The organism is Arthrobacter sp. 10N418 (genome assembly GCF_056394725.1).
The window spans coordinates 1-55,739 of sequence record NZ_JBFTIK010000010.1 but is presented as its reverse complement, the minus strand read 5'-3'; the positions used below and the strand labels follow the sequence as shown (position 1 = coordinate 55,739).

Annotated in this window: 53 protein-coding genes, 4 tRNA genes, 1 other RNA gene and 1 pseudogene (1 of these 59 running past the window's edge); 22 read left to right on the top strand and 37 right to left on the bottom strand. The window is 66.2% G+C overall.

What is annotated here, in order from left to right; genetic code table 11:
- Positions 1-764, top strand: the 3' portion of a protein-coding gene (valS, locus tag AC1DCZ_RS10000; RefSeq protein ID WP_476974443.1) for a valine--tRNA ligase. The gene continues 1,873 nt to the left of window position 1, outside the view; the window shows 764 of its 2,637 coding nt (coding positions 1,874-2,637); the start codon falls outside the window, past its left edge; the stop codon is at positions 762-764.
- A 132-nt stretch (positions 765-896) separates the two neighbouring features.
- On the opposite strand, the gene AC1DCZ_RS09995 is transcribed toward valS, so the two are convergent.
- The 8 genes from AC1DCZ_RS09995 to AC1DCZ_RS09960 form a co-directional block, all read right to left on the bottom strand.
- On the bottom strand, positions 897-1,190 hold the full coding sequence (locus AC1DCZ_RS09995) for a putative quinol monooxygenase (RefSeq protein ID WP_476974442.1): 294 nt from the start codon (positions 1,188-1,190) through the stop codon (positions 897-899).
- An 83-nt stretch (positions 1,191-1,273) separates the two neighbouring features.
- Positions 1,274-3,103, bottom strand: a complete 1,830-nt coding sequence (locus AC1DCZ_RS09990; protein ID WP_476974441.1) for a glycoside hydrolase family 15 protein — start codon at positions 3,101-3,103, stop codon at positions 1,274-1,276.
- Positions 3,104-3,444: 341 nt separating this feature from the next.
- Positions 3,445-4,077 (bottom strand): mycothiol-dependent nitroreductase Rv2466c family protein, encoded by a 633-nt coding sequence (locus AC1DCZ_RS09985; protein WP_476974440.1) that lies wholly within the window; start codon positions 4,075-4,077, stop codon positions 3,445-3,447.
- 101 nt (positions 4,078-4,178) lie between these two features.
- Positions 4,179-5,459, bottom strand: a complete 1,281-nt coding sequence (gene clpX / locus AC1DCZ_RS09980) for an ATP-dependent Clp protease ATP-binding subunit ClpX (RefSeq protein ID WP_476974439.1) — start codon at positions 5,457-5,459, stop codon at positions 4,179-4,181.
- A gap of 200 nt (positions 5,460-5,659) precedes the next feature.
- Positions 5,660-6,319 carry an ATP-dependent Clp protease proteolytic subunit gene (locus AC1DCZ_RS09975; protein WP_476895707.1) on the bottom strand — a complete coding sequence of 220 codons (660 nt, stop codon included), beginning with the start codon at positions 6,317-6,319 and terminating at the stop codon, positions 5,660-5,662.
- 38 nt (positions 6,320-6,357) lie between these two features.
- Positions 6,358-6,996 carry an ATP-dependent Clp protease proteolytic subunit gene (locus AC1DCZ_RS09970; protein WP_476974497.1) on the bottom strand — a complete coding sequence of 213 codons (639 nt, stop codon included), beginning with the start codon at positions 6,994-6,996 and terminating at the stop codon, positions 6,358-6,360.
- Positions 6,997-7,261: 265 nt separating this feature from the next.
- Positions 7,262-8,650 carry a trigger factor gene (tig, locus tag AC1DCZ_RS09965; RefSeq protein ID WP_476974438.1) on the bottom strand — a complete coding sequence of 463 codons (1,389 nt, stop codon included), beginning with the start codon at positions 8,648-8,650 and terminating at the stop codon, positions 7,262-7,264.
- Positions 8,651-8,717: 67 nt separating this feature from the next.
- Positions 8,718-8,792 (bottom strand) — tRNA-Pro (locus AC1DCZ_RS09960).
- A 131-nt stretch (positions 8,793-8,923) separates the two neighbouring features.
- Here AC1DCZ_RS09960 and AC1DCZ_RS09955 point away from each other — a divergent pair.
- A tRNA-Gly gene (locus AC1DCZ_RS09955) sits at positions 8,924-8,997 on the top strand.
- Positions 8,998-9,165: 168 nt separating this feature from the next.
- Here the strand turns inward: AC1DCZ_RS09955 and AC1DCZ_RS09950 are convergent.
- The 3 genes from AC1DCZ_RS09950 to AC1DCZ_RS09940 form a co-directional block, all read right to left on the bottom strand.
- On the bottom strand, positions 9,166-10,113 hold the full coding sequence (locus AC1DCZ_RS09950; protein ID WP_476974437.1) for an Fpg/Nei family DNA glycosylase: 948 nt from the start codon (positions 10,111-10,113) through the stop codon (positions 9,166-9,168).
- Complete coding sequence (locus tag AC1DCZ_RS09945) at positions 10,113-10,604, bottom strand: ribose-5-phosphate isomerase (protein WP_476895704.1); 492 nt, start codon at positions 10,602-10,604, stop codon at positions 10,113-10,115. The genes AC1DCZ_RS09950 and AC1DCZ_RS09945 overlap by 1 nt, the downstream gene beginning before the upstream one ends.
- A 126-nt stretch (positions 10,605-10,730) precedes the next feature.
- A complete protein-coding gene (locus AC1DCZ_RS09940; RefSeq protein ID WP_476974436.1) occupies positions 10,731-11,732 on the bottom strand; it encodes a hypothetical protein in 1,002 nt (333 codons plus the stop codon).
- A gap of 161 nt (positions 11,733-11,893) precedes the next feature.
- Here AC1DCZ_RS09940 and pepN point away from each other — a divergent pair, with 161 nt between their 5' ends.
- The 4 genes from pepN to AC1DCZ_RS09920 all read left to right on the top strand — a co-directional run bounded on the left by pepN (position 11,894) and on the right by AC1DCZ_RS09920 (position 16,321).
- The gene (gene pepN / locus AC1DCZ_RS09935) at positions 11,894-14,449 is read left to right on the top strand and encodes an aminopeptidase N (RefSeq protein WP_476974435.1); all 2,556 of its coding nucleotides are present in this window, start codon (positions 11,894-11,896) and stop codon (positions 14,447-14,449) included.
- A gap of 111 nt (positions 14,450-14,560) precedes the next feature.
- On the top strand, positions 14,561-15,046 hold the full coding sequence (locus AC1DCZ_RS09930; RefSeq protein ID WP_476974434.1) for an OsmC family protein: 486 nt from the start codon (positions 14,561-14,563) through the stop codon (positions 15,044-15,046).
- A gap of 148 nt (positions 15,047-15,194) precedes the next feature.
- The gene (locus AC1DCZ_RS09925; RefSeq protein WP_476974433.1) at positions 15,195-15,860 is read left to right on the top strand and encodes a mechanosensitive ion channel family protein; all 666 of its coding nucleotides are present in this window, start codon (positions 15,195-15,197) and stop codon (positions 15,858-15,860) included.
- A 2-nt stretch (positions 15,861-15,862) separates the two neighbouring features.
- A complete protein-coding gene (locus AC1DCZ_RS09920) occupies positions 15,863-16,321 on the top strand; it encodes a globin (protein WP_476895699.1) in 459 nt (152 codons plus the stop codon).
- 618 nt (positions 16,322-16,939) lie between these two features.
- On the opposite strand, the gene AC1DCZ_RS09915 is transcribed toward AC1DCZ_RS09920, so the two are convergent.
- A complete protein-coding gene (locus AC1DCZ_RS09915) occupies positions 16,940-17,599 on the bottom strand; it encodes a DUF8185 domain-containing protein (RefSeq protein WP_476974432.1) in 660 nt (219 codons plus the stop codon).
- A gap of 63 nt (positions 17,600-17,662) precedes the next feature.
- Here AC1DCZ_RS09915 and AC1DCZ_RS09910 point away from each other — a divergent pair, with 63 nt between their 5' ends.
- A complete protein-coding gene (locus tag AC1DCZ_RS09910) occupies positions 17,663-18,643 on the top strand; it encodes an acyl-CoA thioesterase (protein ID WP_476974431.1) in 981 nt (326 codons plus the stop codon).
- Positions 18,644-18,719: 76 nt separating this feature from the next.
- Here AC1DCZ_RS09910 and ettA read toward each other — a convergent pair whose 3' ends face one another.
- Both ettA and AC1DCZ_RS09900 read right to left on the bottom strand, forming a co-directional pair.
- On the bottom strand, positions 18,720-20,402 hold the full coding sequence (gene ettA, locus AC1DCZ_RS09905) for an energy-dependent translational throttle protein EttA (protein ID WP_476895694.1): 1,683 nt from the start codon (positions 20,400-20,402) through the stop codon (positions 18,720-18,722).
- 470 nt (positions 20,403-20,872) lie between these two features.
- Entirely contained in the window at positions 20,873-21,460 is a 588-nt protein-coding gene (locus tag AC1DCZ_RS09900) for a single-stranded DNA-binding protein (RefSeq protein ID WP_476974430.1), read from the bottom strand.
- 236 nt (positions 21,461-21,696) lie between these two features.
- Here AC1DCZ_RS09900 and AC1DCZ_RS09895 point away from each other — a divergent pair.
- Positions 21,697-21,769: transfer RNA gene (locus AC1DCZ_RS09895), tRNA-Arg, on the top strand.
- Positions 21,770-21,884: 115 nt separating this feature from the next.
- Here the strand turns inward: AC1DCZ_RS09895 and AC1DCZ_RS09890 are convergent.
- Both AC1DCZ_RS09890 and map read right to left on the bottom strand, forming a co-directional pair.
- Positions 21,885-22,901, bottom strand: coding sequence for a magnesium and cobalt transport protein CorA (locus AC1DCZ_RS09890; RefSeq protein ID WP_476974429.1), 1,017 nt, complete (start codon positions 22,899-22,901; stop codon positions 21,885-21,887).
- A 300-nt stretch (positions 22,902-23,201) separates the two neighbouring features.
- A complete protein-coding gene (gene map, locus AC1DCZ_RS09885; RefSeq protein WP_476974428.1) occupies positions 23,202-23,969 on the bottom strand; it encodes a type I methionyl aminopeptidase in 768 nt (255 codons plus the stop codon).
- A 161-nt stretch (positions 23,970-24,130) separates the two neighbouring features.
- Between map and AC1DCZ_RS09880 the strand changes: the two genes are divergently transcribed.
- The gene (locus tag AC1DCZ_RS09880; protein ID WP_476974427.1) at positions 24,131-24,814 is read left to right on the top strand and encodes a DNA alkylation repair protein; all 684 of its coding nucleotides are present in this window, start codon (positions 24,131-24,133) and stop codon (positions 24,812-24,814) included.
- Positions 24,815-24,858: 44 nt separating this feature from the next.
- Here AC1DCZ_RS09880 and mptB read toward each other — a convergent pair whose 3' ends face one another.
- A complete protein-coding gene (mptB, locus tag AC1DCZ_RS09875) occupies positions 24,859-26,424 on the bottom strand; it encodes a polyprenol phosphomannose-dependent alpha 1,6 mannosyltransferase MptB (protein WP_476974426.1) in 1,566 nt (521 codons plus the stop codon).
- 158 nt (positions 26,425-26,582) lie between these two features.
- Between mptB and orn the strand changes: the two genes are divergently transcribed.
- From orn to def, 4 genes are all read left to right on the top strand, one after another.
- On the top strand, positions 26,583-27,242 hold the full coding sequence (gene orn / locus AC1DCZ_RS09870) for an oligoribonuclease (RefSeq protein ID WP_476974425.1): 660 nt from the start codon (positions 26,583-26,585) through the stop codon (positions 27,240-27,242).
- A gap of 165 nt (positions 27,243-27,407) precedes the next feature.
- Positions 27,408-27,480: transfer RNA gene (locus AC1DCZ_RS09865), tRNA-His, on the top strand.
- A 120-nt stretch (positions 27,481-27,600) separates the two neighbouring features.
- Positions 27,601-28,755, top strand: coding sequence for an acyl-CoA dehydrogenase family protein (locus AC1DCZ_RS09860; RefSeq protein WP_476974424.1), 1,155 nt, complete (start codon positions 27,601-27,603; stop codon positions 28,753-28,755).
- A gap of 34 nt (positions 28,756-28,789) precedes the next feature.
- Positions 28,790-29,362 carry a peptide deformylase gene (gene def, locus AC1DCZ_RS09855; protein ID WP_476974423.1) on the top strand — a complete coding sequence of 191 codons (573 nt, stop codon included), beginning with the start codon at positions 28,790-28,792 and terminating at the stop codon, positions 29,360-29,362.
- Between the two features lie 10 nt (positions 29,363-29,372).
- Here the strand turns inward: def and AC1DCZ_RS09850 are convergent, their stop codons facing one another.
- Positions 29,373-30,077 (bottom strand): alpha/beta fold hydrolase, encoded by a 705-nt coding sequence (locus AC1DCZ_RS09850; RefSeq protein ID WP_476974422.1) that lies wholly within the window; start codon positions 30,075-30,077, stop codon positions 29,373-29,375.
- A 78-nt stretch (positions 30,078-30,155) separates the two neighbouring features.
- The gene (gene ppk2 / locus AC1DCZ_RS09845) at positions 30,156-31,037 is read right to left on the bottom strand and encodes a polyphosphate kinase 2 (protein WP_476974421.1); all 882 of its coding nucleotides are present in this window, start codon (positions 31,035-31,037) and stop codon (positions 30,156-30,158) included.
- A 139-nt stretch (positions 31,038-31,176) separates the two neighbouring features.
- Between ppk2 and AC1DCZ_RS09840 the strand changes: the two genes are divergently transcribed.
- Entirely contained in the window at positions 31,177-32,151 is a 975-nt protein-coding gene (locus AC1DCZ_RS09840) for a 1-phosphofructokinase family hexose kinase (RefSeq protein WP_476974420.1), read from the top strand.
- Positions 32,152-32,190: 39 nt separating this feature from the next.
- Here the strand turns inward: AC1DCZ_RS09840 and AC1DCZ_RS09835 are convergent, their stop codons facing one another.
- The 5 genes from AC1DCZ_RS09835 to rnpB all read right to left on the bottom strand — a co-directional run bounded on the left by AC1DCZ_RS09835 (position 32,191) and on the right by rnpB (position 35,972).
- Positions 32,191-32,487 carry a hypothetical protein gene (locus tag AC1DCZ_RS09835; RefSeq protein ID WP_476974419.1) on the bottom strand — a complete coding sequence of 99 codons (297 nt, stop codon included), beginning with the start codon at positions 32,485-32,487 and terminating at the stop codon, positions 32,191-32,193.
- A 64-nt stretch (positions 32,488-32,551) separates the two neighbouring features.
- Positions 32,552-33,379 carry an HNH endonuclease family protein gene (locus tag AC1DCZ_RS09830; protein ID WP_476974418.1) on the bottom strand — a complete coding sequence of 276 codons (828 nt, stop codon included), beginning with the start codon at positions 33,377-33,379 and terminating at the stop codon, positions 32,552-32,554.
- Positions 33,380-33,538: 159 nt separating this feature from the next.
- The gene (locus tag AC1DCZ_RS09825; protein WP_476895678.1) at positions 33,539-33,748 is read right to left on the bottom strand and encodes a hypothetical protein; all 210 of its coding nucleotides are present in this window, start codon (positions 33,746-33,748) and stop codon (positions 33,539-33,541) included.
- A gap of 75 nt (positions 33,749-33,823) precedes the next feature.
- On the bottom strand, positions 33,824-35,314 hold the full coding sequence (locus AC1DCZ_RS09820; RefSeq protein ID WP_476974417.1) for a glyceraldehyde-3-phosphate dehydrogenase: 1,491 nt from the start codon (positions 35,312-35,314) through the stop codon (positions 33,824-33,826).
- A 264-nt stretch (positions 35,315-35,578) separates the two neighbouring features.
- An RNA gene (rnpB, locus tag AC1DCZ_RS09815) (RNase P RNA component class A) lies at positions 35,579-35,972 on the bottom strand.
- A gap of 132 nt (positions 35,973-36,104) precedes the next feature.
- Between rnpB and AC1DCZ_RS09810 the strand changes: the two genes are divergently transcribed.
- Positions 36,105-36,950 carry a slipin family protein gene (locus AC1DCZ_RS09810; RefSeq protein WP_476974416.1) on the top strand — a complete coding sequence of 282 codons (846 nt, stop codon included), beginning with the start codon at positions 36,105-36,107 and terminating at the stop codon, positions 36,948-36,950.
- Between the two features lie 191 nt (positions 36,951-37,141).
- On the top strand, positions 37,142-37,906 hold the full coding sequence (locus AC1DCZ_RS09805; protein WP_476974415.1) for a YaaA family protein: 765 nt from the start codon (positions 37,142-37,144) through the stop codon (positions 37,904-37,906).
- Positions 37,907-37,965: 59 nt separating this feature from the next.
- On the opposite strand, the gene AC1DCZ_RS09800 is transcribed toward AC1DCZ_RS09805, so the two are convergent.
- Positions 37,966-38,703: a zinc ribbon domain-containing protein gene (locus AC1DCZ_RS09800; protein ID WP_476974414.1), complete on the bottom strand. Its 738-nt coding sequence runs from the start codon at positions 38,701-38,703 to the stop codon at positions 37,966-37,968.
- Positions 38,704-38,824: 121 nt separating this feature from the next.
- Complete coding sequence (locus tag AC1DCZ_RS09795; RefSeq protein ID WP_476974413.1) at positions 38,825-39,799, bottom strand: Nif3-like dinuclear metal center hexameric protein; 975 nt, start codon at positions 39,797-39,799, stop codon at positions 38,825-38,827.
- Positions 39,800-39,898: 99 nt separating this feature from the next.
- Between AC1DCZ_RS09795 and msrA the strand changes: the two genes are divergently transcribed.
- From msrA to epsC, 3 genes are all read left to right on the top strand, one after another.
- On the top strand, positions 39,899-40,423 hold the full coding sequence (gene msrA / locus AC1DCZ_RS09790; protein ID WP_476895672.1) for a peptide-methionine (S)-S-oxide reductase MsrA: 525 nt from the start codon (positions 39,899-39,901) through the stop codon (positions 40,421-40,423).
- A 66-nt stretch (positions 40,424-40,489) separates the two neighbouring features.
- Positions 40,490-41,425 (top strand): cysteine synthase A, encoded by a 936-nt coding sequence (cysK, locus tag AC1DCZ_RS09785; RefSeq protein ID WP_476974412.1) that lies wholly within the window; start codon positions 40,490-40,492, stop codon positions 41,423-41,425.
- Positions 41,426-41,466: 41 nt separating this feature from the next.
- Positions 41,467-42,051, top strand: a complete 585-nt coding sequence (gene epsC, locus AC1DCZ_RS09780; protein ID WP_476895670.1) for a serine O-acetyltransferase EpsC — start codon at positions 41,467-41,469, stop codon at positions 42,049-42,051.
- On the opposite strand, the gene AC1DCZ_RS09775 is transcribed toward epsC, so the two are convergent.
- Entirely contained in the window at positions 42,048-42,884 is an 837-nt protein-coding gene (locus AC1DCZ_RS09775) for an oxidoreductase (protein WP_476974411.1), read from the bottom strand. The two genes, epsC and AC1DCZ_RS09775, sit on opposite strands and share 4 nt — an antisense overlap.
- A 153-nt stretch (positions 42,885-43,037) precedes the next feature.
- The gene (gene gndA, locus AC1DCZ_RS09770) at positions 43,038-44,474 is read right to left on the bottom strand and encodes an NADP-dependent phosphogluconate dehydrogenase (protein WP_476974410.1); all 1,437 of its coding nucleotides are present in this window, start codon (positions 44,472-44,474) and stop codon (positions 43,038-43,040) included.
- A 225-nt stretch (positions 44,475-44,699) separates the two neighbouring features.
- Here gndA and AC1DCZ_RS09765 point away from each other — a divergent pair, with 225 nt between their 5' ends.
- Positions 44,700-45,431, top strand: a complete 732-nt coding sequence (locus AC1DCZ_RS09765) for a FadR/GntR family transcriptional regulator (RefSeq protein ID WP_476974409.1) — start codon at positions 44,700-44,702, stop codon at positions 45,429-45,431.
- Here AC1DCZ_RS09765 and AC1DCZ_RS09760 read toward each other — a convergent pair.
- From AC1DCZ_RS09760 to AC1DCZ_RS09750, 3 genes are read right to left on the bottom strand one after another with little or no spacing between them, the layout of a single operon-like run.
- The gene (locus tag AC1DCZ_RS09760) at positions 45,409-46,476 is read right to left on the bottom strand and encodes an L-idonate 5-dehydrogenase (protein WP_476974408.1); all 1,068 of its coding nucleotides are present in this window, start codon (positions 46,474-46,476) and stop codon (positions 45,409-45,411) included. The two genes, AC1DCZ_RS09765 and AC1DCZ_RS09760, sit on opposite strands and share 23 nt — an antisense overlap.
- Positions 46,476-47,246, bottom strand: a complete 771-nt coding sequence (locus tag AC1DCZ_RS09755; RefSeq protein ID WP_476974407.1) for an SDR family oxidoreductase — start codon at positions 47,244-47,246, stop codon at positions 46,476-46,478. The genes AC1DCZ_RS09760 and AC1DCZ_RS09755 overlap by 1 nt, the downstream gene beginning before the upstream one ends.
- 13 nt (positions 47,247-47,259) lie before the next feature.
- Positions 47,260-48,213, bottom strand: coding sequence for an NAD(P)-dependent oxidoreductase (locus AC1DCZ_RS09750; protein ID WP_476974406.1), 954 nt, complete (start codon positions 48,211-48,213; stop codon positions 47,260-47,262).
- 63 nt (positions 48,214-48,276) lie between these two features.
- Here AC1DCZ_RS09750 and AC1DCZ_RS09745 point away from each other — a divergent pair, with 63 nt between their 5' ends.
- Positions 48,277-49,341, top strand: coding sequence for a D-2-hydroxyacid dehydrogenase (locus AC1DCZ_RS09745; RefSeq protein WP_476974405.1), 1,065 nt, complete (start codon positions 48,277-48,279; stop codon positions 49,339-49,341).
- A 388-nt stretch (positions 49,342-49,729) separates the two neighbouring features.
- Here the strand turns inward: AC1DCZ_RS09745 and AC1DCZ_RS09740 are convergent, their stop codons facing one another.
- The 4 genes from AC1DCZ_RS09740 to AC1DCZ_RS09725 all read right to left on the bottom strand — a co-directional run bounded on the left by AC1DCZ_RS09740 (position 49,730) and on the right by AC1DCZ_RS09725 (position 53,912).
- A complete protein-coding gene (locus AC1DCZ_RS09740) occupies positions 49,730-51,079 on the bottom strand; it encodes an MFS transporter (RefSeq protein ID WP_476974404.1) in 1,350 nt (449 codons plus the stop codon).
- Positions 51,080-51,246: 167 nt separating this feature from the next.
- Positions 51,247-52,044 (bottom strand): IclR family transcriptional regulator, encoded by a 798-nt coding sequence (locus AC1DCZ_RS09735; protein ID WP_476974403.1) that lies wholly within the window; start codon positions 52,042-52,044, stop codon positions 51,247-51,249.
- 151 nt (positions 52,045-52,195) lie between these two features.
- The gene (locus AC1DCZ_RS09730; protein WP_476974402.1) at positions 52,196-53,026 is read right to left on the bottom strand and encodes a fumarylacetoacetate hydrolase family protein; all 831 of its coding nucleotides are present in this window, start codon (positions 53,024-53,026) and stop codon (positions 52,196-52,198) included.
- 595 nt (positions 53,027-53,621) lie between these two features.
- Complete coding sequence (locus AC1DCZ_RS09725) at positions 53,622-53,912, bottom strand: hypothetical protein (RefSeq protein WP_476974401.1); 291 nt, start codon at positions 53,910-53,912, stop codon at positions 53,622-53,624.
- An 832-nt stretch (positions 53,913-54,744) separates the two neighbouring features.
- Between AC1DCZ_RS09725 and AC1DCZ_RS09720 the strand changes: the two genes are divergently transcribed.
- Positions 54,745-54,939, top strand: a complete 195-nt coding sequence (locus AC1DCZ_RS09720; RefSeq protein ID WP_476974400.1) for a hypothetical protein — start codon at positions 54,745-54,747, stop codon at positions 54,937-54,939.
- Positions 54,940-55,042: 103 nt separating this feature from the next.
- On the opposite strand, the gene AC1DCZ_RS09715 is transcribed toward AC1DCZ_RS09720, so the two are convergent.
- Together AC1DCZ_RS09715 and AC1DCZ_RS09710 are read right to left on the bottom strand one after the other, a co-directional pair.
- Positions 55,043-55,477: a hypothetical protein gene (locus tag AC1DCZ_RS09715; RefSeq protein WP_476974399.1), complete on the bottom strand. Its 435-nt coding sequence runs from the start codon at positions 55,475-55,477 to the stop codon at positions 55,043-55,045.
- Positions 55,478-55,518: 41 nt separating this feature from the next.
- Positions 55,519-55,739, bottom strand: a pseudogene (locus tag AC1DCZ_RS09710) (IS3-like element ISAar46 family transposase); the annotation flags it as partial.

Sequence of the window (55,739 nt, the reverse complement as noted above, 5' to 3'; positions counted from 1 at the left end):
AGCTCGGCGCGGACACCGCCTATGAGATCGCGCAGATGAAGATCGGCCGCCGCCTGGCCATCAAGCTGCTCAACGCCTCGAAGTTCGTCCTGAACCTCGGCGCCACCGAGGACTCCGTGGTCTCCTCCGACCTCTCGGTGCTGGCCAACCCCCTGGACCGCGCAGTGCTGGCCCAGCTCTCCGATGTCGTCCTGCAGGCCACCAAGGCGTTCGGGAACTACGACTACGCCCGGGCCCTGCAGATCACCGAGAGCTTCTTCTGGCACTTCACGGACGACTACGTGGAGCTCATCAAGGACCGCGCGTACGGTGCCGCCGGGGAAGCGCAGCAGGCGTCCGTACTGGCCGCGCTGGCAACGAGCCTGGACACGCTGCTCCGGCTCTTCGCCCCGTTCCTGCCTTTCGCGACGGAGGAAGTCTGGAGCTGGTGGCGCACAGGCTCCGTGCACCGCGCCGACTGGCCGTCGGCCGTGGACATCGACGGCGATACGACCCTCCTGGCCACCGTCGGGACCGCGCTCAGCGGCATCCGCAAGGCCAAGTCCGAGGCCAAAGTCAAGCAGCGCACTGAGGTCCTGTCCGCGACTATCACGGCCTCGGAATCCCTCACGACCCAGCTGAAGGCCGGACTCGCCGACCTCAAGGCCGCGGCCAACGCCCGGGAACTGGCGCTCGTGGCCGGCGACGGCGAACTTGCCGTGAGCGACGTCGTCCTGGCCGAGCCCGAGGCGCCCGCGGCGCCCGCGGCGCCCGTGCCCGCCTAGCGGCGCAGCCGCGACAGCGGTCAGGAACACTGCGGTCAGCGACACGGCGGTCACGAACAAACAGAAGGGGCACTCCCCGGCTTCAGCCGAGTGGAGTGCCCCTTCCCGTTCCGGACGCCAGTTACGGATTTTTCAGAGCTGGGCGGCCGTCTCGAAATGCGTGAGCACCGGCGGCGCGGCGAGGAGGTCGCCTAGCCCGCTGCCGCCGTCACCGGCACGCCAGGCGCGGTACGCGGCGTCGTGCTCCAGCGAAGCCCACCGTTCGACGACGAGAACGTGCGCCGGATCCTTGCTGTCGACGAGCACGTCCACGCCGAGACAACCGTCAAATGAACGGGTATCGGAAAGGATCTCCTGGAGCGCGGCGGGCGCCCCGGCCACGGACTGCTCTTTGAGTTTTAGGTCAAGGTGGGCGGTGATAGGCATGACGCTCCAATGCTGGGGGGGACTCACGATGCGGTACATGGCCGGGCGGGCGCCCGGCTCGGCCCATTATCGCAGGGCAGGCATCACCGCTGCTCTGCGATACTGATGGCCCACGCCGCGTTGACGAGGCCGATGTGGCTGAACGCCTGCGGAAAGTTCCCCAGCAGTTCGCCCGATTCCGGGGCCACTTCCTCCGACATCAGGCCCAGATCGGTGGCAAACGCCGCGGCGCGCTCGAAGACCTCCCGTGCCCGCGCCGTCCGCCCCGCCAAGGCCAGGGCATGGGCGAGCCAGAACGTGCACAGCAGGAATGATCCTTCCTCCCCTGGGAACCCGTCAGCCGTCCGGTACCGGTAGACCAGGCCCCGGGCGTCCGTGAGCCGCGCCTCGACCGCGTCCAGAGTGGAGAGCATGCGGGCGTCATCGGCCGGGAGGAACCCCACGATGGCCAGCAGCAGCGCCGAGGCATCGAGGTCGGCCGAGCCGTAGGCCTGCGTGTAGGAGCCAGCCTCCGCGCTCCAGCCGTTTTGCCGGATCGAGGCCGCGATCCGGTCGCGTGCTTCCATCCACCGGGGAACCCTCTCCTCCGCGTCCAGCAGCGCGGCGAGTCCGATGGCCCGGTCCACCGCGACCCAGCACATCAATTTTGAGTGCAGGTAATGGCGCGGCTCCCCGCGGCTCTCCCAGATGCCTTGGTCCGGGGAGTGCCATTGGGCAGCAGCGGTATCCGCAGCCTCCGCCAGGAACTCCCGCGTGCGGGGTGCCATGTCCACGAGAAATTCCGGCAGGGTTGCAGCCGCGTCCAGCAGCTCCCCGTACACGTCGAGCTGGCGCTGGTTCCAGGCGCCGTTGCCGACCCGGACGGGCGAGCTCCCCCGCCATCCCGGCAGGTGGGGCAGTACGCGTTCGCTCAGGTCCAGTTCCCCGCCGACACCGTACATGATCTGCAGGTCCGCACCGTTGCCCGGTCTGGCCGCCGCGTCGGCAGCCGCCGCGGCCAGGAAGCCGAAAAACTTGCCGGCCTCGTCAGGGCAGGCCGCGACCCAGAGAGCCTGCAGGGTCATGCTGGCATCCCGCACCCACGTGTACCTGTAGTCCCAGTTCCGCGTTCCGCCCGCCACCTCCGGAAGGGACGTCGTCGGCGCGGCCACGATCGCGCCCGTGGGGTAGAACGTCAGCGCCTGCAGGATCCGGCCGCTGACGGCGACCAGTTCCTGCCAGGGGCCCTTGTAGCTCTGGTGGATCTCAGACCAGCTGATCCAGCCCTGCAGGGTGTCCTCCAGGCGGTGCGCGATCGCGGCCTGTGTCCAGAACCGCGGGGTGGCCTCTCCGCCGTCCCTGTGTTGAAGCGCGAAGCCAAGGACGTCTCCGGCCTTCAGCGCGAACGTGCCGCGGGCCGCCGGCCCGTCGACGTCGTGGGCGCCGGGGCCGGAGAGGGCCAGGACTTCAGCACCTTCCGCGCCGGCCAGCACCAGAAGGCCGCCATCATCCACCGCCAGCCTCGGCGGGAATTCCCCGTAGCCGGGCCTGGGCGCAAAGACCGACTCCACCCCGACTTCCCCCGCCAGGCACCGCACCTGCCGCAGGAGCGTCCCGGGAGCATCGGCGCCCAGGTCGTGACCCCGCTTTCCGTCGCCGAGGACCAGCGCGTCCGTCACGGTGAGGACCCCGCCCGGCAGCGTGTACCGCGTCTGGAGCACCATGCTTGCTTCCACATAGCGCCGGGAGACGGCAGCCGGACCGGGGGGCTTGATTGCCCAGAACCCCGCCTCCGCGCCAAGGATCCGGGCGAACGCAGAGGGGCTGTCAAAGCGGGGAAAGCAGAGCCAGTCCACGGAACCGGAGGAACTGACCAGCGCGGCCGACCGGCAGTCCGAGAGGAGGGCGTAGTTCGCAATCGGCTCGCTCGTCATCGCTGCACCCTGGGGTCTCGGCACGCCTGTTTTCGGGCAAAGGGGAAGCCCCATCAGCGTTAGCCGTCGGTGGGGCTTCGACTTTTCGATTGTCACGTGACGTCTTAGACAATCTGGCAAGATCCTCTGACTTCCAGGTCTTCCTACCTCGTCACTGGTAGCCATCATCTGACTTTGCCGAAGGCTGCGTCGGATGAGTGTCACTGAATCTTTGGTTCCTGCGTCCCACAACTTTCGAAGTGGGTAAAGTCAATTGTTCTCCCCGGCACCCGGATGCACAAGAGCCCCGGCAGAACTACACGGGAGTAGTTCGGCCGGGGCTCGTGCGCCGAAGCTCACGCTCAGTCGAAGACGGGGCTTTCGGTCCGGCTGCGCTTGATTTCGAAGAAGTAGGGGAAGGACGCGAGCGTCACAGAGGCGTCCCAGAGCCGTCCGGCCTCCTCGCCCCGCGGGATGCGGGTCAGCACGGGGCCGAAGAAGGCGGTTCCGTTGAACGCCACAACCGGCGTACCGACGTCCTGGCCGACGAGGGAGATACCGGCGTCGTGGCTCGCACGCAGCCGGGCGTCGAACTCATCCGTCCGGCCGGCTGCGGCGAGCTCGGCCGGGAGGCCGACCTCGGCCAGCGACTTGGCAATGACCTCGTCGACGTCGGCGTTGCCCTCGTTGTGGATCTTGGTGCCCATGGCGTCATAAAGCGCTTTGATGTACTCGGTGCCGTGCTTTTCGGATGCGGCGGTGATCACCCGGACCGGCGCCCACGCCTTCGCCATGAATTCCTTGTACTGCGCGGGGAGATCCTCGCGGCCGTCATTGAGCACGGCGAGGCTCATGACGTGCCATTCGGTGGTGACGTCGCGGACGTCTTCGACTTCGCCGATCCAGCGGGACGTGACCCAGGCGAACGGGCACATCGGGTCAAACCAGAAGTCAGCTTTGTTGGTCTCTGCTTGAGTGGTCAGGGTTTCAGGCACAGGTGATCTCCTAGGGAAGTCTGGGGAAAGTCGCATTGCGCCGGCGTGGCGGCCGCGCGCGCTAAAGGTGACAGCGGCGCAGGCCGCGGATTTATTCCGGATCAGGCGGACTTACGGCGCTTGACGTCGTGCGCGATCATGGTCGGCGCGGCCTTCTTGGAGACTACGTCTTCGGTGATCACGACAGTTGCGATGTCGTCACGGCTGGGGAGGTCGAACATGACGGGAAGCAGGACTTCCTCCATGATCGCGCGCAGGCCACGGGCGCCGGTGCCGCGTTCGAGCGCCTGGTGGGCAATGGTATTGAGCGCCTCGTCCTCGAAGACCAGTTCGACGCCGTCCAGCTGGAACATCTTCTGGTACTGCTTCACGAGGGCGTTCTTGGGGGTGGAGAGGATCTGGATCAGGGCCGCACGGTCGAGGTTGGACACCGTGGTAATGACGGGCAGACGGCCGATGAATTCAGGGATGAGGCCGAACTTCAGCAGGTCCTCGGGCATGACGTCGCCGTAGGAGTCCGTCGTGTTCTTGACCTCGTTGAGCGGGGCGCCGAAGCCGATCCCCTTGCGCCCGGATCGTGAACCGATGATCTCCTCGAGGCCTGCAAAGGCCCCGGCGACGATGAACAGCACGTTGGTGGTGTCGATCTGGATGAATTCCTGGTGCGGGTGCTTCCGTCCGCCCTGCGGCGGGACGGAGGCGACCGTGCCTTCGAGGATCTTCAGCAGCGCCTGCTGCACGCCTTCGCCCGATACATCCCGGGTAATGGAAGGGTTCTCGCTCTTGCGCGAGATCTTGTCGATCTCGTCGATGTAGATGATGCCCTGCTCGGCCTTCTTGACGTCATAGTCGGCGGCCTGGATGAGCTTGAGGAGGATGTTTTCGACGTCCTCGCCCACGTAGCCGGCTTCGGTCAGCGCGGTGGCGTCGGCGACGGCGAAGGGGACGTTGAGCCGTCTGGCCAGGGTCTGGGCCAGGTACGTCTTGCCGCAGCCGGTGGGCCCGATCAGGAGGATGTTGGACTTGGCGATCTCGACGTCGTCGTGGTGGATGCCTTCGGCGAGGCTGCCGCTCTTGGGGGCGTGGCCGGCCTGGATGCGCTTGTAGTGGTTGTAGACGGCGACGGCGAGGGAACGCTTTGCGGGCTCCTGGCCGATCACGTATTCCTGCAGGAAGTCAAAGATCTCGCGGGGCTTGGGCAGTTCAAAACTGCCCAGGTCAGCTACTTCCGCGAGTTCTTCTTCAATGATCTCGTTGCAGAGTTCAATGCACTCATCGCAGATGTAGACGCCGGGCCCGGCAATGAGCTTGCGTACCTGCTTCTGGCTCTTTCCGCAGAAAGAACACTTCAGCAGATCCGTGCTCTCGCCAATCCGAGCCATGTGTGAACCCCTCTAGTATCTTGCCGCTGGCTGTCTGTAGCTCCTGCGCAGCGCTGCACTCATTACTGGAATCACGGACGTCCCTTGGGAGATGCCAGCCGTGACATGTTCCACTCTAGGTCACTTTGGGTCCGTTGGGTGGAAAGCTGACGCCGGTGCGGCCATTTGGAATGAGCCGCACCGGCGCCGTGGATTGCTTCTTACTTGGCGATTGCCTGGGACTTGATCTTGCGGGAATCGAGGACCTGGTCGATCAGGCCGTACTGCATGGCCTCGGCGGCCGTGAGGATCTTGTCCCGCTCGATGTCGTTGTTGACCTGCTCCGGTGTCCGGCCGGAGTGCTTGGCCAGGGTGTCCTCCAGCCAGGACCGCATGCGCATGACCTCGGCAGCTTGGATTTCGAGGTCGGAGGCCTGTCCGCCCTGGCCGCCCGAGAGTGAGGGCTGGTGGATCAGCACACGCGCGTTCGGCAGAGCAAGGCGCTTGCCGGGCGTGCCGGCCGCGAGCAGCACGGCGGCGGCACTGGCCGCCTGTCCGAGGCAGACGGTCTGGATCTCCGGCCGGATGTACGTCATCGTGTCGTAGATCGCGGTCATCGCGGTGAAAGAACCGCCCGGGGAGTTGATGTAGAGGGTGATGTCGCGGTCCGGGTCGGTGGATTCCAGTACCAGCAGCTGGGCCATGACGTCGTCCGCCGAGGCGTCGTCGACCTGGACGCCCAGGAAGATGATCCGGTCCTCGAACAGCTTGGTGTACGGGTCCTGGCGCTTGAAGCCGTAGGGGGTACGCTCTTCAAACTGCGGCAGCACGTAGCGGCTGCTCGGCAGGTTGCCGGCAGTCGATCCGAAATTGTAGTTCATGTTCATCGCTCCTGAATTCATTACTGTCTACGTGCCGGTCAGTTCTCGGTGGCTGCGCCTGCGGCTGAGCCACCGCTGGAGCCGTTGGCGTTGGTCCCGCCGCCGCCTGCCACGGATCCCGCGTGCGCCGCGATTTTGTCGAAGAAGCCGTATTCCAGGGCTTCCGGGGCCGTGAACCACTTGTCGCGGTCGTTGTCCTTGAGGATGGTCTCCACGCTCTGCCCGGTCTGGTCAGCAGTCAGGTCCGCCATGACTTTTTTCATGTGCAGGATCAGTTCAGCCTGGATCTTGATGTCCGAGGCCGTGCCGCCGATGCCGCCGGAGGGCTGGTGCATCAGGATGCGGGCGTTGGGGGTCGCGTAGCGCTTGCCCTTGGTGCCGGAGGAGAGCAGGAACTGGCCCATGGAAGCGGCGAGGCCTGTTGCCACGGTGACCACATCGTTCGGGATGAACTGCATGGTGTCGTAGATGGCCATGCCTGCCGTGACGGAGCCGCCGGGTGAGTTGATGTAGAGGTAGATGTCCTTTTCAGGGTTCTCGGCCGAAAGCAGCAGCAGCTGCGAGCAGATCGCGTTGGCGTTCTCGTCGCGGACCTCGGACCCGAGCCAGATGATGCGCTCTTTCAGCAGGCGGTTGTAAATGTAGTTATCCTGGGCTGCCGGATCGACCGTAGCCATCCGGGGTGCCCCTGCTTGCTGTGACATATGTACTTACCTCTCGCTGGCAACGGTGACGCCACTTGACGACATCACTGAACTTTCCTATATGGACACTAACGGTTTTCGAAGGCCGTTTGTGCTCAGCTGACGGGCTGTTCGCTGACGGCGCACGATTGCCGGCGCCCTGCGCGCCCGGCACTGGCGGGAGGCCCGGCAGGCTTAAATGCGGCAGCCCCCGGATCGGTGATCCGGGGGCTGCCGCGGTGATTCTAAGGCGCAGTTGCTAGAACTTCACTGCTGCCGGGTCATCGCTTGTCGCGGACTCGGTGGCAGCTGCTTCCTCGGCAGCTTCTTCCTCAACCTCGGCAGGAGCCTCTTCGCCGCCGGAGCGGACGAAGTCGCTGAGGTCAACCTTGTTGCCCTCGGAGTCGGTGACCTCGGCCTGGCCCAGGACTACGGCCAGCGCCTTGCGGCGGCGGACCTCGGAGACCATCATGGGCACCTGGCCGCTCTGGTCGATGATCTGGGCGAACTGGTTAGGGTCCATGCCGTACTGGCTGGCGGTGGTGACGATGTAGTCGATCAGCTCGTTCTGGCTGACGTTGACTTCTTCCTTTTCGGCGATGGCGTCAAGGATGATCTCGTTCTGGAAGGCACGCTCGGTGTTGGCCTTGACCTCGGCGCGGTGCTCCTCGGTGTCGTGCTCCCCTTCACCGTGGGTGTTCTCGGCCTTGAAGTGCGCCTCGAGCTGCTCTTCGACGACGGATTCCGGAACGGGAACCTCGACGAGCTCGACGAGCTTGTCCAGGACCTTGTCGCGGGCCTCGACGCCCTGCTCGACGACCTTGGACTCGGCGGCCTGCTTGGCGAGGTCCTCGCGGAGTTCGGCCAGGGTGTCGAATTCGCTGGCCAGCTGGGCGAAGTCGTCGTCGGCGACGGGGAGCTCGCGCTCCTTGACGGACTTGACGGTGACCTTGACCTGCGCGGACTCGCCGGCGTGCTCGCCGCCCACGAGGGTGGTGTCGAAGATGGCGTCCTCGTCGGCGCTGAGGCCGGCGACGGCCTCGTCGAGTCCCTCGAGCATGGTGCCGGCGCCGACCTGGTAGGACAAGCCTGCGGCGGAGTCGACCTCGGCCCCCTCGATGGTGGCGGCGATGTCGATCGTCAGGAAGTCGCCGTCGGCGGCCGGACGGTCGACGGACTTCAGCGTGCCGAAGCGGCCGCGGAGTTCGTCCAGGGCCTTGTCGACGTCTGCGTCAGTGGACTCGGCGGCGGCAACCTCAACCTTGATGCCGGAGTAGTCAGGCAGTTCGATCTCGGGGCGGACGTCAACTTCGGCGTGGAACTTGAGTTCACCGTCGGTGGCGGACGGGTCCGGCACCTCAGTGATTTCGACCTCGGGACGGCTCAGCGGGCGGATGCCGGTTTCCTGCACAGCGGCCTGGTACCAGCCGTTGAGGCCTTCGTTAATGGCCGTCTCCAGGACGTAGCCGCGGCCAACGCGCTGGTCAATGAGCTTGGAGGGGACCTTGCCCTTGCGGAAACCGGGAACCTGGATCTGCGAAGCAACAGTCTTGTATGCCTCTGCGATGCTGGGCTTCAATTCCTCAAAGGGGACCTCAACATTGAGCTTGACCCGCGTGGGGGTGAGGTTCTCGACAGCGCTCTTCACAGTCTAAGTACTCCTGGTTTTAGGGGGTGGGGTTCTGCGCCGCCAAGGTCTGGCGGTACCTACAGAGTCGGGGTGACAGGATTTGAACCTGCGACTTCCTGCTCCCAAAGCAGGTGCTCTAGCCAAGCTGAGCTACACCCCGTAAGTGCACAGAACAGTCTACGGTCATCCCGGGGGGATTTGCACATTTGACACTGGGGCACTGAATTAGGTTTAGTTGTATCCGGCTTCAACAGCCGACCGGAAGTTTGCCGGAAGTTCAGGCAGGCTCCCGGGGACGTAGCTTAGTGGTAAAGCCTCAGTCTTCCAAACTGATGATGCGGGTTCGATTCCCGTCGTCCCCTCCAGGTCCGCCATACGCTGGTGCGAAGAAAGCCCCTCTCCGGAGGGGCTTTTTCCATGCCCGGGGCGCGTCTCCTTCACACCCCCCATCGACTGCTCCATAACTGCCCTTCCGGCGGTTCAAAAGGGCAGGTATGGAGCAATGGACGGGGAGTCGGCGTCAGATATGTCGCCTAGGCCTGCTGGCACTGCCGGCACCAGTACAGCTTCCGCGCCCCAAGCTCCGTGAGCGCCACGGCCGTTCCGCAGACCCGGCAGCCCAGGCCGTGCCTGCGGTAGACGAAGTGCGCGTCCTCCGGTCCCGGCAGGCCGCCAGCCGAGCCGTCGGAAGCAGGGCCGCCGGAAGCAGCAGGATCGGATTCTGTCCCCTGCGGCGTCCAGTACCGCGCCGGGGTGGTGATGATCCGGCCGTCGCGCACGCCGTCGGACATCATGGCCACTGTGTCATCCCAGAGCAGCCGGGCTGCACGCTCCGGCAGGGAGTTTCCGGGCAGCCACGGGTTCAGGCGCTGCCGGAACAGGAGCTCGGCACGGTAGACATTCCCGACACCGGCAATGAGCTTCTGGTCCATCAGCAGCGCCGCCACGGGAGTCCGTTTGGCACGCACCCCGGAAACGAAACGCTCCCGGCTCCCCGGCAGCCCGCGCAATGGATCCGGCCCCAGCCGGCCCATAACCGCCGCCGTTTCAGCCTCGGTGATGGCCTCGCATGTCGTGGCGCCGCGGAGATCGGCCCAGCCGTGGCCGCTAGCGAGACGCACGCGCACGGCACCCACGGGGTCGGGCGGCCCGGCGTAGGCAGGCAGGGCCGCACCGTCGTCGTAGACCTCCCGCTCCCCCACCTTGCGGGGCGCGCCGATGCTCGAGGCACCGCGGAACGTGCTGTCTCCGCCGAAATCCCAGGCGCCGTAGAGGCCGAGGTGGACGTGCAGCACCAGCCCGTGGTCAAACTCCAGGAAGAGATGTTTCCCGTGCGCGGTTGCGCCCGCCAGGACGTGCCCGTCCAGCAGGGCAGCACCCGCTGCGAACCTCCCCTGCGGGCTCGAGACCGCGAGGCGCTGCCCCGCGAAGACGTCGCCGAACTGGCGTGCCAGCCGGTGGACCGAATGCCCCTCCGGCACTACTCGATGACCTCGCCTGTGCGCTCGTAGGCGGCAATCTTGCCGATCCGGCGCACGTGGCGCTCGTCGTGGCTGAACGGCTCCGCCAGGAACGCCTCGATGATGGCGGTGGCCTCCTCCACGCTGTGCTGGCGGCCGCCGACGGCGACTACGTTGGCATCGTTGTGCTCGCGGGCCAGCTTCGCCGTGGACAGGTTCCAGGCCAGCGCGGCCCGCACGCCCTTGACCTTGTTCGCGGCGATCTGTTCGCCGTTGCCGGAGCCGCCCAGGACGATCCCCAGCGCGTCCGTGCCGGCCTCCTGGTCTGCCACGACGGCAAGCGCGGCATTGATGCAGAAGGACGGGTAGTCATCCAGTGCATCGTAGACCCTGGGCCCGTGGTCCACGACGTCGTAGCCCTTGGCGCTGAGGTGGCTGACGAGGTGGGCGCTGAGCTCCATGCCGGCATGGTCGGTGGCGATGTGCACGCGCGGGAAGTCAGGTGTGGTCACGGCGTATCCGTTCAGTTGGGGCACCGGTGGGCTGCCGGGCTGCGGGGTGGGGACTGCTCCAAGCCTACTAGGGCACCTGCATCCAGCCGGTTCCGGCCCGCACCGGCCCGTTCTTCTGGCCCTTCCTTACCCGCGCGGCGCGTTGCCGTCCCGGCGCGCCCGGGCAGCCACCCGGGAAAGTACATGGGCCACGTTGTCCGCCGACGCGATGCTCCCGCCGCTCACGGCCAGCCGCCGCCCGTCGGAACGGTCGACGACGACGGCGGGGCCGCTGCCGACCAGCAGGGCCGTGGTGCCTCCGTGGCTCCGGTAGCCCCAGCCGCCGTAGTCCGCCGCTTTGACCTCCAGCGGCGTCGCGGCGTCAATGGCTGCGGCCGGCACGTCCATGACCCGCAGGACTCCCGCGGCAAAAACCCGCAGGCCCTTCCGGTCAACCCGGATGCGCGCGAACAGGAACGCCGCGGCGAGCAGGGCCACAGCCACCAGCAGCGCAGCGAGCCACGGCACGGCGATGGCCAGGAGGGCCGCGGGCAGGAGCGTCGCAATCCCGATCATGACGAACACCGAGCTGCGGGCATGCACCCACAGGCTGACGACGTCCCTGGCCAGCTCAGGATCCCGTTCATGTTCCAGAGCCTCCCGGATGGCCCTGTCGTCGTCGACGGACCAGCGTTCGTCGGCCTTGAAGACAAAGCCCATGACGACGCCGAGCGAGAGGGCCGCGCCGCTGCCCAGCGCGAGCACGGACGCGTCCACATGGGAATTCCGCGCATCGGGCAAACCCAGCTGACCCACCAGGACGGCGGCCAGGACAGTGGTGACAAAGAGGCTCAGGGACAGCCCCGCCCCCATCATGATGCGGCGCATCACGGCGGGCCGGGACAGCGGCACGGCCTGGAGCAGCACGGCCCAGCCGGCCAGGACGATCATTCCCGCACCGGCTCCCACGACGGCGGGAAACGGCGCGAAGTCAGCGGCCCCGGCCTCGGTCCAGCGGACGGCCAGCGGCTCGGGCAGCTCGGGCCGGACGAGAAAGGCACACACCACGAACCCGGCGGCCAAAATCAGGGGGAACCCGATCGCAAAACGCAGGGCCCTGGCATCGACGGCATCCCGAAACTTTCCCATAGTCCCAACGCTACCCCGGCCGGCCTGCCGCGATCAGGGTGCGTGTGATGCGCGCAACTTGCCAAGAGCCAGCGACGTGAAAGAATAATTTCACAGTATCGACCGGAGGCCGCGGCCGCCCGGCACCATCGAACAATTCTGGAGGCCCAACTTTGCCCGGTATGAACCTGACGCGCGCCGAAGCCCGCGAGCGCGCCGCACTGATCGCCGTCGACTCCTATGCGGTCAGCCTGGACCTGACGCGCGGCGAGCACGTTTTCGGCTCCACGACGGCAGTGAAGTTCACCGCGGTGCCGGGGTCCTCGACCTTCATCGACGCCGTGACCCACTCGGTGCACAGTGTCACGCTGAACGGGCGCGCGCTCGATCCGGCCGAGGTTTCCGACGGAATTCGGATCGCGCTTCCGGATCTGGCGGCTGACAACGAGCTTGTGGTCGTGGCCGACGCTCCGTACATGAACACGGGCGAGGGACTCCACCGCTTCGTGGATCCGGTCGACAGCGAGGTCTACCTGTACACCCAGTTCGAGGTCCCCGATTCACGGCGCATGTTCGCCGTCTTCGAACAGCCCGACCTCAAGGCCAGCTTCACGTTCACCGTCACGGCCCCCTCGCACTGGGACGTCGTCTCCAACTCCCCCACCCCCGTGCCGGTGGAGGCCACCCCAGGGGAGGACGGCGGCGCCCGCTCCGTCTGGGAGTTCACGCCCACGCCGAGGCTCTCCTCGTATGTCACTGCGCTGATCGCAGGGCCCTACCAGTCTGTCCGCAGCGAGGTGACGTCGGCGGCGGGCCGGGTCACTCCCCTGGGCATCTTCGCCCGCAAGTCCCTCATGCAATACCTCGATGCGGACAACATCTTCGAACTCACCCGCCAGGGCTTCGAGTTCTTCGAGGCCCAGTTCGGCTGCCCGTACCCGTTCGAGAAGTACGACCAGCTCTTCGTGCCGGAGTTCAACGCCGGCGCCATGGAGAATGCCGGGGCCGTCACCATCCTGGAAGGCTACGTCTTCCGCAGCAAGGTCACCGACGCCCAGGTGGAGCGCCGCGCCATCACTGTGCTGCACGAGCTCGCGCACATGTGGTTCGGGGACCTCGTGACGATGCGCTGGTGGAACGACCTCTGGCTGAACGAGTCCTTCGCCGAGTACATGTCCCATCTGGCCGCCGTGGAAAACACCAAGTTCGACCACGCCTGGACCACCTTCGCCTCGGTGGAGAAGTCCTGGGCCTACCGCCAGGACCAGCTGCCCACCACGCACCCGATCTTCGCCGAGATCAACGACCTCCAGGACGTCGAGGTGAACTTCGACGGCATCACCTACGCGAAGGGCGCGTCGGTGCTGCGCCAGCTCGTGGCCTGGGTGGGTCCGGAAGAATTCATGTCCGGCGTCCGCGAGTATTTCAGCAAGCACGCCTGGCAGAACACCGAGCTCAGCGACCTCATGGCCGAGCTCGAGAAGGCCAGCGGCCGCGACCTCGAAAAGTGGGGGCAGCTCTGGCTTGAGACCGCCGGCGTCAACACCCTCACGCCGGACGTCTCCGTCGGCGCGGACGGCCTGATCTCCTCCTTCGCGATCCTGCAGACGGCGATCGAGAGCGAGCCCACCCTGCGGCCGCACCGGCTCGCCGTCGGCTTCTATAACGTCAACGCTGCCGGCAAGCTGGAGCGCGTGCACCGCGAGGAGCTCGACGTCGACGGCGGGCGCACCGAGGTTCCCGCCCTCGCCGGCCTTGCCCGGCCGGACCTGATCCTGCTCAACGACGACGATCTCGCCTACGCCAAGGTCCGCCTGGACCCGAAGTCCCTCGCCACGGCTGCAGCCCACCTGAAGGACTTCAGCCAGAGCCTCCCCCGGACACTGGTGTGGGGCTCCGCCTGGGATGCGGCCCGCGACGGGGAATCACCGGCCCGCGGCTATGTGGAACTGATCCTCGCCAACATCGCCGAGGAATCCGATTCCTCCGTGATCCTGGTCCAGCTCCGCCAGCTGGCGACCACGCTGACCTTCTACGTGGCCGAAGAGCACCGGGAAGCCACCTCGGTTGCTGCGGCCGACCAGCTCTGGGAGCTCGCCTCCGCCGTTGCGGCAGGTTCGGACGCGCAGCTGCAGTTCGTGAAGTCGTACGCCCTGCTGGCCCGCAGCACCGGGCAGCTGGACACCGTGGCCGGCCTGTTGGACGGCTCCTTGACGCTGGACGGGCTGGCCGTGGACCAGGACCTTCGCTGGGAACTGCTGGCGTCCCTTGTCACCGGCGGCCGTGCCGGACAGGAACAAATCGATGCCGAGCTCGGGCACGACAACACCGCCAACGGCCAGAATGCCGCCGCCCTCGCCAAGGCAGCCATCCCCACTCCGGAGGCCAAGGCCGAGGCGTGGGAGTCGATTGTGGTCAAGGGCGATCTCTCCAACGCACTCCAGGGTTCGGCCGTCACGGGCTTCACCCGGGTGCTGGACCCGGCCCTGCTGGAGCCGTACTCGGAGAAATACTTCGAGGCCGTTCCGGGCATCGTTGCCACCCGGACCCATGCGCTCGCCCAGCAGATCGTCGTCGGGCTCTACCCGGCGCAGCTGACCACGCAGGCGACCGTGGACCGTACGGATGACTTCCTCGCCTCGCTGCCGGAAGACAGCGCGGCGCTGCGGCGGATGATGCTGGAGAACCGCGACGGCGTGGCCCGCGCCCTGCGGGCCCGCCAGGCCGACGTCGGCTAGGAGCCCGTACCGGAGCCCCGCCCAACTAGCTCGCAGCAGGGGCCGTTTTGGACCCCCATAACGGCCTTAGCTGCCAGCTAGTTGGGCAGCGACGTGCCTTAGTGTGGACTCATGAGCCTCGACGAGCACCGCTACGCGCTGACAGTCCGCTGGACCGGGAACCGGGGCGAGGGAACGGCGTCGTACCGCGGCTACTCACGGGACCACGACGTCGAGATCCCCGGACTTCCCGTCCTCAAGGGCTCCGCCGATCCGACGTTCCACGGGAACCGGGCGCGCTACAACCCGGAGCAGCTGCTGCTGGCGGCTCTCTCGCAGTGCCACATGCTCTCCTTCCTGCATGTGGCTGTGAAGCACGCAGTGGTGGTGACAGCCTATGAGGACCAGGCTGCGGGCCTGATGCGGACCAACCGGGACGGCAGCGGCCAGTTCGAGTCCGTGACGCTCCGGCCCCGGGTGACCGTTGCCGACGCGGCGTCGCTGGGGCTGCTGGAGGAACTGCACATCGAGGCCAACAAGGTGTGCTTCATTGCCCGGAGCGTCAACTTCCCGGTGCTGCACGAACCCGTGGCCGTCGTGGCTGCCCAGGCGGACTGAACGCGGGGCAACGCTGCGGCACTAACCTTGAAGGTGAACAACGTGTTTGCGCCGGGCCGATGCCGGGCGCCCGGAGCGATGCAGATCCGGAGTGCCGGCCGGAAAATCCTGGCCGGCAAGCGCAACAGCCAAAGGAGCACCCCCGCCGATGTACCGCACGTCCCCTACTGAGACGATCACCCCGCCGGACATTTCGGCCATCAACGTGCCCGGACTGCTCATCAGCATCGGGGTCGGCGTCGCCGTGTGGCTCGTGGCGTCGTTCGTCATCGCAGGGATCACCAAACGCGTCGCGGCCGGGACCACGTTCTTCAAGAAGCCGCACTTCCGCTGGGTGGCCCCCGCACTGCGCGCACTGGACCATGAACGGCGTGTCCAGCGGGCCAACACCATCGGCTCGCTGCTCAACAGCGTCGTCGGCGTGCTGATCGCCGTCATCAGCATCATCTACGTGTTCAAGAACCTCAACGTGGACATTGCCCCGCTGCTGACCAGCGTCGGAATCCTCGGCGTGGCGATCGGCTTCGGCGCCCAGCAGCTCATCCGCGACTTCCTCGCGGGCATCTTCATCACCATTGAGGACCAGTACGGGATCGGCGACGTCATCGAAACGTCCGAAGTCGTCGGCACGGTCGAATCCATGGGCCTGCGGATCACCCGGGTGCGGGCAGACGACGGGACCATCTGGTACCTGCGCAACGGGGAAATCCTGCGCGTGGGCAACCGCTCCCAGGGCACCTACGTCGCCCCCGTCCAGGAAACCGCGGACAGCCCCGACGCCGGGGCGGCACCCCAGCAGAAAGCCGGAGAATAACCGTGACGATCCCCAGCGCCGGCGAGCCCCGCCAGCCCAAGATGCTGATGCAGAACGACCCCTTCAGCCAGCCCGGCTACACCGACAACTTCTACGTCGCCGTGGGCGGCCACGAGACCTTCGTGAAACTCATCGATGTGTTTTACGACGGCGTCGCGACGGATCCCCTGCTGCGGCCCATGTACCCGGAACAGGACCTCGGCCCGGCCAAGCGGCGTTTCCTGATGTTCCTGGAACAGTACTGGGGCGGCCCGACGACGTACGGCGAGGAACGCGGGCACCCGCGGCTGCGCATGCGCCACCAGCCCTTCCGCGTCACCCCGGAGGCGAAGGACCGTTGGCTGCTTCACATGCGCACCGCGGTGGATGCCCTTGAGCTTCCGCCGTTGTACGAGGGAACGCTCTGGGACTACATGGAACGGGCTGCCCTGTCCATGGTGAACAGCCCGTCCGGGGCCTGAGGCCGGACGTGGAAAGACCCCGGAGGCACTTGGGGGAATGTCTCCGGGGTCTTTCTGTGTACAAGACTACCCTGCAGGGTGCCAAACGAGACTTCTGGAGCCGCTCGCGCCCGACTGCGAGCCGCGGAACCCCAGTTGCCGGCGAAGTGAACGAGAAGCGCAATCACGAGGAACGCGACGAGCACGTGCGATGTCGTCGTCAGCGCCGCCGGCCAGCCGCCGTCGGCTCCGCGCCCCCACGAGAAGACGAGGAAGGCCACCGGGTAGGTGAGCCACACGACGGGACGCCACCCGTTGCCGCGCACGGTCCGCGTTACGAGGATCCAATCGAGCGCGACGAAGAGCGGCGCCAGACGGTGGTCGCGAGCCGGGGCCAGTACATGTCCCAGCTCCACCACGGCTCGCCCGGCGGGGCCACGAGGACCGGTAGATGATTCCCGTCATCACCAGATAGAGGACCAGCGCGCCGGCAAGTGATCCCACCACTGTGGCAGCCGCGTCCGCGGCCACGTGGCGGACGCGAGAAGCACGAGTCCGCGAACCCCCGTCAAACTCACGGCGATCACCGGCGCTGACGCGACGCTTTGCCCCCTATGGAGCACATCCGTACTAAGGATCCTAGAGTCCTGAGCCGGTGCGGACCAGGACGTGCCCGCGGCTGCCGCTGAGCCGGAACCACCGTCCGGCTCGCAACAGCTGCTGCTCCCCGTCAGCCAGGAAACCCAAGGTGAGCGCCGCGAACGCGGCGCCCGCCGGCAGGCCGCCGGCGCCGGGCAGGGCCCGGCCCCACACAGTGGCGCGGGCGTTGTTGACGATCAAGGCACCGGGCTGGTCCGGAATGACTGCGGCAACTTCGGCGATGCCGGCCTCCGCGGCCTGCCGCAGCGCGGTGTCCCGGAGGGTGCCGAATAGCTCCCACCCGCCCCGCGGCGCCCCCACACCGGCCCATGACTCGGCCACGTTCACCGGCGGCAGCGGCAGCTCGACGTCGTTCTCCCCCGCCCGTGCAAGCCGGTCCAGCACCGCTGACAGCGGCACCGTCACATCGGTCTCGGCAGGCTGCGCCAGCGCCATGGTGCGCAGGCCCAGGATGGTGGGCGTGGATTCCCCCAGCAGCCGGGGCCGCAGCACGCACACATAGGCGGCGAGCACGGGACCGGACGCCTGCAGCCGGATGGCGCCGTCGTCAATGGACTTGGCGCGGGTGGCGAACGTGCGCAGGTCGGCAAGGTCTCGGGGATCGGTGAACCGCAGGGGCTGGGTTAGGACGTCAGACACAATATGGACTCTACCGGTTGTGCCTCTTTTGAGCGGTGCCGGGGTGACGTCTAGAGTCAAACCATGACTGAAGCCGAAGCCGGATTGCAGGGGCTGCCCACGCAGGACCCCACCTCCTCGCTCATCCAACTCCTGAACCTCGGCGAGCTGGAAGGCGCCCGGACGGACGAGGACATTTTCATGGGCCCTTCGCAGCAGCAGCCGCGGCACCGGGTCTTCGGCGGACAGGTGCTGGCGCAGTCCCTCATCGCGGGCAGCCGCACCGTTGCCCCCGGCCGCAGCGTGCATTCCATGCATGGCTATTTCCTTCGCCCGGGAGACGCCAACAAGCCCATCACCTTCGGCGTCCAGCGTCTCCGGGACGGCCGGTCCTTCTCCGCCCGCCGGGTCCACGCCTACCAGGAAGGCATGCCGATCCTGTCGATGATCGCGTCCTTCCAGGACGAGGACGAGGGCATTGAGCACCAGTCCGAGATGCCCGCCGGCATCCCCGCCCCGGAATCCCTGCCCAGTACGGCCGACCTCCTGGGGAAGTTCGACCACCCGGTTGCGAGGCACTGGGCCTATGAACGGCCGTTCGACATCCGGCACGTCGACCCGGCGCTGTACGTCTCGGCCAAGGGCCGCAAGGAAGCACGCAACGCCGTCTGGATGAAGACCTTCGGGCCGATGCCGGACGACCCCGGCCTGCACCGGGCCGCCCTGGCGTACGCGAGCGACTACACCTTGCTCGAGTCGATCCTCCGCAAGCACGGAATGAGCTGGATCACGCCCGGAATGTCCGTGGCGAGCCTGGACCACGCCATGTGGTGGCACCGTCCCGTCCGGGTGGACGAGTGGCTGCTCTACGTCCAGGAATCCCCCAGCGCCCAGGGCGCTCGGGGCCTTGCGACCGGCAAGATCTTCAGCCAGGACGGCCGCCATGTGGCAACGGTGGCGCAGGAGGGCATGATCCGTGTTCCGACGGACCTCAAGCACAAAGTGGCGGGCGCGGTCCAGTCCAAGGTCCTGCAGCACCAGATGCGCAAGGCCGAGCACCGGTGACGCCGGGCCGAGCGTCCGCAGGATGACGAGAAAAGGCCGGCTCCCCGCGGGGAGCCGGCCTTTTGTCTTGCGGTGCTTAGTCGCGGGTGAGGCGGCGGTGGGTCACGCGGTGCGGCTTGGCGGCATCCGGGCCCAGGCGGTCGACCTTGTTTTCCTCGTAGGACTCGAAGTTGCCCTCGAACCAGTACCACTTGGAGGGGTTCTCCTCGTCGCCTTCGTAGGCGAGGATGTGGGTGGCGACCCGGTCCAGGAACCAGCGGTCGTGCGAGACCACGACGGCGCAGCCCGGGAATTCGAGCAGGGCGTTTTCGAGGCTGCTGAGCGTCTCGACGTCGAGGTCGTTAGTGGGTTCGTCGAGGAGCAGCAGGTTTCCGCCCTGCTTGAGGGTCAGCGCCAGGTTGAGGCGGTTCCGCTCACCACCGGAGAGCACGCCTGCCTTCTTCTGCTGGTCCGGTCCCTTGAAGCCGAAGGCGGCAACGTAGGCGCGGGACGGCATTTCGACGTGGCCGACCTGGATGTAGTCGAGTCCGTCGGAAACGACCTCCCACAGGGTCTTGTTGGGGTCGATGCCGCCGCGGCTCTGGTCGGCGTAGGAGATCTTGACGGAATCGCCGATCTTCAGTTCACCGCCATCGAGGGGCTCCAGCCCGACGATGGTCTTGAACAGGGTGGTCTTGCCGACGCCGTTCGGGCCGATGACGCCCACGATGCCGTTGCGGGGCAGCGTGAAAGTCAGTCCGTCGATCAGGGTGCGGTCCTCGAAGCCCTTCTGGAGGTTCTTCGCCTCGAGCACGAGACCGCCGAGGCGCGGTCCCGGCGGGATCTGGATTTCTTCGAAGTCAAGCTTGCGGGTGCGGTCGGCTTCTGCAGCCATTTCCTCGTAGCGGGCCAGACGGGCCTTCGACTTGGTCTGGCGGCCCTTGGCGTTGGAGCGGACCCACTCGAGTTCCTCGGTGAGGCGCTTGGCCTGCTTGGCGTCCTTCTTGCCCTGGACTTCCAGGCGCGCGCGTTTCTTCTCCAGGTACGTGGAGTAGTTGCCCTCGTACGGGTAGAGGTGGCCGCGGTCGACTTCGGCGATCCACTCGGCCACGTGGTCGAGGAAGTACCGGTCGTGGGTGACGGCGAGGACGGCGCCGGGGTAGCTGGACAGGTGCTGCTCAAGCCACAGCACGCTCTCCGCGTCGAGGTGGTTGGTGGGCTCGTCGAGGAGCAGCAGGTCCGGCTTCTGGAGCAGGAGCTTGCACAGTGCCACGCGGCGGCGCTCACCACCGGAGAGCAAGGTCACGTCGGCTTCCGGCGGCGGGCAGCGGAGGGCATCCATGGCCTGTTCAAGCTGGGAATCGAGATCCCAGGCATCGGCGGCGTCGATCGCTTCCTGCAGCTGGCCCATTTCCTCCAGGAGGACGTCGTAGTCAGCGTCAGGGCTGGCCATTTCCTCGGAGATCTCGTTGAAGCGCTGGATCTTGCCGATGATCTCGCCCACACCTTCCTGGACGTTGCCCAGGACGGTCTTGTCCTCGTTCAGTGGCGGTTCCTGCAGAAGGATGCCCACCGTGTAGCCGGGGCTGAGCCTGGCCTCGCCGTTGGACGGGGTGTCCAGACCGGCCATGATCTTGAGAATGGTCGATTTACCGGCACCATTCGGGCCGACGACGCCAATCTTGGCCCCCGGGAAGAAGGACATGCTCACGTCATCGAGGATAAGTTTTTCGCCAACGGCCTTGCGGGCCTTGGTCATTGTGTAGATAAATTCCGCCATGCCTACAAATCTAGTGGCTCCGCCGGGATAACTCACATTCCGGGGGCACTGGACACGGTCCTTAACTCAGCCCGGTACTCCCACGAGGACAGCCGCCCCTCCGCCAGGGCCTGCATAACGCTCACGGCAACCCCGGCCTTCCGCAGCAGCGCAACAATCCAGTTGCCGCCCTCGCGCACGGCGTCTTTGACGGCTTCGGCCTCCGGCCCCGTAGGCCAACAGCTTCGGGGCCGCGGCGTTGAGGGACACCGGCGACCCGGACCGGTGCCCGAAACCGTGCTCCCCTGCCGCGACGGCGAGGGGCACCGCCCGGCGTGCTCTCGTCGTGGCCCGTAGCACCGGGCAATTTCTGCCGCGAAGGACCCGGGACCCGGCGCCGGCCGCCGGACCCCAATCGTCGTCACCGCTCACACGGGCTGCACGGGGCCGCCGGCTCACTGGTGTACCGGGGGCGGGGTTAAGAGCCGGGTTCAGGCGGCTCCTTTAAGTTCCCCGGTTTCCTGATCGACCTCCTCTTCCTCTACGCCAGTGCCGTCGATGAACATGACCGGCGGTGGTGCCTCGTCGTCGTCGTCGGCCCCCTCGGGCATCCTGTGCTCGTCGTCGGTGTTGTCCGGGCTGTCATGCTGGCTGTCCTTGTGGCCGTCATCCGGGCCGAGGTTGGGGGCGGAAGGCTGACCGCCGGCTGCCTGGTTGCCGGATCCGGCCGTGCGCGTGAAGTTGGCGGAACCCCACATGAGGTCGTGGCCGACGGATTCGGCGTCGATTTCCGCAACGTGATAGACCCTGCCGTCCTTCTCCCAGGTCCGCATCTTCAGCCTCCCGACGACGATGACCCGCTGGCCCTTCTTGATGCTGCAGCCGACGTTGCCAGCAAGTTGCCTGTATCCCTGGACGGTAAACCAGTTGGTGTTCCCGTCGACCCAGGTGCTGGTCGCACGGTCAAAACGCCGATCGGTGGCGCCCATCCGGAATGATGCCGTGGCCACGCCACCGGGGGTTGTCGACGATCTGATCTCAGTGGCGACGAAGCCACGGACCGTGATGTTGTCACTCATTCTCATGTCCTGTCTCGAATTGTCGTGCCCTAGAAGGCATTTCCAGCTTCGCCTGACGAGCTTCCCGCGGGGAGTCCCGAACCGAGCCATGTGGAAAACCAGGGATCACAGGGGTTGCTGGGGACAAGTGGCGACGGGCTGGAGCAGCCGCGTGCCGTGCTTGACCGTCGCCGGCCGGAAGGCACTGTAAACTTTTTGAGGCGTCCCCGGGCAATGGCCGGACGGTGCGCCACCGTGCCCCAGTAGCTCAGGGGATAGAGCAGCGGCCTTCTAATCCGCCGGTCGGGGGTTCGATTCCCTCCTGGGGCACAAGAGCGTGGCCCTGAGTTGTGGATGTCCACAACTCAGGGCCACCCACCTCTTCAGCACCGGCCGCCGGACCCACCCGGCCGCCTCCGCCGGGGCGCCGGCAGCACGGGGCTGATCAGATCCACTTGTTGTGTTTGAACGCCAGATACAGGACCACGCCCATGCCGACCATGAGCCCCAGGGCCATCGGGTAGCCGAGGTCCCAGGCGAGTTCGGGCATGATGCGGAAGTTCATCCCGTAGATCGACGCGATCAGAGTCGGGGCGAACAGGATTGCAGCCCATGAGGAGATCCGCTTGACCTCCTCGTTCTGCGCGATGCTCGACTCCGTCAGGAGGCGCATTTCGTCGTTCTGGCGCTGGGCCACGAGTGCTGCGTTGACGGCCAGCGCGTTCTGGAGCAAGGCACGGAAGGCCGTGATCCGTTCGCCGAGCCGTAGCGTGTGATCCAGGACATCCCGGAAGTGGTCCTGCAGTTCAGGGTGGGGCTCCCGGTCCGGAGCTCCCGCCATAAGCGACTGAAGGATGGCCGGAAGAGGCGCCGTCGCGCGCTGGAACATGATGACCTGGCGCGAAAGTTCGTAGATCCTGCGTGACACGCCCGGATCTGCGGCGAAGAGATCATCTTCGATTTCATCGATGTCGTTCTCCAGACCGGCGGCGACCGGCTCATACTCGTCGACCACCTGGTCCACTATCGCGTAGAGCACGGCGTCGGGACCCAGGGCCAGGAACCCCGGCTCGGCTTCCATGCGCCGGCGGACCCGCGCCAAATTCGGTGACTCGGCACGGCGGACAGTAATCACAAAATCGGGACCCGAGAAAACGTGGATCTCGCCAAACTCGACCTTTTCCACGTCGTCCAGATACCGCGCCGGCCGCAGCACCAGGAACAATGTTTCGCCGTAGTGTTCCAGTTTCGCCCGCTGATGGCCGGCGAGCGCGTCCTCCACGGCCAGATGGCTCAGGTCGAATTCTTCGGCAACCGACCCCAGCTCCTCCGCGTCCGGCCGGTAGAGTCCGATCCAGGCCATGCCCTGTCGCTGCCGCAGCAGGAAATACGTCTCGTCCAGGTCTTCCGGATCCGCGGTCCGGTAACCGTCCACGTATACGGCGTTATCGACAATGGTCACGGCCGCGCCTCCTCTTCAAGGCTCTGCAAGGCTTCCCTTGGCTGTGACGTTATACCGTCCCGCGGCCGGTGCCAACAGCCGCGCCCTCCCCAGAGGGTCGGCCGAGTTGCCGCGACAATTGGCTGCCGCCCAGCGGCCTCCAGCGGCCGCGAGGGCCATGCCGCCGGGATGGAACGGCTTGCCTGAACCGCGCCGGAAGGAACCCGGCCGCGCATCGACAGCGCGCCGGCCGGCGCTAGGTTCGAAGCGCTGCCGGGACGCGCCGTCGTCCGCCCGACGGCGCTCGCGGGCCGGCGGACGCTAAGGCAGCGTCAGGATGACAGGCCCGTCGGCCGTAATGGCCACAGTGTGCTCGCTGTGCGCCGCCCGGCGACCGTTCGCCGAGCGGAGGGTCCATTCGTCGTCGTCGTGGTAGTAGTCATCCTTGCCGCCGAGGATCAGCATCGGCTCGATGGCGATCACCAGGCCCTCCGTGAGCTTGATGCCGCGGCCGGGGCGCCCATCGTTGGGGACGTGTGGCTCCGCGTGCATGGTGCGCCCGATGCCGTGGCCGCCGTGGTCGGCGAGCAATCCATAGCCGGCCCGGCGGGCTGCCCCGCCGATCGCATAGGCGATGTCCCCCATCTTGTTCCCGGGCCGGGCGGCGTCGATCCCCCGGGCCAGTGCCGCGTCCGTAGCGTCGATGAGCGCCTGGTCCGCCGGATCCACCGTTCCGACAACGAAACTGACGGCAGCGTCCCCGCACCAGGCGTCCAGGAAAGCTCCGCAGTCCACGCTGAGGAGGTCCCCGTCCCGGAGCTGGTAGTCGTTCGGGATGCCGTGCACCACGGCATCGTTGACGCTTGCGCAGATCACTCCGGGAAACGGAACCGACGCCCACCGCGGACGGTAGTTAAGGAAGGCCGGGGTTGCTCCCGCCCCCGAAATGGACGCCGCGGCCACTTCGTCAAGCTCCTTGAGTGAGACGCCGACGGCGGCGGCTTCCCGGACCCGGGCCAGCGCGTTCGCCACCACCCGGCCAGCCTCGCGCATCAGGACGATCTCTTCGGGACTCTTGATCATGGACATGGGTCTTCCTTCCGCCGCCGGCGGGAGGACCGCCGGGCTGAGCTCTAAAGCCGACTCCAACTCTAAAGCCGGCGGCACCCTGTCTGCAGTTGCCGCCTGAAGTTGTTGCCTGCAGTTGCCGCCTGAAGCGGCCGGAGCAAATTGCCATCTAGAGTTGCCGCATGGCCAACACCGAACTCATCGCGACGATCCGGACGCGTCTCCAGGAAGCGGCCGATCCCTCCCGTGCTGCGGGGGCGCAGGCGTACATGAAATCGGAGATGCCGCACCTGGGCGTGCGTGTTCCCGAGGTCCGCAGGATAGTCAAAACTGCAGCCGCAGAGCTGCCTCCCGCGGGCGTCGAAGAGTTGAGGTCGACGGCTCTGGCGCTCTGGCGGGACGCCGCCTGCCGCGAGGAACAGTATGCCTCCATCGACCTCACCGGCCTTCGGATGGTTGCCCGCGAGCCCAGCATGCTGGCCGTCTACGAGGAGATCATCCGCCACGGTGCGTGGTGGGACCTGGCGGACGCGGTAGCGCACCGGCTCGGCGCCCTCCTGCAGGCGCACCGGGAGGAGCTGACGCCGGTCCTGCGGCGCTGGAGCACTGACGGGAACCTGTGGATCCGTCGGGCCTCGATCACGGCCCAGCTCGGGGCCAAGTCCGCCACCGACGTCGCCCTGCTGGCGGCTGTCATCGAGGCGAACCTGGTCGATTCCGAGTTCTTCATCCGGAAGGCCATCGGGTGGGCGCTGCGTGAATACGCCAAGACCGATCCGGACTGGGTACGGGCCTTCGTGCAGCGGCACGGCCAGGCGCTGAGCCCGCTTTCACGCAAGGAAGCGCTCAGGAACCTGCACGCCTAGGCCGTCGCAGGGTCCGGGTGCCGTCGCAAGGCCCTGTGGGCGGGTCAGATGACCGGGCGGGTGGTGACCGGCTCGTCCGACTTGCTGAACAGCAGCTTGGTCCGTGGATCCAGGAAGATCAGGTACAGGGCGAACAGCAGGGCGATGATGGCGGCGGCATTGCGGGCCAGTGCCAGGGCCAGGCCGAGGTCTGCTGTCTGGAGGTAGGGGAAGACGTCGAGCTGGTCCGAGATCGCGTAGACCATGAAGAAGGACACGATGAAGTAGAGGGCCTTGACCTGCCAGTCATCACGGATGCCGGTGACGGCAAACAGCGGGATAAGCCAGACGATGTACCAGGACTGGATCATCGGCGCCAGGAGCACGACGGCGGCGAACGCCAGGGTGAGACGGCGCATGAGGCGGTCGTGGTCACCGCGGAAGATCTGCCAGGCGACAATGCCGACGGCCAGCAGTTTGCCGGCGTCGTACACCCATTTGGCCATCCCCCAGCCGTCGAGGCCGAAGGCGTTGGAGATGGATGCGATCACCAGACCGAGCAGGCCAACCGGCGCGTACCAGATCCAGATGCTGCCCGGGGCGGACAGCCCGTTGATCCAGCCGAAGCCGAAGCCGTTGACCAGGCTCATGAGGTACAGCAGCGCCAGGCTGATCCCGGCCGTAAGTCCCCAGTACAGGACCTTCCGCGGCCAGCCGGCGTTCTTCCCTGCCCACAGCAGGCCGATGAACGGCAGGAAGACGATCGTGATGGGCTTGACGGCGATGGACAATGTCACCAGCACGATCCCCAGGATGACCCGCCGCGTCGCGCAGTAGTAGAGGCCGGCGAGGGCGAGGCCGATCATGAGGGAGTCGTTGTGGACGCTGGCGATGAAGTTGGTCAGGAACAGCGGGTTGGCGACGGTCAGCCACAGTGCCCGGTGCGGGTTGACGCCGTGAAGTTCGGCGAGCTTGGGCACATAGATCACGCAGAGGACGATTCCGATCAGCGCGGCGACGCGGAAGAGCATGATGCTGCCTTCCGGGTGCACGTGCGTAGACCAGACGACGAACTGCTCTATCCAGAGGAAGAGCTGGCCATACGGGACCGGAGCCTCCGTCCACATCTTGTCTGCGCCCAGCTGAAAGTAATTCGACAGCGCAGAGATGCCGTTTTCGTACGGATTGAAGCCCTCCACCATCAAACGGCCCTGCCCGATGTAGGCGTACACGTCCCGGCTGAAGAGCGGAACGGAGAACATCAGCGGAAGCCCCCAGGCCACGACTGCCTGGAGTGTGGCCTTGTGGGCCGCTGCCCCCCACACCCGCACTCTCTGGCCAAGCCGCAGCCATGCCCGGACCAGCAACATGCCGCCGACGGCCAGCAGGACGATGCACAGGCCGACGCCGACGGCCTCGGTACGCATCCAGATGAACAGCGGAAGCCGCCGGAGGTCGGAGACCGGGGCCAGCCAGCCGACGCCAAGCGATCCGACCGCCATGAACAACGAGCCGAGGAAGCCGACCAAAATTGGGGACCGGGCGTTGTCAACCTCATCGAGAGCCGCCGCTTGGGAGGTGCGGGACGTACCGACAGCCGTTTTCCCCGCCGCAGGCACAGGCGCCGTCATCTCAGAATCGTCCAATCTGTTTGTGGGGCACATTTCCGTCCCCAGCCGGCCGTTGGGTCCATTCCGGGGCGCGCCACGATGACGAAAAAATCGACGGTGGCGTACCCGAAATCCTAGCACCGGACGGCTCTGGCACGACGAAACGGTAGGCTGGGCGGGTGCCTATATCTAATGAACGCATCGTCTGGATCGACTGCGAAATGACCGGCCTGGACACCAAGAACGACGCCCTCATCGAGGTGGCCGCCCTGGTGACGGATTCGGAACTCAACATCCTCGGCGACGGCGTGGACGTCGTCATCAAACCCGACGACGCCGCACTGGCCCAGATGAACGATTTCGTCCGCGACATGCACACCCGGTCCGGGCTGCTGGAGGAACTCCCGCACGGCAAGACCATGGCAGAGGCGCAGGCGGCCGTGCTCGACTACATCAAGACATGGGTACCGGACCCCCGGAAGGCCCCGCTGGGCGGCAACTCGGTCGGCACCGACCGCGTGTTCCTGGTCCGCGACATGCCCGAGATCGTCGAGCACCTGCACTACCGGGTCATCGATGTGAGCACCATCAAGGAACTCTCCCGGCGCTGGTTCGCCCGGGCCTACTTCCAGTCCCCGGCCAAGATGGGCGGCCACCGCGCCCTCGGGGACATCAAGGACTCCATCGACGAGCTCCGCTACTACCGGGAAGCGGTTTTCGTCCCCGCCCCGGGACCGGACAGCTCCACCGCGCTGCGGATCGCGAAGAAAGTCATGGGCGCCCCGGAAGCCGCCGCGGAAGCCCCGGCCGGGGCCGCTCTTGAGGCCCCTGCCGAGTAGTCGCCGGCCGCGAACGACACCGCCGGGACAGTAATCTGCACCACCTTTGACGGAAATTTCGTCGAAATCGGCAAAAGTGGCAAAAGCACCTGCGAATAACAGGTAAGCTATTTGTCGTTGCCTTTGCAGCCAGCCGGTCCGCCGGAAGGCATGGCGGGGCACATGGTGGGCGTAGCTCAGTTGGCAGAGCGCCTGGTTGTGGTCCAGGAGGTCGCGGGTTCAACCCCCGTCGCTCACCCTCATGAAGGACGGCAGTGTTTGTCCGACCTTTGGCAAAGGCCGCACCGGTTATCCGGTGCGGCCTTTGTTGTCTGTACACAGTGTCTGTGAAATGTCGTCGTCATTGGAAGGAACCGCAGTGAAGCGCCAACTCTTTGAAGAAGACCACGAGATGTTCCGCGAGATGGCCACCGAGTTCAATGCGCGCGCCATCGCCCCGCACTACGCCCAGTGGGACAAGGACCACATGATGTCCCGGGAGCTGTGGACGGCGGCCGGCGAGCAGGGCCTGCTGGGACTCGCGGTTCCTGAAGAGTTCGGCGGCATGGGCATGGACGACTACCGGTTCCGCGCCGTTCTCGACGAGGAGTTCGCCAAGAGCAACCACCTCGCCGTGGGCCTTGCCTTCCACCTGCACGACGACATGGTCCTCCCCCACCTGCTCGCCTATGGCTCGGACGACCTCAAAGCGCGGTGGCTGCCGGGCATGGTGTCCGGCGAAAAAGTCACCTCCGTCGCCTGGACCGAGCCCGGGGCCGGCTCCGACCTGCGCGGCATCCGCACCAAGGCCGTACGCGACGGCGACGGCTGGCTGGTCAGCGGCCAGAAGACGTTCATCGGCAACGGCATCTCCGGAGACGCTTCCCTGGTCCTGGCCAGGACCGACGGCGGCACGGGCCGCGGAAACCACGACTCGTTCTCCCTCTTCATGGTGGAGAAGGGCGAGGGGTACAACACCGGCAGGCAGCTGGACAAGATGGGCCTCAAGGCCTCCGACACGGCGGAACTGTTCTTCGACAACGTCCGGGTTCCCCACGCCGATCTCGTGGGCGAGGAAGGCAAGGGCCTCAAATACGCGGCCGAGCAGCTCCCCCAGGGCCGGCTGGCGATCGCGGTGGCAAGCTCGGCCGTCGTCCGCGCCACCTACGAGGCGACCGTCCGCTACACCAAGGACCGCAACGCCTTCGGCGAACGCATCATCGACTTCCAGAACAGCCGCTTCGAACTCGCCGACATCCTCACGGAAGTCGAGGTCACCGAAGCCTACGTGGACCGGGCGGTTCTCGCCTTCAACGCCGGAGAGCTCGACGCCGCATCCGCCGCGCGCGCGAAGCTCTGGGCCTCCGAGCGTGCCAAGTCCGTCACGGACCGCTGCCTCCAACTGCACGGCGGCTACGGCTACATCCTGGAATACCCGGTAGCCCAGGCCTACCTGGCCGCCCGGCTGCTCACCATCTTCGGCGGCACCAACGAAATCATGCGCGACGTCGTCGGCCGCACCATCGCCGGCTGACCCCGCCGCACAGCACCAGAGGAACTTTTCTCACATGACCGTTCTGCCCATCGTGATCTGGGGCGAGCCCGTATTGCACCGCCGGGCCGCCGACGTCGAAGTCTTTGACGACGACCTCCGGACCTTGATCGCCGACATGTTCGAAACCAACGATGCCGCCAACGGCGTCGGTCTCGCCGCGCCCCAGGTCGGGGTGGGCAAACGGCTGTTCATCTACAAGTACGACAACGACGACGGCGCCCCGCCGGCCGGCGTCGTGGTCAACCCGGTGCTGACGCTCTCAAAGATCTCCGGCGCGCTGCCGGATCCGGACGAGGAAGAAGAAGGCTGCCTGTCCTTCCCGGGCGGCCAGTATCCGCTTAAACGGGCCGAATGGGCCCGGGTCCAGGGCTTCGACGGCGACGGCGGGCCCGTGGACTTCGAGGCGACAGGCTGGTTCGCCCGCGTGATCCAGCACGAGTACGACCACCTCGACGGCAAGCTGTACGTCAACCGGCTGATGGACCGTTACTCACGCAAGGCCATGAAGCAGGCAAAGAAAAGCGGCTGGGGCATCCCCGGGCTGACGTGGATGCCGGGCGTGGACCCGGACCCGTTCGGCCACTGACGCGTGACGTTCACTCTGTGCGGTCGACGGCGGCAAGAATGGCTGCGCCCAGCTCCGCGGGCCTGGTGAACTGGGGCCAGTGCCCTGTGGGCAGGTCCACGTAGTCGACGTCGCGGATCCGCGCGAGTTCCGCCACGAACGGGTGGCCCCCGGCAATCATTTCCGTCAGCATCGAGGACGTAAATTCGCAGGCGATGACGGTGGCCGGGACCTCGTAGCGGCGTTCGTCCCGGAGCTGCTGCTTGTCCTGCGCCACGCCCCGCGGTTGCGGGATCGCGCGGGCGCGGAACATGGTCCGGAGTTCGTCGGTCAGGTCCACGAGGTCCTCGTCATCGAAGAGTTCCCAGGGTGGCAGCGGAATTTCGTCGCCGTCGGCCGGGAGGTCGTCGTTGATGACCCCGCCCTCCCCCAGCGGGCCGCTGTCCACATAGATGGCGCGCGCCACCCGGTCCGGTCTGGCGTCAACCGCGCCATGGATGATGGCGCCGCCACCCGAATGACCAACCAGGACAACGGGGGCGTCACAGGCATCGATCGCGGCGACGACGGCGTCGATGTGGTTGCGCAGGCCGATGCCGGCCCGCGGTGCGTCGGCCGTTTCCAGCCCGGGCAGCGTGAGCGGGTGGACGCGGTGTCCGGCCGCGACCAGCTGCGGCGTCACCTCCGACCACGAGGAAGCGTCCAACCAGAATCCGGGAACCAACATCATATCCATGCCGGTACCCTACCCGGGCCGGCGGCCTTGCGGCACGCCGCGGACTGGGAATTCCGAACCGTGGATTCCGGACGGCCGCTATCCTTCGGCCGGCCTTTCCAGGCTCGCCGCGTAGTCCGGGACATAGCGGAATAGTTCCCGCGGCGGCCGCGTGTAGTTGACGGCCTTCGGCCGCTCCGGCAGCGTTACCGTTTCTGTCCGCACTTCGGTGTAGTCGATGCTGGAGAGCAGATGGGCAATGAGGTTGATCCTGGCCCGGCGTTTGTCTTCGGCCTCCACGACGTACCACGGTGCTTCCGCAGTGTCCGTCTGCACGAACATGTCGTCCTTGGCCCGCGAATAATCCTCCCAACGCAGGATGGCGTCCCGGTCCATGGGCGAGAGCTTCCACTGCCGCATGGGATCATCCAGGCGGGACCGGAACCGCCGCTCCTGTTCGGCATGGCTGATCGAGAACCAGTACTTGAAAAGCAGGATGCCGTCCTGGATGAGCAGACGTTCAAAGACCGGGCACTGCGCCATGAAGCGTTTGTGCTCGGCAGGGGTGCAAAAGCCCATGACGTGTTCGACGCCGGCGCGGTTGTACCAGGACCGGTCCATCAGGACGATTTCCCCGGCGGCGGGGAGATGCGCCACATAGCGCTGGAAATACCATTCACCGCGTTCGCGCTCCGTGGGCGCCGGCAACGCCACGATCCGGGCGAAGCGTGGATTCAGGTACTCGGTGACCCGTTTGATCGCGCTTCCCTTGCCGGCTGCATCCCGGCCCTCAAAAATCACGAGCACCCGTGCTCCGGTGCTGCGGACCCATTCCTGCAGAGCCACCAACTCGGCCTGAAGGCGTAAAAGCTCAGCCTCGTAGAGGTTGAGCTTCAGCCTGGCCGGCCGCCGCCCGGCACGTCCCGGATGCCCCCTGCTACCGGCATGTTCCGTGCCTTGGCCGCCCTTGCGATGTGCCATGGTTTCCCGTTCCAGTCGTCCCGGCGTGGCGATATTCCTACCGCGCCCATTCTCGCGGAGGGAATGGGGGCCCACAAGAGTGCGGCCTGGCGGCGGCCGACCTGGCGGCGGCCCCGGCGGGCTCTTCTATGCTTGGGCCATGGAAGCCTCAGCATCACCGGCGATGCAGCCGATCCTCACGCTAACTGTGAACCCCGCGCTGGACATCAGCACCTCTACCGAACTGGTCACCTCCGGCCACAAACTCCGGTGCAGTGCCAGCCGCGTCGACCCGGGCGGCGGCGGGGTCAATGTGGCCCGGGTGGTGCAACGGCTCGGCGGCCGGACCCTGGCAATCTACACCGCGGGTGGACCCACCGGGGAGGCGTACCGCCGTCTCATCGAGGCCGAGCGGATCCCGACCCTGGTGTTGCCCATCAGCGGGAGCACCCGCGAGGACTTCACCGTCGACGAGACGGCCACTGGCAACCAGTTCCGCTTCGTGCTGGAGGGACCCGAGTTGCGCGAGGCCGAGTGGCGCGCCTGCCTGGCTCTCCTCGAGGAGTCGATCCCGGTGGGCGGCTATGTGGTTGCCAGCGGCAGCCTGCCGCCGGGGGTTCCCGATGATTTCTATGCCAGGGTCGCCCGCGTTGCGCGTCGGCACAACGCGAGGTGCATCGTGGACGCGTCAGGACCGTCACTCGCCGAGGCCCTCGCCGAGGGAGTATTCCTGGTCAAACCCAGCCGGCGGGAACTCGGGCTACAGCTCGGGTTGACGCTGGAGAGCGACGAAAGCCAGCTGGAAGCGGCGTCCGCCCTGGTTGAGGACGGCTCCGCCGAACTCGTCGCCCTGACCCTTGGTGGCGAGGGCGCCGTGCTCGCCTCGAAAGCTGGCACTCTCCGCTTGACCGTGCCCCCGGTGCAGGTCCGCAGCACCGTCGGAGCCGGCGACAGCTTCCTCGCAGCCTTCGTGCTTCGGCTGGCGCAAGGACGGAGTCTTGAAGCGGCTTTCCGTGCGGCTGTCGCCGCCGGCACTGCCACCGTGACGACTACGGCCACCGAACTGTGCCATCGGGCCGACGTCGAACGCCTGGAGGCGCGACTCGAAGCCCTGGCGCCTGAAGGCGGCCAGTAGCCTCGGCGGTGACCCGCCGAGGCGCGTGGGCCCCGTCGGCTAGGGCAGGACCTTGTAGAGGTCAATAGCCGTCTCCTCCGGCGGGGAGGTGAACCCGCCCTCGATGCCGGCCTGCATTCGTGGCATGAGGATGCCGTCGCGGAATTTCTCCCAGCTCTCTTTCGACTCATGGACCGCCATGATCGTCCAGCCCCCGGCCGATGCGCCTCCGGCGTGGAAGAGTTGGCCCTCCGGCAAGCGGCCTTCGCCGGGATGCACGGCGGCAATTGACGCCTCGTATTGCTCTTTCGTTCCGCCTGGGAAAAAGTGCACAACTCCGAAGGCCGAGGAAGCCATTTCTGCTCCTAGAATGGTGGGCTGTATCTGACAGGCCAGTTCTAGACCCCCTACACTTGGCATGTCAACGGGCCGGAGCTTCAGCCACGGGTCCAGTGTGCGGAACGATGGTCTGCTGTTGAGGGCACGCGCCGAGGACCCGCTTCATCGCTTCCTTCTCCGCCGGCGTGACCCACAACTGATAGGCCGCCTTCACTGAGATCTGGCGGGCAACGTAATGGCAGCGGAAGGCCTTGTTCGGCGGCAGCCAGGTGGCGGCGTCGGAGGCGCTCTTGTCCTGGTTGGCGGGTCCGTCCACAGCGATCAGGTTGAGCGGATCGTTCGCGAGATGCTCGCGTTCCTGCGCCGTCAAAAGCTGGGCCCCCTTTTGCCACGCGTCACCGAGGGCCACGACATGGTCGATCTGCACGGCTTTGCTGCTCTCGGCTCCCCGGCGGAAGGTGATCGGGTGGCCGGTGTACGGTTCCCGGAGGGTCCCGCCGGCAACCTGGCACCGGGAACCCTCCACGAATTCCGGGCCGGTCAGATCGCGCCGGAGGATGTCATTGCGCGTATCACAGCCGTTGCGGTCGACATCAAGCCATGCCTGGCCGAAGGCATCCCGGTCGTAGTTGTCCTTAGCGGCCCGGCCCTTGACCGCGAGCGTGTCCAGCACGGCCGCTGCCGCCCCGGACGGCACCGGCCGCACGGGGGCGACAGGCATCATCCAGCCCGCTGCCAGCACGGGAGCCTCGCTGGGGCCACTGCTCTCAGGTTCGGAGGCAGCGAACTGGCCCGCGGTGAAGAACCAGCCCAAGGTGCCCAGGAACAGCGCGCACACCGTAGCCAGGATCACCCAGGCCTGACGGGAACGGCGCCGGGCACGGCGGAAGTCCGTCCAGTTCAGGCTCACGACGGTGAGGGGTATGGCCGGGCTGGAAGCTTCTGCTGCACACCACGAGCCTAGGCCCGGGCGTCGCCGCAGGGGCCCGTGTCCACAGTGTGGAGGAGCAGTTCCGCGGCAGGCGCACCCTGGAGGGGCGGTGCCGCGGCACGGAGCCCCGCTCCAGCCCTACTGCTCCTTGGTCACCCGATGGAGGTCTTCCGCAGCGAGGTCCATGAGCGCCTGCAGCTGGTTCACCCGGGCGTCGTCGAGCTCACCGGCTTGACGCTTGGCGACGGCATCGTCAAGGAGGCGCTTGGCTTCCTTGACGTTGCTACGCGCTACGTCCAGCGCGTGTTCCAAGGTGGTTTCGTGCTCCACAGCCGAGTTCTGTTCCATTGCTCCATTGTGGTTCCCTTTCCCGGCCGATTCCAGTACATCGGCCGGGAAAGGAGTAACAAGTCGCGGGCGGGATCAGACTTCAACGGGGAGGCCGGCTGCCTCCAGGACCGAGACGGCGTCCTTGGCGGGGAAGGACGGCGGGTTCACGCCGGCCATTTCCTCCATGACGCGGACGACCTGGCAGCTGTAGCCGAACTCGTTGTCGTACCAGACGTACAGAACCAGGTTCTTGTCGTTGGAGATCGTCGCCAGCCCGTCGACGATGCCGGCGCGGCGCGAGCCGACGAAGTCCGTGGAGACAACCTCGGGCGAATCGATGTAGTCGATCTGCTTGCGGAGTTCGGAGTGCAGCGACATTTCGCGCAGGTAGTCGTTGATCTCGTCCTTGGTGGTGCCGTTTTCCAGGCTCAGGTTCAGGATCGCGAGGGACACATCGGGGGTGGGGACGCGGATGGAGCTGCCGGTGAGCTTGCCCAGCAGTTCGGGCAGGGCCTTGGCGACGGCCTTCGCGGCACCGGTTTCGGTGATGACCATGTTCAGCGCCGCCGAGCGTCCACGGCGGTCACCTTTGTGGAAGTTGTCGATCAAATTCTGGTCGTTCGTGAAGGAGTGGACAGTCTCCACGTGGCCGTGCACGACGCCGTAGCGGTCGTTGATTGCCTTGAGCACCGGCGTGATGGCGTTGGTCGTGCAGGACGCCGCAGTCACGATCTTGTCCGAGTCGGTGATCGTGCCGTGGTTGATGCCGTGCACGATGTTCTTCAGGTCGCCCTTGCCGGGGGCCGTGAGGAGGACACGGGAAACACCCTTGCTCTGCAGGTGCTGGGAGAGGCCCTCGGCGTCGCGCCAGCGGCCCGTGTTGTCGACGAGGAGGGCGTCGTGGATTCCGTAGGCGGTGTAGTCCACCGTGGCGGGGTTGTCCGAGTAGATGACCTGGATCTGGACGCCGTTGGCGGTGATGGTGTCGTTCTCGAGGTCCACCTTGATGGTGCCCTCGAAGGAGCCGTGCACGGAGTCGCGGCGCAGGAGGCTCGCACGCTTGGTGAGGTCATTGTCGGAGCCGCGGCGCACCACGATGGCGCGCAGGCGCAGGCCGTGGCCGCCGCCGGCCTTTTCGATCAGAAGGCGGGCCAGGAGCCGGCCGATGCGTCCGAAACCGTAGAGGACGACGTCGGTGCTGGTGCGGTCGTCCCCGCCGCGCTTGCCGACGATCTCGGCGAGTTCGCCGCGGAGGAATTCATCCAGGCTGGCGCCGTCGCCTTCGGCGCGGTACTTCTCGGTGAGGCGGGCAACGTCGATGGCCGCCGCGCCGAGGTCCAGCTTCGTCAGGGCATCGAGCAGCGGCGCCGTCTCTTCGAGGCGTAGTTCTTCCTTGCTCATCCGGCGGGCGAAACGGTGCGCCTTGAGGATGTTCATAGTGGACTTGTTGATCAGGCTGCGTCCGTGGATGGAAGTCACCACATTGTTCTCGCGGTACAGCCGGCCGATCACCGGGATCATGGCCTCGGCGAGCGCCTCACGGCCCATCCACGTATCAAGACAAGAATCTGATGTCTGGCTCACAGAACTACCTTCCTAGAATCAACCACATACGACGTCGTATGCGGAAGTCGGCCGCCGGAGGATATCCGGCACCTCGGCGCCGGCGGGGATTCGGTCCACCCCGGGCGCCTCGTGTTGCGCAAGAAAAAGCCGCCGGCTGCGAACGCAGACCCGGCGGCAGAACTTCTACGTTCGCTATCCATTCTAGGTCGGCAGCACAGCGGCCGGCGCCCTGTTACACGTGAAATCACTCACACGGGCGCAGCACAGGAAAGCGCAAGAAAATGGATGGGTTGACCGATACGCCGGGTTCTGTGTTCCCGCGCTGTTACCGGCGCGGGAATAGCGGCCATCCATCTACGGACGCCGTTGCCGACGCCCTCCAGCGGCCTACCCGGACACTCGGGCGGGCAGCCCTCAAACGTGTCCTGTCTGGCCTTGCTCCGGGTGGGGTTTACCTAGCCTTCCCGGTCGCCCGGGAAGCTGGTGGTCTCTTACACCACCGTTTCACCCTTACCTGCTCTCCCCGCCGTGCGGACACGGCCGGAACGCGGGCGGTCTGTTCTCTGTGGCACTGGCCTGCGGGTTACCCCGAGTGGGCGTTACCCACCACCCTGCCCTGCGGAGCCCGGACGTTCCTCGAGCCACTTGCGTGACGCGCGGCCGCCTGGTCAACCCATCCGCTGTACATTCTACGGGCTCCCTCCGCCCCGGGGCACCGGGATCCTTTTCCTGTCCCCGGTGGGAGAATTGAAGGAAGATCGGGGCCGGCCCGGCACCCGGAATCAGGTTGGACCAGGAGGGGATCCGCGTGGACCTCACCAGCATCGTCGTTCTGCTCGTCGTCATTTTTGTCGTGGTGACGCTGGCGCGGATGTCCATCCGGATTGTGCGCCAGTATGAGAAGGGCGTCCTCTTCCGGCTGGGCCGCGTTGTCGGCGTGAGGATGCCGGGCCTGCGCTTCATCGTCCCTGTGATCGATAGGCTCCAGCTGGTCAGTCTCCGGATCGTGACGATGCCCATTCAGTCGCAGGGCATCATCACGCAGGACAACGTGAGCGTCGATATCTCCGCTGTGGCGTACTACCGTGTGGTCGACGCTGTGAAGTCCGTCGTGGCGATTGAGAACGTGGCGGCGGCCATCAACCAGATCGCCCAGACCACCCTGCGGAAGGTTGTCGGCCGGCACAGCCTGGACCAGACGCTGTCCGAAACCGAGCGGATCAACAGCGACATCCGGGAGATCCTGGACGCACTGACGCTGGAGTGGGGCGTCGAGGTCACCCTTGTGGAGTTGAAGGACATCCAGCTGCCAGAGAGCATGAAGCGCGCCATGGCCCGGCAGGCTGAGGCAGAGCGGGAGAAGCGGGCGAAGATCATTGCCGCCGAAGGCGAGTCCATTGCCGCTGCCGCCCTTGGTGCGGCCTCGGACACCATGATGGCGCACCCGCTGGCCCTGCAATTGCGGAACCTGCAGTCCCTCGTGGAAATCGCGGTGGACAAGAACTCGACTGTCGTCTTCCCTGCGCCGCTGATGAGCACCATCGGGGAGCTCTCCGCTTTCCTCGCCCGTGAGAACCAGGCCGCCCAGGCGATGGCGCAGGCAGTGGGGCCGGCGTCCTCGGCGGCGTCCTCAGCCGCGATCAAGGCGGCGTAGAAAGCCCCGATTGCAGGCGCTCCCCGTGGCGGTGTTGCTGCACGGCACAAGGAGCGGCAACCGCTTCGTGTTCGACGTATGTCCATGGGTGTTCTTGGTGTGCTGCTGCTCGCATCGCACGGAAAAGTCGCCGGGCTCCCCGGGGTGGCTGCCTGAACCCGCGCAAAAGCTGTCGCCGGTAGGATCGTACGGTGCTGATTCTGCTGCCGCCCTCCGAGGGCAAGACCCCTGCTGCCGGCGGGGACGCCGTCAACTGGGCCGCCCTGAGCTTCCCGACGCTCAACACCTGCCGGGCCAAGGTCCTCGACGCGCTCGGCACAGTCAGCGCCCACGAGGACGCCCTGGCGCTTCTCGGCGTCGGCGCGTCCCTGAGGGCCGACGTCGAGCGCAATACACGGCTGCACGCCGAACCGGCGGCGCCCGCCCACCAGGTCTATTCCGGTGTGCTGTACGACGCGCTCGGCTACGACACCCTGACGGCGGTGCAGCGGAAAAAGGCCGATGAGTCCGTGTTCGTCATCTCCGCGCTCTGGGGTGCGATCCGCTTTGCCGACGAAGTTCCCGCGTACCGGCTGTCCATGAGTACCGCGCTGCCCGACGTCGGACGGCTGGCGTCCTTCTGGAAACCGCAGCTGAACGAGGCCCTGGCGGCCGCAACGGCGGGCGAGCTGCTGGTGGACTGCCGCTCCAGCACCTATGCCGCGGCCTGGACTCCCCCGCCGGCCCAGACGGTCGCGGTCAACGTCTTCACCGAGGCCAACGGTGTGCGCAAGGTGGTCAGCCACTTCGCCAAGCACACCCGCGGCGAACTGGCACGTCATCTGCTGCAGCGGCGGGGCAAGGCTCCGGCGACCCCGGCCCGGCTGCACAAGGCCGCGGCCGAGAAATGGACCGCGGAACTCGTCGAGGGCACGGCCCGGAAGCCGCACACGCTGAACATCATCCTGCCCAACTAGCTGGCAGCAGGGGCCGTTTTGAGCCCCCAAAACGGCCCCTGCTGCCAGTCAGTTGGGGGTCAGGCCCACTCGGCCGAACGGACCAGGATGCAGCCGGAGTCGGGGCAGAATACGATGTCGTCCTCGGCCGCGGCCTTGATTTCGGCCAGGTCACCGGGGCTGAGGTGCATGCCGGAGCCCTCCGAGGTGCCGTGGAACAGCCGGGCTGCGCCGACGCCGCGCTTTGCCAGGGTCTTTTCGTAGATCGCGAGCATTCCCGCGTCCAGCCCGGCGGCGAACTCCGCTCGGCGTCCGCGCACCACCGCGGCCTCGGCGGCGATTCCGGCCAGCTGCTCGTCCAGTTCGGCCCGGATGGTGCCGAACGAACCCTGGATGTCATCGACAATCTGCTGTTGGGAGGCCTGGCGGAGGCGGAGGGAGTCCAGCCGCTCGAGGACTTCGAGCTCGACGTCCTCGAGGTCGGAGCGGCGCTTGTTGAGCGAGACGAGGTCCCGCTGCAGGGCAACGAGGTCCTTGGACAGTCCCGTGCCGCTGTTCAGCCTGGCCTCGTCGCGTCCGATCCGGGAGGCCACCTGCTCGACGTCGGCTTCGGCGCGTTTGAGCTCCAGTTCGGCGTCGTGGACGGCCACCTTGGCCGCACCGAGCTCGCCGTTGGCCACGCTGAGGGCCGCTTCGAGATCGGTGATCCGGGAATCGCTTTCAAGGCTTCGGCGGCGGTTGGACAAGGACTTGAGCTTGGCATCGAGTCCCTGCAATTCGAGCAACTTCAACTGTTCCGCCGGTGCTGCCTTGGCCACTATTACCTCCGCTTGTTCCTACCGGCCGGAGCCGGGCACCGTATCGGCGCTCCCTAGACTCTAGCGCCTAGCGTCTTCCCCGGCCTCGCTACGCTCACCCGGGGCCCCTCGCACGCCAGGCTTAGCCCGGAGTCAGAATGAAGTCCCATGGATCGCTGTTGGTGGTGCTGACCCTGATCTCGACGTCGTGCCCCTGGTCGCTGAGCACATTGCCGAGCGCTTCGGCGGCGGCGGGCAGCCACAGCCATTCGCTGGCGAAGTGTGACACGTCTATCAGGTAGGGCCTGTCGTTGACGGCAGCCTCGCGGGCCTCCGACGCCGGATGGTGCCGCAGGTCCGCCGTCAGGTACACGTCCGCGTTGCTGGCGCGAACCTCACCAAACAGCGAGTCACCCGACCCGCCGCACACAGCGACCCGCCGCACCAGGCCGTCCCGGTCCCCGGCCACACGGACGCCGCCGGCCACGGACGGCAATATGCCGAACACCCGCGCAGCGAAGTCGCCCAGCGTCAGCGCCTCCCCGAGATCCCCGACCCGGCCGATTCCCTCCTCCGGGAGCCCGTTCGTGGCGGGGGTCAGCGGGGCCACGTTCTGCAGGCCCAGCGCATCGGCCAGGACGTCCGACACGCCCCCGACGGCGGAGTCACCGTTGGTATGGACGGTCAGCAGCGCGGTCCCGGACTCGATCAGGCGGTGGATGGCCTTGCCCTTGGCCGTATTCGCGGCAACAGACGTCACGCCTTTGAGCAGCAGCGGATGATGCGTGATGAGCAGTTCGGCGCCGGCGTCGATGGCTTCCTCGATCACGTCGAGCGTCGGGTCGACGGCGAAGAGAATCCTGTGCACCTCCGCGTTCGGATGGCCCGCCACGAGGCCCACCTCGTCCCAGTCCTCGGCGAGTGATTCGGGCCAGAGTTCCTCCACCGCCAGGAGGATCATGCCCAGCGTCGCGGCGCCTTCGGCCTCTTCAGTGCCGGCGTCCCCGGCGGGAACGGTGCCGGCGTCGGAACTGGCGCCAGTACTGGTGCCGCTGTTGGGGCCGCCGTTTGTGCCTTCGGCCGGATGAGCTGAAACGTCGGTGTTCACAGGTTCCATACCCTCATTTTTACCCTATCGGGGGTACTTCCCCACCCCGCCACTTCACGGATCTGCCCGGCCGGGAATCATCGGGGCGGTTCAACCATTGAAGAGAGCATGAGAACTTTTGTCCTCGGCGGAGGCTGCTTCTGGTGCCTCGACGCCGTCTACCAGATAACCAAAGGTGTCAGCTCGGTTGTTTCCGGCTACACGGGAGGCCACGACCGCAACCCCGACTACTACTCTGTGTGCTCCGGGACCACCGGTCACGCCGAGGTGGTCGCGGTGACATTCGATGAGGACGTCATCCCGGTGGAGGTCATCCTGGACATGTTCTTCGCACTCCACGACCCCACCACGCTGAACAGGCAGGGCTACGACGTCGGCACCCAGTACCGTTCGTCGATGTTCTATGAGACCACCGAGGAGAAGATCCTCTTCGAGGAGGCGATCGATCGGAACCAGCCGCTGTGGACGAACCCGATCGTGACCGAGGTAAGCCGGCTGCCGAAGTTCCATGTGGCCGAGGATTTCCACCAGGACTTCTACGGCAAGTACCCCGGGCAGGGCTATTGCCAGGTGATCATCAACCCCAAGCTTGCCAAGGCCAGGAAATATTACTCTGCATGGCTTAATGCTTAGCCAGGGTCTGCACGCCCTCGTTAGGCTGACCTCAGCAAACCCACCTCTTCAGACAGGCATACATACATGGCACGGATCTATGACGATGTTACCCAGCTGGTTGGCGGCACTCCGCTGGTCCGGCTCAACCGGCTGACCGAAGGCCTGGACGCCACGGTCGCCGTCAAGCTGGAGTTCTACAACCCTGCCAACAGCGTCAAGGACCGCATCGGCGTCGCAATCGTCGACGCGGCCGAGAAGTCCGGTGCCCTCAAGCCCGGCGGCACCATCGTCGAAGGCACGTCCGGCAACACCGGCATCGCCCTTGCCATGGTCGGCGCCGCCCGCGGCTACAAAGTCATCCTGACCATGCCGGAAACCATGTCCACCGAACGCCGTGTCATGCTCCGCGCCTACGGCGCCGAGATCGTCCTGACCCCCGGCTCCGAGGGTATGCGGGGCGCCGTGGAGAAGGCCCAGGACATCGTGGCCAACACGGAAAACTCCATCTGGGCCCAGCAGTTCGCCAACGAGGCCAACCCCGAGATCCACCGCCAGACCACGGCCGAGGAAATCTGGTCCGACACCGACGGCAAGGTGGACATTTTCGTCGCCGGCGTCGGCACCGGCGGCACCGTCACCGGCGTCGGCCAGGTCCTCAAGGAGCGCAAGCCCGACGTCCAGATCATTGCCGTCGAGCCCAAGGACTCCGCCATCCTCAACGGCGGCGCCCCGGGCCCGCACAAGATCCAGGGCCTCGGCGCCAACTTCGTCCCGGAGATCCTGGACACCAACGTCTACGACGAGGTCATCGACGCCACCCTCGAGGACTCCGTCCGGGTCGCGCGCGATCTGGGCATCAAGGAAGGCATCCTGGGCGGCATCTCCTCCGGCGCGATCGTGTGGGCCGCTCTGGAGCTCGCCAAGCGCCCGGAGAACGCCGGTAAACTCATTGTTGCTGTTGTCTGCGACTTCGGTGAGCGTTACATCTCCACCGTGCTGTATGACGACATCCGCGGCTGAGTCCCAGCCCGCTGTCCCACGATTCCCCTAGAAAGGTCTTTGTGAGCTTCTTCGCAAGGCTTAAGGAAGACCTCGATGCCGCCCGGTCACACGACCCGGCGGCTCGAGGTTCTTTTGAGAACTTCTTCGCTTACTCCGGCCTGCACGCGATCTGGTTCCACCGCGTGACGCACCGGCTCTGGCAGAACCCCGCACTGCGGTTCCCGGCGCGGCTGATTTCCCAGCTGGCCCGGTTCCTCACCGGAATCGAAATCCACCCCGGGGCGACGATCGGCCGCCGGTTCTTCATCGATCACGGCATGGGAGTCGTCATCGGCGAGACGGCCGAGATCGGCGAGGACGTCATGATCTACCACGGCGTGACCCTGGGCGGACGCTCCTTGGCCAAGATCAAGCGGCACCCCACCATCGAGGACCGCGTCGTGATCGGGGCCGGGGCCAAGGTCCTGGGACCCATTACGATCGGCCGGGACTCCGCCATCGGCGCCAACGCCGTCGTGGTCAAGGACGCCCCGGCCGAATCGATCCTCACGGGCGTGCCGGCAACCTGGCGTCACCGCGACGCGCAGCGCGAGACCAAACCCGCCGTCGACCCGGCCGAGTACCTCATCGAATACCGGATCTAGGCAGCCGGAAACCGCTTGTAGATGCTCCAGAGCACGACGTCGAACACCCGGTCCGGCAGCAGGTGCCGCAGCAGCAGGATGGCCTTGGCGCTCCCGCCCACCGCGTAACGCGTCCTGGGCCGCGCCGCCGTGGCGGCGTGGACTATCGCGTCGGCTACAGCCTCCGGCTTCGTCGACGTTGCCGCGTTCTCAGTCGTGGCCAGGGCCGCCGCCATCACCTTGGCCTGGGCCGCGTAGGGCCCCTCCGCGGAACGTGCCAGCAGGCCCTGCGCGGAGATGGCGCCCCACTCGGACTGGGTTCCGGCCGGTTCGATGATGGACACGCCGATGCCGTGCGGCTTGAGCTCGATCCGGAGGGAATCGCTGAGCCCTTCCACGGCGAACTTGGTGGCGTGGTACCAGGCCCCGAGCGGTTCGTACATCTTGCCGCCGATGGAGGACACGTTGATGATCCGCCCGGCGCGGGCGGCCCGCATGCCGGGAATCACGAGCTGCGTCATCCGGGCCAGGCCGAAGACGTTGACGTCGAACTGCCGCCGCCCTTCAGCGAGCTCCACTTCCTCCAGCGAGCCGTACGTACCGTACCCGGCATTGTTCACGAGCACATCGATCCGGCCGTGGACCGACAAAACGTCGCCAACGGCCGCTGCCATCGATGCCTCGTCCGTGACGTCCAGCGCCACGACGTTGACGCCGTGGGCCTTCAGCGGTTCCATCTTCTCCACCCGGCGGGCACCGGCATAGACGGTGAATCCGTGCCCGGCAAGCTTTTTCGCGGTCTCAAAACCGATTCCGGTGGACGCACCGGTGACAAACGCTACTGGCTGGGGCACTGACGGACTCCTGGTGTCGGGGACTGCATGGACCCGGCCCGCCCGGGCTGCGGTGCAACACGAACGGCCGGCACCCCAGAGTATCTGGAAAGTACCGGCCGTTCGGGAGGGCCGAGTGGTTTCCCGGCCCGGCTTCCCTTTGAGTTGCCGCGCCTAGTGGGTGTCCACTGCCTCGATCTCGGACTTGTCCTCGCCCCAGAGGGTGTGGAACGTGCCTTCGGCATCGATGCGGCCGTAGGTGTGGGCGCCGAAGAGGTCACGCTGGCCCTGGATCACGGCGGCGGGCAGGCGCTTGCGGCGCAGGCCGTCGTAGTAGGCCAGGGATGAGGAGAACACCGGAACGGGGATGCCGAGCTGGACCGCCGTGGCGACAACGCGGCGCCAGGCCGGCAGGACCTCGGCGATCGCCTTGGTGAACGCCGGGGCGAAGAGCAGGTTGGCGGGCTTCTCCGCAGCGGCGTAGGCCTTGGTGATTTCCTTGAGCAGCTCCGCGCGGATGATGCAGCCGCCGCGCCACAGCGAGGCGATCTCGTCAAGCTTCAGGTCCCAGCCGTATTCCTTGGCGGCGGAGGTGAGCATGTCCAGTCCCTGGGCGTAGGAGACCAGCTTGGACGCGTAAAGCGCCTGGCGGACGTCCTCGACGAAGCCCTCGGGGACCTCGACGGCGGCTTCTCCGCCGGCCAGGAGTTCCTGGGCCAGCTGGCGCTGCTCGGTCTGCGAGGACAGGGCGCGGGCAAACACCGATTCCGCGATGCCCGACGTCGGGGAGCCCAGCTCGAGCGCGGAGATGACCGTCCAGCGGCCGGTGCCCTTCTGGCCTGCGGCATCGACCACGACGTCGACGAACGGCTTGCCGGTCTTCGCGTCGACGTGGCCGAGCACCTCAGCGGAGATTTCGATCAGGAACGAGGCGAGATCGCCTTTGTTCCATTCGGCGAAGATCTTGGCCTGCTCGGCCGGTTCAATCCCGGCCCCTGAGCGCAGCAGGTCGAAGGCCTCGCCGATGACCTGCATGTCCGCGTATTCGATGCCGTTGTGCACCATCTTGACGAAGTGGCCGGCGCCGTCGGTGCCGATCCAGGCGCAGCAGGGCTTGCCGTCCACGTGGGCGGCGATCTTTTCCAGCAGCGGGCCGAGGGCGTCGTAGGACTCTTTGGAGCCGCCAGGCATGATCGAGGGGCCGTTCAGGGCACCTTCCTCGCCACCGGAGACGCCGATGCCGACAAAGTGCAGATCCTTCTTGGCCAGCGCGGCCTCGCGGCGGCGGGTGTCCTCGTAGTGTGAGTTGCCCGCGTCGATGATGATGTCGCCCGGCTCCAGGAGCGGCTCAAGCTGTTCAATCACGGAGTCGACCGGCTTGCCGGCCTTGACCATGATGAGCACGCGGCGCGGCTTCTCCAGCGAGTCAACGAGTTCCTGGAGCGTTTCCGTGCGGACGAAATCGCCGTCGGTGCCGTGCTTCTCCAGCAGGGCGTCGGTCTTTTCAACGGACCGGTTGTGCAGGGCAACGGTGAACCCGTTCCGGGCCAGGTTGCGGGCGAGGTTGGCCCCCATCACCGCAAGGCCGGTGACACCGATGTGTGCTGACATCAAAACTCCAATTCATTTCTGTGCAACGAGTGCAGTTTGTTCCGCACGACGGCGGAACTCGCTTCTTTGGGATCAGTGGCTGTCAATAAACCATATGTATCTGCGCGGGCTACGGGAAAGCAGCGCCCACGTGGCGGAATACTGCGCGTCATAAACAGTCTATGATTCCCCGTACCCGCCTGCCGGTACCGGCCCCTTCGGTGCCGCGCCACTATGCTTACGACTATGTCAACGAGTCTCCACCATCGTGCCATTGAGCACCTCGGGACCCGCATCGTCGCTGGCGAGCTCCCGGCGGGCCACGTCATGCTGGCCGAGCACCTCGAGGACGAGCTGAAGGTCTCCCGCTCGGTGGTCCGCGAGGCCGTCCGTGTCCTGCAGTCCCTTGGCCTAGTCGAAACCATTAAGCGCGTTGGCATCCGGGTCCTTCCCGCCAGCCGCTGGAACCCTTTCGATCCGCTGGTGATCCGCTGGCGCCTGGCCGGCGCAGGCCGCGGAGCCCAGCTTCGCTCGCTCGCCGAGCTGCGGACCGCCGTCGAGCCCGTCGCCGCGGAACTGGCGGCTCTGAACGCTCCCGAGGAGCTCCGGCGCGAGCTCGTGGAGATTTCCCACGAAATGCGCGACGCCGGCCACGCCGGCGATGTTCCCCGGTTCCTGGAGCTGGACATCCACTTCCATTCCCTGCTGCTGACCGGATCCGGCAACGAGATGTTTGCCAATATGGTGGGGCAGGTCGCGGAGACGCTGACCGGGCGCACCGTGCACGGCCTCATGCCGGACCATCCGCGCGAAACGGCGCTGCAGTGGCATGTGGAAGTCGCCGAGGCAATTGCCGGCGGGAACGCCCCCGCGGCGCGGGAGGCCTCGGAGAAGATCATGAGGGAGACCATCGCGGAGATGGAGCCCGAGTGGAAGAACCAGCCCAGGGTGTTCGTCACTCCCCCGCAGCCGCGCTGAAGTCCAGCAGCACCTTTCCGGATTCGGCGGAATTCCTGGCAACTTCGAAAGCCTCCAGTCCGTGTCGCAGTGCGAAGGTGTGGGTGATCACCGGGTCGGCGAACAACGACCTGTCCGCCAGTGCGCCGATGACGTCGTCGATTTCGTCGTTGAAGCGGAAAGAGCCCAGCAACTCAAGCTCACGGGTAATCGCCAGCGAGATCAGGACGGGCTGGGGACCGGAAGGCAGGAGACCTACCATCACCACCTTGCCGCCGCGGACAGCGCCCTTGATCGCCGAGGCCAGGCCGTGATGGCTGCCGGAGGACTCGATGACAACATCCGCCTCCACCGCTGCGATGGCCTCTGCGTCGTCGCCGTTGAGGACCTCGTCCGCGCCCACGGCCAGGGCTATTTCCAGCGGCCTGGCGTGCATGTCCACGGCCACGATCCGCCGTGCGCCCGAGCGTTTCAGGACAGCCACTGCCAGCGCGCCGATGGGGCCGCTTCCGATTACCAGGGCCGTCTTTCCTGCCGCGTCCCCGGCACGTGAAACGGCGTGCCAGGCGACACTGGCCGGTTCCACCAAAGCAGCGGTCCGCAGCTCCAGGCCGGCGGGCAAGGGGCGGAGCATCCGGGCGGGCAGCGTGGCATACCGGCTGAATGCCCCGTCGGTGTGCGGGAAGCGTGCGGCGCTGCCCAGATAGGTGCAGCCTGGTGAAAGGTTCGGCCGGTCCTCGGGATAACGGGCGGCACCCGGACCCGGTGTGGCGGGATGCACGGCGACGGCCGTGCCGGCCGCGGGACCTGTGCCGTCGGCGGCCGCGAGGAGCACGGTCCCCACGATTTCGTGGCCCAGGATCATGGGAGCCTTGAGGACGGATTCGCCCGCAGCACCGTGCACCCAGTAGTGCAGGTCGGAGCCGCAGATGCCGCCGAACGCCACTTCGACTACAGCTTCATCCGACGCCGGTGCGGGCACTGGAACGTGCTCGATCCGCAGGTCCCCTGCTGCGTGGGCCACCACGGCGGCCGCTGTGGCCGGAAGTCCTGTTAGGCCGCGCATCAGACCACCACCGTCATTCCGCCGTCGATAAAGATTGTCTGGCCGTTGACGAAATTCGAGCCGTCGGACGCGAGCCAGACCGCCGGGCCGGCCAGGTCCTGCACGGTCCCCCACCGGTGCGCCGGGGTCCGGCCCAGGATCCACGAATTGAACTCCTCATCATCGACCAGGTTCTGGGTCATTTCGGTGTGGATGTAACCGGGTGCAATGCCGTTGACCTGCAGCCCCGACCCGGCCCATTCCGCGGTCATGGCCCGGGTCAGGTTCCGGAGCCCGCCCTTGGCAGCGACATAGGGGGCAATGGTGGGCCGGGCCAGGTCCGTCTGGACGGAACAGATGTTGATGATCTTGCCCCGGCCCCGCGGAATCATCCGCCGCGCCGCCTCCCGCCCCACGAGGAACGCGCTGGTCAGGTCCGTCGAGATCACTCGTTCCCAGTCGGCCACGTCCAGCTCCAGCATGGGGACGCGATGCTGGATGCCGGCGTTATTCACCAGGATTTCAAGCGGTCCGACGTTGTCTTCCACCCAGGCAATGCCGCGGGCCGCCTCGGTGTCGCGGGTGACGTCGAAGGCGCAGCTGTGGACCCGCCCCGCCGGGTAGTCCGCGGCCATCGCCGATTCCGCGTCTTTGAGCCGTTCGGGGTTGATGCCGTTGAGCACCACCGTGGCGCCGGCGTCGGCCAGCGCCCGGGCCAAGGCGTTGCCTATCCCGCGGCTGGAGCCGGTGACCAGCGCGGCCCGGCCGGTCAGGTCAAAAAGTCCACTCATGGTTCGCTGATCCTTAGTTCGTCGCTGCTGCCGGGTTGTCCGTTGTGTTTTCTGTTGTGCTGCACGTGGTGATGCCGCTGAGATGCGAAATTGTCTGGCGCACGACGGCGAGGTCCCGGTCTCCGAGTCCTTGCCGCTTCAGTTCCGCGTACAGTTCGACGCCGGCGCGGGCCATCGGCACGGCGGCGCTGACGGCGGCGGCGCTTTCCAGCACAAAGGAAAGGTCCTTGTGCATGAACTTGGCGGGCCCGGTGGGGTTGTAGTCCTTGGCGGCGAGCCGAGGGCCCACGACCTCCAGGACCCTGCTGCCGGCCAGGCCGCCGGCGAGCACTTCGTAGAGTGCCGCAACGTCCATGCCCGAGCGTTCGGCGAGCTCCGCGGCTTCGGCGAGTGCCGCCGTCGTGGTTCCGACGATGAGCTGGTTGCAGGCTTTGGCCAGCGATCCCGAACCCAGCGGCCCCAGCCTGCGGACCGTAGAGCCCATCGCGCTGAAGAGCGGCAGGAGCCTGCGGAAATCCCCTTCCGTCGCGCCCGCCATGATGGCAAGGGTCCCGTCCTCGGCGCCCTGTGTGCCGCCGCTGACGGGAGCATCGACGACGACGGCGTTCCCGCCGCTTGCCCGGGCCACCCGCGCCCCGAAGTCCTTGACCGCGGCCGGCGAGACGCTGCTCATGACAAGAACGGCGGTTCCGGCGACCGGTGGATTTGCGGACCAGCTGGCCAGCAGTGCCGCACTTGAGTCCTCGATGTGGGAGATGTCCGGAAGCATGAAGATGATGACCGGCATGTCCCGGAAGTCTTCGACCCCGGCCACGCGTCCGCCACCAAGGGCCTCGAACGCTTCAAGGGGCGCCGGCGAACGGTTCCAGGCGCTGACGGCCCAGCCCGCCCGGAGCAGGTTGGCCGCCATCGGCGCACCCATGAACCCCAGGCCCACAAAGCCGGCTTCCCTGCCGTCCGTATCCATGCTACCTCACTTCGTCGTGGTTAATCTTTTGGAATCTGTTCAATACCCTAACCTCCATTCAGTATGATGAACACTATGACGCTTAAAACCACCGTCGCGGTCGCCGTCCCCCTCGAAGCAGAGCTTGTCGAGCGCATCCGCGCCGTAGATCCCTCCGTTACCGTCCTTTACGATCCAGGGCTGCTGCCGCCGGAACGCTTTCCCGCGGACCACTCGGGCGATCCGGGCTTCCGCCGGACACCGGAGCAGGAGGAGCGCTACTGGGACATGCTCAACAGCGCCCAGATCATCTACGGGTTCCCCAACGAAAGCCCCGCCGGCCTGGCCAGGATCGCTCGCAGCAACCCGCACCTTGAGTGGATCCATGCCATGGCGGCCGGCGCCGGCGGTGCCGTGAAGGCCTCGGGGCTGGATGCCGAAACGCTGCGGAAGTTCAAGGTGACCACTTCGGCGGGCGTCCACGCTCTGCCACTGGCGGAGTTCGGCGCCCTGGGAATCCTCAACGGCTTCAAGCGCAGCGCGGAGCTCGCGCAGGACCAGGCGGCCAAAGTCTGGCCCGAGCTCCGCACTCCCACGCGCCTGGTCAACGGCTCCCACCTCGTCATCACCGGGCTGGGTGAAATCGGGCTCGAGACGGCACGCATCGCCCGCGCCCTGGGCATGACTGTCAGCGGCACCAAGAGGACCGTTGAGCCCATCGACGGCATCGAGGAGGTCGCGGACAACGACGGCCTCGCAGGCCTGCTGGCCACGGCGGACGCCGTCGTCAACACCCTTCCCGGCACGCCGTACACCGAGCGGCTGTTCACCCGTGAAGTATTTGCGGCCATGAAGCCGGCGACGGTCTTTGTGAACGTGGGCCGCGGGACCGTGGTGGACGAGGAAGCCCTGCTGGAGGCCCTCGGGAACGGCCAGGTCTCGTACGCGTGCCTCGACGTGTTCGCCGTGGAGCCGCTCCCCCAGGACAGCCCCCTGTGGAGCCATCCCAACGTCATGGTGTCCCCGCACACCTCGGCCCTCAGCGCAGCCGAGAACCGGCTGATCGCCGAGCGTTTCTGCAGCAACCTGCGGACGTTCCTCGACGGCGGCGAACTCCCGCACCTGGTTGACACGGTCCACTTCTACTAGGCCCCTGCCAGGCCCTACCGGCTCCCGCAGGGTCCCACAGGGCCCGACCAGGTCCCACAGCCGGCGCCGCGCCGATGCACGAGTTCATTAGCGGATCAGACCGGCACCATGTCAAAGGCGGCAGCGCGGCACCATTTCAAGGGCGGCTTCTCCGGAAACGGAGGGGCCGCCTTTGCGTTGCCGGGCCGGGCGACGCGCATCCGGTTTGGCGACGCGCATCCCGCCGGGCGACGCGCATATGCCTCTCCGCTACGGGTATTCCCTGCATGTCAGATATTTTGCGCGTCGCCCGGTAATTCCCGTGGCGCACAAAAGCCGTGGCCCTTCCTCAGCGGAAGCAGCCACGGCCTTTGGTTGCGCAGGACGGCCGGCGAGCAGCCTGGAACGACTAGCTTGCGTCCTCCGTGAGGAGGAGGTCGCGTGCCACTGTCTCCGGGGTGAAAAACGTAGTGACGAATGAGATGAGGGCAAGAACCGCCGAGTACACGGCGAGCACCAGCCAGGAGTAGTTCGTGGAAGCGAGTAGCGCGGCGCCTACGAGCGGAACCAGTCCGCCCGCCAGGACCGCGGAGAGTTCGCGGCTCATGGCGACGCCGGTGAACCGGTACTGCGAGCCGAAAAGTTCAGGCAGGAGCGGGCACTGCGGTCCGAGCATCGACTGAACCCCAAGGGCGATGCCCACCACCATGACGGCCCAGACAAGCGTCACATTGCCCAGCGTCACCAGATAGAACGCCGGAAACGCGATGAGCGCCTGGAAGAGCGCGCCGTAGCGATAGACGGGCACCCGGCCGAACCTGTCCGACAACGCACCGAACGTGACCACCATGACGGCCGCGAAGCCGGCAGCTATCAGCAGGCCCACAGGTCCGATGAACTTGTCGCCGGGGAATACCCCATCCTTTGCCGCCAGAAAGGCGATGAGGAGTGCGGAGTAGATCGAGGAATTTCCGTTCTCCCCCATGCGCAGGCCGATGCCGATCAGCACGTTCTTCTTGGAGTGCTTCCAGAGTTGGCCGATGGGGTTTTTGACCACGCTCTTGTGCTTCTCGAGCTCCTGGAAGACCGGCGTTTCCTTCAGCCGCAGCCGGATGAAGACTGCCACCGCTATCAGGATAACGCTGGCCAGGAACGGCACGCGCCACAGCCAGCCTTCGAGGACGGCCTTGTCAGCCATCGCGATGAGGGCAAACGTTCCGGCGCCGAGCAGGGTGCCCAGCTGGATGCCGACGAACGGGAGCGAGGCGAAGAAGCCACGACGGCGGCGCGGTGCGACTTCGGAAATCAACGTGGTGGCGCCCGCCTGCTCCGCGCCGGCACCCAGTCCCTGCAGGATGCGCAGGGTCACCAGGAGGACTGCGCCCAGCATCCCTGCCTGTTCGAACGTCGGCAGCAGGCCGATGGCGAAGCTTGCGGTACCCATCAGGCCGATGGTGAGGAGGAGGACCATTTTGCGGCCGAACCTGTCGCCGATGTGGCCGAAGATCACTCCGCCAAACGGCCGCGCGGCGAAACCCACCCCGTACGTGGCAAACGAGGCGATCAGCGCTCCGTCCTCACCGAGCGGCTTGAAGAACAGCGGGCCGAAGATCAGGGCCGAGGCCAGGCCGTAGATGTAGAAGTCGTAGTACTCCAGTGCGGAGCCCACTGAACTGGCAAGAGTTGCCCGCCGCAGCTGTTCCGGATCGACGACGGCGTCGTCCGCTTCAGTCAATGGCTTATTAGTACTAGTTGTCACAAGCACTCCCTCAAGAACACTCCAGACCCCCGTTGGCCTGGTGGGATAGGAACAACCCCTGAGGGATCGGTCACCATGCTGAACAGCGTACAACATAGTGATCGGTTAGCCAATGAGTTATCAGATTTGAATTTCCGTACGCACCCGGCTGGTTGCCGGCCCGAGCCCTACCCCATGGGATTCCCAAGGGACCGCGCCAGTTCCTTGAGCTCCTTCACCATCAGGGCGCCCTGCTCTTCCGTGTAGGTGGCCTTCAGTGCGGTAACCGACAAGCCCAGGCTGGGCCCGTGCGCACCGTGCGTTGGTACCGAGACGGCCAGGCATACGACGCCCGTGGTCGATTCCTCATCCTCGAAGGCGTAGCCCTGCTCCCGGATGACGGCGAGTTGTGCCTTGAGCTCGGCTCCGCTCCGGAGCGACTTCGGAGTCAGCACCGGAAGTTGGGCATCGTCCGGGAACATCTCGGCGATGTCGTGGTCGTGCAGCCGCGCAATGAGCGCCTTGCCCACGGCGCAGAGGGACACCGGCATCTTGTCCCCGATGTTGGAGGTCAGGCGGACGGCGGGGTGACCCTCATAGCGGGCCAGGTAGATCACGTTTGTTCCATCGAGCATCGCAATGCGGACGGTTTCGCCCGAGAGCGTGGGCGCCTGCTCGCAGAACTGGTAGAACTCCTGGACCTCGTCAAGGCGGCTAAGGTAGGCCGCGCCGAGCTCGACCAACTTGCGTCCGAGCGTGAACTCGGCACCGTGGCGCTTGATGAGCCTGGCCTCCTCCAGCGCAAGCAGGAGGTTGGACGTTGATGATTTTGGAATTCCCAGCTCCCTGGCGAGGTCACTCAGCGTGAGGCGCCCGGTCGCGGAGGCTGCAAGGGCCTCCAGCACGGCCGCGGCGCGGGTTACCGCGGGTGCGGGCGAGGCGCTCCCCAGCCCGTCAGCGGTTCGGGGAACTCGGGAATCGGCCATGATTCTCCTTCAGGTATCGCGCACGTGCCGCCGGCAACATTTCAATGCCGTTCATTCAGCTGAACAGTAACCATCATAATGTCTAGAGCGCCAACCGCGCCCGGAGGGCTGCCATCGACTTCGCGCAGCCTCTCGATGCCGCCGGATGCCGTCAGGCTGCGGCCACCACGGGATTCGTAAGCTGTCCGATGCCTTCAATGTGGCAGGTGACGGTGTCACCGGGAAGGATACGGGCGCATTCGGCAGGGAAGCCGGTCAGCAGCAGGTCGCCCGGATGAAGCGTCATGAACGACGTCACATAGACCAGAATTTCCTCTACTCCCCAACCGAGGTCAGCGGAGCTGGCCGCCTTGAGCTCCGTGCCGTTGTGGGTGATCCCGATCGCCAGGTCGGCGCCATCCAGATCTGTGACGATCCACGGCCCCACCGGGGTGAACGTATCCTGGCTCTTGGCGCTGATCCACAACTCGTCGGTCTTTTGCAGGTCCCTGGCGGAGACGTCGTTTCCGATGGTGAAACCGAGAACCGCGGACCGTGCATTGCCCAACGTCAGCCCCCGGGCCCGGCTCCCGACGACGATCGTCAGTTCTGCCTCCGGCTCGACGCGTCCTACGCCTGCCCCGAGTTCTACGGCATCTCCCGGCCCGACAACGCTGGTCGACGCCTTGTGGAACGCCTGGGGAGGGAGATCGCGGCCCGTCTTGCCGGTGTTGTGCGCCATGCCCAGGACATTGGCCGGGACGCTCGGCGCCAGGAACGTGAACGAACTTTCTTCAACCGCGGCCCCGAGCTCCCAACCACTGCGGGGTGGGCTCCCGGCGTTGGCCAAGGAACCGGGGAACGGCGTGTTGATCACCGTCCACGTCTTCCCCGCGTCACTTCCGAACTCCAAGGCGTCGTTGGCGACGAAGAACTGCTCAGACCCCGAAACCGGGGAGAGGGGGCGGACACGGGCAATGCGGCGGGCACTCGCTGTGGTCATGGTGACATCCTAGGTGCCGGGCCGGGGCGGGAACTGAATGTGTCCGGCTGGCGCTTCGGGTCCGCACGCCAGTCCGAAATCGTCGTGGCAGAGAGCACCTCCGTTCCGTCATCCCGAGCCCCGGAGGGACCCGTGCGATTGCCGGACGCATGTAAGCCAAACCGCAGACTCTGCCCGGGGGCGGCCCAGAGTTTTGGGTCAAGCCACGTCTGGACGCGGCTCCTTCCAAGCACTTTCAATTAGGCCATCGAATGGCTATTTCGGCTGGCCAGAACGGGTGCCCGCGTGTTTCACATTTCCTAATATTCACGGTATATTCGTTACAAGCCTTCCACCGCGGCATCCCCCAATAGTCGCGGTGGAAGGCTTTTCCAATGCCCGGACGCAATGCCCCAACTTTTCGTCGCTCTTGCCACGTCCGTCCCGTTGGCTCGTACCGTGCCGCGCACCTACGTCCGATTCCCTTTGTTGCGGCCAATTCCCCCGCTCAGCGCAATTTCCTGCGCCGGGGTCCGGCCAGTTCCGCCGTGAGCTTTGTTTCGCGGTCAACGCTCCAGGAGCGTCGCAACACTCCTTCAGGAAGCCGTTCCTCCGCCTACGCGGCGTCCGCGATGGCCCCGCGCAGGCGCCAGCCCCCGCCCAGGCCGTCACGGATGAGCTCCATAGTGGTCAGGGCCGATCCGTTGTTACGGCCCAGCCTCGCCTGGACCTGCCAGACCTCAACGTCGACCCGGCTGAGCCCTTTCGGCATCCTGCGCTCTGCTTCCCACCAGCTCACCCGCTCAAACCAGCGGACGGGCTCTGCCCCCACGGTCCATTCACGGCCACCGCGGACCACCGCCAGGGGTCGCCCGCCGGGTCCCGTCTTCAACATCACATGTTCCATGCCCGTCACAGTAGGGCTGGGCCCTGACACTTTTGACGGCGCTCCCACCAAACCCTCATCCACCGTTGCTGACGGCACTCCCGGCTGGGACCCCGGGCGGATCTAGGGGATGGTACGGAGATGGGACGCACTACACCCAGAATGCCAAGCGTGCCGTCGCGGAGTTCGTGGCTGCCTGGCCCGGCTGGGACCTGCCGACACTGACGCCGTACCAGACGGTTGCAGCGACCACTTACACCCCGTCTGGGGTCTACGTGGTGCTCTCGCCTGACGGGACGAATACCGGCTGACGGTAGCGAACGGCGGAGCACTCACGGCGACCGCCATATAAGACCGGTTAAGTTCCCCAGCTGAAACGCCCCAACCTCCGTCACTGGCGGGTGGGGCGTATCGCCTAGTGCCGGGTGCGACAGGCTAATTGGCGGTGAGATCGTTCCGGAGGCTCACAGGAGGCCCACCCAGAAGCTTCCCCAGGAACGTCCTGATACCTGCTAAGACGGAAACGTATTCAACAATCGTTAGTTCCGGAGATCTTTCAGCTGCACTCATCAGGGCTGTGAGTTCTTGGATCTCAGATTCCGTAGGCTGAGGCTCTCTACGGCTGACTCTGTATGGGCTTCGTTCCATCAGCGGAGACTACGACCCAGGAACGAACGGTGCACGAGTAGTGGTTACCGGCATTTCATGACGCCGACCACTCGCTATCGGATAGGCAAGTCGGGATAAGATCCTTTATCCCCGGCAATCATCTGGATACGTGACTCGCCAATGCGCATATGATCCATGCATGGCCCCTGAAGGCAATAAACCAGTTTTTCGCACTCGGGAGGAAGTGGCCCCTGAGCTAGGCATGTCCAAGACGGAGCTTCGTCGGTACTGCCGTGAATCCGGCCACTGCACCCGCCTCAGCAAGAACCGCATCATGCTCCATGAGGATGATGTCAAGCACCTGATCAAATGGGTGCGGGAGCGCGGGAATTCCGTCGGCAGCTGGGCGGACGAACCCGAACCAGACCCGTTCGGGTGAGTCCTCCGCAGGGCCAATGAGGCGGGTTAAGTTCCTCAAAAAGACTTCCCCGCTCTCCATCATGGGAGGGCGGGGCGTTCTCTCGTCTTCACATTAGCTCCGGCTACGAACCCATCTTGTCGATGTACCGCGGACAGAAGGCACCAACGGCCGAGCCATGGATCGAAACCGGCAGTGGCACCGTGTAGTCCACACCCGCAGCAGCCTTGAGTACGTACTGGTTGATGTCGCTGCCCTTTGCGCCACCGTCGTACATCTTGCAGAAGCCTTGGCCGATTGTGACCGGATCGGCGTCTGCGGCAGCTTTGAGGCCAGCCTGATCCTTGCGGACACCTTCGAGGTAGATGGCGGTGATCTGCTCGTCCCTGGTTGCCTGCTTGGTCGCCATGGCCGGCGTGGGCGATGCACTGCTCGCCGGGGATGAGGGACTGGTGCTTTCTGTCGCGACGCCGGTCGCAGACGCGGTGCTTTGGGCCGCGACACTGCAGCCGGTGAGCAGGAGTGCGGATAGCGCAAGGAGCGCGAGTGATTTGTTCATGCGGTTCCGGAATTTTTCAAGCTGAGCGGTACCAGCGGGAGTTAGGCGGCTGACTGTTCGGCGTTTTCCTTGGGTTGGTTGATCCACGCCGGTCCTGGGAGTGCGAGGATCTKGGGATCGGTCGTGGTGGTGAAGCGTTCGGGGTGTTTCGCCCGGGCTGCGGCGAGCGTTGCCGAGCGTTCTTTGGCCACGGCGGCGGCATGGCCGTAGTGGACGTTCGCGGGTGTGTGGAAGCCAATGCCAGAGTGCTGGTGGTGATGGT

Coding starts and splice junctions, on each gene's coding strand:
- AC1DCZ_RS09995 (WP_476974442.1), bottom strand. CDS start 1,190: ATGCCTATCACCGCCCACCTTGACCTAAAACTCAAAGAGCAGTCCGTG.
- AC1DCZ_RS09990 (WP_476974441.1), bottom strand. CDS start 3,103: ATGACGAGCGAGCCGATTGCGAACTACGCCCTCCTCTCGGACTGCCGG.
- clpX (WP_476974439.1), bottom strand. CDS start 5,459: ATGGCTCGGATTGGCGAGAGCACGGATCTGCTGAAGTGTTCTTTCTGC.
- AC1DCZ_RS09975 (WP_476895707.1), bottom strand. CDS start 6,319: ATGAACTACAATTTCGGATCGACTGCCGGCAACCTGCCGAGCAGCCGC.
- AC1DCZ_RS09970 (WP_476974497.1), bottom strand. CDS start 6,996: ATGGCTACGGTCGATCCGGCAGCCCAGGATAACTACATTTACAACCGC.
- AC1DCZ_RS09940 (WP_476974436.1), bottom strand. CDS start 11,732: ATGGGAAAGTTTCGGGATGCCGTCGATGCCAGGGCCCTGCGTTTTGCG.
- pepN (WP_476974435.1), top strand. CDS start 11,894: ATGAACCTGACGCGCGCCGAAGCCCGCGAGCGCGCCGCACTGATCGCC.
- AC1DCZ_RS09930 (WP_476974434.1), top strand. CDS start 14,561: ATGAGCCTCGACGAGCACCGCTACGCGCTGACAGTCCGCTGGACCGGG.
- AC1DCZ_RS09925 (WP_476974433.1), top strand. CDS start 15,195: ATGTACCGCACGTCCCCTACTGAGACGATCACCCCGCCGGACATTTCG.
- AC1DCZ_RS09910 (WP_476974431.1), top strand. CDS start 17,663: ATGACTGAAGCCGAAGCCGGATTGCAGGGGCTGCCCACGCAGGACCCC.
- ettA (WP_476895694.1), bottom strand. CDS start 20,402: ATGGCGGAATTTATCTACACAATGACCAAGGCCCGCAAGGCCGTTGGC.
- AC1DCZ_RS09900 (WP_476974430.1), bottom strand. CDS start 21,460: ATGAGTGACAACATCACGGTCCGTGGCTTCGTCGCCACTGAGATCAGA.
- map (WP_476974428.1), bottom strand. CDS start 23,969: ATGTCCATGATCAAGAGTCCCGAAGAGATCGTCCTGATGCGCGAGGCT.
- AC1DCZ_RS09880 (WP_476974427.1), top strand. CDS start 24,131: ATGGCCAACACCGAACTCATCGCGACGATCCGGACGCGTCTCCAGGAA.
- mptB (WP_476974426.1), bottom strand. CDS start 26,424: ATGACGGCGCCTGTGCCTGCGGCGGGGAAAACGGCTGTCGGTACGTCC.
- def (WP_476974423.1), top strand. CDS start 28,790: ATGACCGTTCTGCCCATCGTGATCTGGGGCGAGCCCGTATTGCACCGC.
- AC1DCZ_RS09850 (WP_476974422.1), bottom strand. CDS start 30,077: ATGGATATGATGTTGGTTCCCGGATTCTGGTTGGACGCTTCCTCGTGG.
- ppk2 (WP_476974421.1), bottom strand. CDS start 31,037: ATGGCACATCGCAAGGGCGGCCAAGGCACGGAACATGCCGGTAGCAGG.
- AC1DCZ_RS09840 (WP_476974420.1), top strand. CDS start 31,177: ATGGAAGCCTCAGCATCACCGGCGATGCAGCCGATCCTCACGCTAACT.
- AC1DCZ_RS09835 (WP_476974419.1), bottom strand. CDS start 32,487: ATGGCTTCCTCGGCCTTCGGAGTTGTGCACTTTTTCCCAGGCGGAACG.
- AC1DCZ_RS09825 (WP_476895678.1), bottom strand. CDS start 33,748: ATGGAACAGAACTCGGCTGTGGAGCACGAAACCACCTTGGAACACGCG.
- AC1DCZ_RS09795 (WP_476974413.1), bottom strand. CDS start 39,799: ATGGAACCTGTGAACACCGACGTTTCAGCTCATCCGGCCGAAGGCACA.
- msrA (WP_476895672.1), top strand. CDS start 39,899: ATGAGAACTTTTGTCCTCGGCGGAGGCTGCTTCTGGTGCCTCGACGCC.
- cysK (WP_476974412.1), top strand. CDS start 40,490: ATGGCACGGATCTATGACGATGTTACCCAGCTGGTTGGCGGCACTCCG.
- gndA (WP_476974410.1), bottom strand. CDS start 44,474: ATGTCAGCACACATCGGTGTCACCGGCCTTGCGGTGATGGGGGCCAAC.
- AC1DCZ_RS09765 (WP_476974409.1), top strand. CDS start 44,700: ATGTCAACGAGTCTCCACCATCGTGCCATTGAGCACCTCGGGACCCGC.
- AC1DCZ_RS09760 (WP_476974408.1), bottom strand. CDS start 46,476: ATGCGCGGCCTAACAGGACTTCCGGCCACAGCGGCCGCCGTGGTGGCC.
- AC1DCZ_RS09755 (WP_476974407.1), bottom strand. CDS start 47,246: ATGAGTGGACTTTTTGACCTGACCGGCCGGGCCGCGCTGGTCACCGGC.
- AC1DCZ_RS09750 (WP_476974406.1), bottom strand. CDS start 48,213: ATGGATACGGACGGCAGGGAAGCCGGCTTTGTGGGCCTGGGGTTCATG.
- AC1DCZ_RS09745 (WP_476974405.1), top strand. CDS start 48,277: ATGATGAACACTATGACGCTTAAAACCACCGTCGCGGTCGCCGTCCCC.
- AC1DCZ_RS09735 (WP_476974403.1), bottom strand. CDS start 52,044: ATGGCCGATTCCCGAGTTCCCCGAACCGCTGACGGGCTGGGGAGCGCC.
- AC1DCZ_RS09730 (WP_476974402.1), bottom strand. CDS start 53,026: ATGACCACAGCGAGTGCCCGCCGCATTGCCCGTGTCCGCCCCCTCTCC.
- AC1DCZ_RS09725 (WP_476974401.1), bottom strand. CDS start 53,912: ATGGAACATGTGATGTTGAAGACGGGACCCGGCGGGCGACCCCTGGCG.
- AC1DCZ_RS09715 (WP_476974399.1), bottom strand. CDS start 55,477: ATGAACAAATCACTCGCGCTCCTTGCGCTATCCGCACTCCTGCTCACC.